General features: G+C 47.7%; 42 protein-coding genes (1 of these 42 running past the window's edge). 33 read left to right on the top strand and 9 right to left on the bottom strand.

What is annotated here, in order from left to right:
* Window positions 1–1,242 carry the 5' portion of a Xaa-Pro dipeptidyl-peptidase gene (locus tag CK797_RS06150; protein ID WP_104688884.1) on the bottom strand. Its footprint begins 1,167 nt before the window's first position, so only the first 1,242 of its 2,409 coding nucleotides appear in the window; its start codon is at window positions 1,240–1,242; its stop codon lies off the left edge, out of view.
* 142 nt (window positions 1,243–1,384) lie between these two features.
* Between CK797_RS06150 and CK797_RS06145 the strand changes: the two genes are divergently transcribed.
* The 6 genes from CK797_RS06145 to CK797_RS06120 all read left to right on the top strand — a co-directional run bounded on the left by CK797_RS06145 (window position 1,385) and on the right by CK797_RS06120 (window position 7,019).
* The gene (locus CK797_RS06145) at window positions 1,385–2,476 is read left to right on the top strand and encodes an ABC transporter ATP-binding protein (RefSeq protein ID WP_104688883.1); all 1,092 of its coding nucleotides are present in this window, start codon (window positions 1,385–1,387) and stop codon (window positions 2,474–2,476) included.
* Window positions 2,476–3,282, top strand: coding sequence for an ABC transporter permease (locus CK797_RS06140; protein ID WP_104688882.1), 807 nt, complete (start codon window positions 2,476–2,478; stop codon window positions 3,280–3,282). The genes CK797_RS06145 and CK797_RS06140 overlap by 1 nt, the downstream gene beginning before the upstream one ends.
* Window positions 3,282–4,100: an ABC transporter permease gene (locus CK797_RS06135; protein ID WP_104688881.1), complete on the top strand. Its 819-nt coding sequence runs from the start codon at window positions 3,282–3,284 to the stop codon at window positions 4,098–4,100. The genes CK797_RS06140 and CK797_RS06135 overlap by 1 nt, the downstream gene beginning before the upstream one ends.
* Window positions 4,097–5,170 (top strand): ABC transporter substrate-binding protein, encoded by a 1,074-nt coding sequence (locus tag CK797_RS06130; protein WP_104688880.1) that lies wholly within the window; start codon window positions 4,097–4,099, stop codon window positions 5,168–5,170. The genes CK797_RS06135 and CK797_RS06130 overlap by 4 nt, the downstream gene beginning before the upstream one ends.
* Before the next feature lie 183 nt (window positions 5,171–5,353).
* A complete protein-coding gene (gene deoC / locus CK797_RS06125) occupies window positions 5,354–6,007 on the top strand; it encodes a deoxyribose-phosphate aldolase (protein WP_104688879.1) in 654 nt (217 codons plus the stop codon).
* 64 nt (window positions 6,008–6,071) lie between these two features.
* Window positions 6,072–7,019, top strand: coding sequence for a sugar-binding transcriptional regulator (locus CK797_RS06120; RefSeq protein ID WP_104688878.1), 948 nt, complete (start codon window positions 6,072–6,074; stop codon window positions 7,017–7,019).
* 33 nt (window positions 7,020–7,052) lie between these two features.
* Here CK797_RS06120 and CK797_RS06115 read toward each other — a convergent pair whose 3' ends face one another.
* A complete protein-coding gene (locus tag CK797_RS06115) occupies window positions 7,053–8,444 on the bottom strand; it encodes an amino acid permease (protein ID WP_104688877.1) in 1,392 nt (463 codons plus the stop codon).
* 151 nt (window positions 8,445–8,595) lie between these two features.
* On the opposite strand from CK797_RS06115, the gene CK797_RS06110 reads away from it, so the two are divergent.
* The 7 genes from CK797_RS06110 (at window position 8,596) to fucP (ending at window position 13,427) form a co-directional block, all read left to right on the top strand.
* A complete protein-coding gene (locus CK797_RS06110) occupies window positions 8,596–9,009 on the top strand; it encodes a bis(5'-nucleosyl)-tetraphosphatase (protein WP_104688876.1) in 414 nt (137 codons plus the stop codon).
* Between the two features lie 2 nt (window positions 9,010–9,011).
* Window positions 9,012–9,587 carry a guanylate kinase gene (locus CK797_RS06105; protein WP_104688875.1) on the top strand — a complete coding sequence of 192 codons (576 nt, stop codon included), beginning with the start codon at window positions 9,012–9,014 and terminating at the stop codon, window positions 9,585–9,587.
* Between the two features lie 29 nt (window positions 9,588–9,616).
* The gene (locus CK797_RS06100; protein WP_104688874.1) at window positions 9,617–10,060 is read left to right on the top strand and encodes a Fur family transcriptional regulator; all 444 of its coding nucleotides are present in this window, start codon (window positions 9,617–9,619) and stop codon (window positions 10,058–10,060) included.
* A gap of 74 nt (window positions 10,061–10,134) precedes the next feature.
* Window positions 10,135–10,614, top strand: a complete 480-nt coding sequence (locus CK797_RS06095; RefSeq protein ID WP_104688873.1) for a hypothetical protein — start codon at window positions 10,135–10,137, stop codon at window positions 10,612–10,614.
* Between the two features lie 16 nt (window positions 10,615–10,630).
* Window positions 10,631–11,473: a DUF6681 family protein gene (locus CK797_RS06090; protein WP_104688872.1), complete on the top strand. Its 843-nt coding sequence runs from the start codon at window positions 10,631–10,633 to the stop codon at window positions 11,471–11,473.
* A 207-nt stretch (window positions 11,474–11,680) separates the two neighbouring features.
* Entirely contained in the window at window positions 11,681–12,076 is a 396-nt protein-coding gene (gene rbsD, locus CK797_RS06085; RefSeq protein WP_104688871.1) for a D-ribose pyranase, read from the top strand.
* A gap of 10 nt (window positions 12,077–12,086) precedes the next feature.
* Complete coding sequence (gene fucP / locus CK797_RS06080; protein WP_104688870.1) at window positions 12,087–13,427, top strand: L-fucose:H+ symporter permease; 1,341 nt, start codon at window positions 12,087–12,089, stop codon at window positions 13,425–13,427.
* Window positions 13,428–13,495: 68 nt separating this feature from the next.
* On the opposite strand, the gene CK797_RS06075 is transcribed toward fucP, so the two are convergent.
* Window positions 13,496–13,732: a PspC domain-containing protein gene (locus CK797_RS06075; protein WP_104688869.1), complete on the bottom strand. Its 237-nt coding sequence runs from the start codon at window positions 13,730–13,732 to the stop codon at window positions 13,496–13,498.
* A gap of 55 nt (window positions 13,733–13,787) precedes the next feature.
* Entirely contained in the window at window positions 13,788–14,834 is a 1,047-nt protein-coding gene (locus CK797_RS06070) for an aldose epimerase family protein (protein ID WP_104688868.1), read from the bottom strand.
* A gap of 281 nt (window positions 14,835–15,115) precedes the next feature.
* On the opposite strand from CK797_RS06070, the gene CK797_RS06065 reads away from it, so the two are divergent.
* The 3 genes from CK797_RS06065 (at window position 15,116) to CK797_RS06055 (ending at window position 19,661) form a co-directional block, all read left to right on the top strand.
* Window positions 15,116–15,670 carry a TetR/AcrR family transcriptional regulator gene (locus tag CK797_RS06065; RefSeq protein WP_104688867.1) on the top strand — a complete coding sequence of 185 codons (555 nt, stop codon included), beginning with the start codon at window positions 15,116–15,118 and terminating at the stop codon, window positions 15,668–15,670.
* Between the two features lie 24 nt (window positions 15,671–15,694).
* Entirely contained in the window at window positions 15,695–18,523 is a 2,829-nt protein-coding gene (locus CK797_RS06060) for a YhgE/Pip domain-containing protein (RefSeq protein WP_104688866.1), read from the top strand.
* A 145-nt stretch (window positions 18,524–18,668) separates the two neighbouring features.
* Window positions 18,669–19,661, top strand: a complete 993-nt coding sequence (locus CK797_RS06055) for a D-2-hydroxyacid dehydrogenase (protein ID WP_104688865.1) — start codon at window positions 18,669–18,671, stop codon at window positions 19,659–19,661.
* A gap of 60 nt (window positions 19,662–19,721) precedes the next feature.
* Here the strand turns inward: CK797_RS06055 and CK797_RS06050 are convergent, their stop codons facing one another.
* The 4 genes from CK797_RS06050 to CK797_RS06035 form a co-directional block, all read right to left on the bottom strand.
* A complete protein-coding gene (locus CK797_RS06050) occupies window positions 19,722–20,243 on the bottom strand; it encodes a PAS domain-containing protein (RefSeq protein ID WP_104688864.1) in 522 nt (173 codons plus the stop codon).
* 68 nt (window positions 20,244–20,311) lie between these two features.
* Complete coding sequence (hflX, locus tag CK797_RS06045; RefSeq protein WP_104688863.1) at window positions 20,312–21,592, bottom strand: GTPase HflX; 1,281 nt, start codon at window positions 21,590–21,592, stop codon at window positions 20,312–20,314.
* 29 nt (window positions 21,593–21,621) lie between these two features.
* Window positions 21,622–22,278 carry a histidine phosphatase family protein gene (locus CK797_RS06040; RefSeq protein WP_104688862.1) on the bottom strand — a complete coding sequence of 219 codons (657 nt, stop codon included), beginning with the start codon at window positions 22,276–22,278 and terminating at the stop codon, window positions 21,622–21,624.
* Window positions 22,279–22,366: 88 nt separating this feature from the next.
* Entirely contained in the window at window positions 22,367–23,017 is a 651-nt protein-coding gene (locus CK797_RS06035; RefSeq protein WP_104688861.1) for a DedA family protein, read from the bottom strand.
* A gap of 351 nt (window positions 23,018–23,368) precedes the next feature.
* Here CK797_RS06035 and helD point away from each other — a divergent pair, with 351 nt between their 5' ends.
* From helD to coaA, 6 genes are all read left to right on the top strand, one after another.
* Window positions 23,369–25,669, top strand: a complete 2,301-nt coding sequence (gene helD / locus CK797_RS06030; RefSeq protein ID WP_104688860.1) for an RNA polymerase recycling motor HelD — start codon at window positions 23,369–23,371, stop codon at window positions 25,667–25,669.
* Window positions 25,670–25,995: 326 nt separating this feature from the next.
* Window positions 25,996–28,092: an LTA synthase family protein gene (locus tag CK797_RS06025; RefSeq protein WP_104688859.1), complete on the top strand. Its 2,097-nt coding sequence runs from the start codon at window positions 25,996–25,998 to the stop codon at window positions 28,090–28,092.
* A gap of 136 nt (window positions 28,093–28,228) precedes the next feature.
* Window positions 28,229–28,600, top strand: a complete 372-nt coding sequence (locus CK797_RS06020; RefSeq protein WP_104688858.1) for a cupredoxin domain-containing protein — start codon at window positions 28,229–28,231, stop codon at window positions 28,598–28,600.
* A gap of 28 nt (window positions 28,601–28,628) precedes the next feature.
* Window positions 28,629–28,892 carry a cupredoxin domain-containing protein gene (locus CK797_RS06015; protein WP_104688857.1) on the top strand — a complete coding sequence of 88 codons (264 nt, stop codon included), beginning with the start codon at window positions 28,629–28,631 and terminating at the stop codon, window positions 28,890–28,892.
* The gene (locus CK797_RS06010; protein WP_104688856.1) at window positions 28,889–30,832 is read left to right on the top strand and encodes a copper-translocating P-type ATPase; all 1,944 of its coding nucleotides are present in this window, start codon (window positions 28,889–28,891) and stop codon (window positions 30,830–30,832) included. The genes CK797_RS06015 and CK797_RS06010 overlap by 4 nt, the downstream gene beginning before the upstream one ends.
* Window positions 30,833–31,077: 245 nt before the next feature.
* Window positions 31,078–32,001: a type I pantothenate kinase gene (gene coaA / locus CK797_RS06005; RefSeq protein WP_104688855.1), complete on the top strand. Its 924-nt coding sequence runs from the start codon at window positions 31,078–31,080 to the stop codon at window positions 31,999–32,001.
* Here coaA and CK797_RS06000 read toward each other — a convergent pair.
* Entirely contained in the window at window positions 31,998–33,170 is a 1,173-nt protein-coding gene (locus CK797_RS06000; RefSeq protein ID WP_104688854.1) for an ATP-binding protein, read from the bottom strand. The two genes, coaA and CK797_RS06000, sit on opposite strands and share 4 nt — an antisense overlap.
* 279 nt (window positions 33,171–33,449) lie before the next feature.
* On the opposite strand from CK797_RS06000, the gene fsa reads away from it, so the two are divergent.
* The 11 genes from fsa (at window position 33,450) to CK797_RS09160 (ending at window position 57,498) form a co-directional block, all read left to right on the top strand.
* Entirely contained in the window at window positions 33,450–34,103 is a 654-nt protein-coding gene (fsa, locus tag CK797_RS05995) for a fructose-6-phosphate aldolase (protein WP_104688853.1), read from the top strand.
* Window positions 34,104–34,116: 13 nt separating this feature from the next.
* On the top strand, window positions 34,117–34,671 hold the full coding sequence (locus CK797_RS05990; RefSeq protein WP_181049537.1) for a triose-phosphate isomerase: 555 nt from the start codon (window positions 34,117–34,119) through the stop codon (window positions 34,669–34,671).
* A complete protein-coding gene (gene tkt / locus CK797_RS05985; protein ID WP_104688851.1) occupies window positions 34,668–36,692 on the top strand; it encodes a transketolase in 2,025 nt (674 codons plus the stop codon). Before CK797_RS05990 ends, tkt begins: the two co-directional genes overlap by 4 nt.
* 335 nt (window positions 36,693–37,027) lie before the next feature.
* Window positions 37,028–38,584 (top strand): glutamine-hydrolyzing GMP synthase, encoded by a 1,557-nt coding sequence (gene guaA / locus CK797_RS05980; RefSeq protein WP_104688850.1) that lies wholly within the window; start codon window positions 37,028–37,030, stop codon window positions 38,582–38,584.
* A 232-nt stretch (window positions 38,585–38,816) separates the two neighbouring features.
* Window positions 38,817–40,238, top strand: a complete 1,422-nt coding sequence (locus CK797_RS05975; protein ID WP_104688849.1) for a glycoside hydrolase family 32 protein — start codon at window positions 38,817–38,819, stop codon at window positions 40,236–40,238.
* A 1-nt stretch (window position 40,239) separates the two neighbouring features.
* Window positions 40,240–41,511 carry an oligosaccharide MFS transporter gene (locus CK797_RS05970; protein WP_104688848.1) on the top strand — a complete coding sequence of 424 codons (1,272 nt, stop codon included), beginning with the start codon at window positions 40,240–40,242 and terminating at the stop codon, window positions 41,509–41,511.
* Window positions 41,512–41,607: 96 nt separating this feature from the next.
* A complete protein-coding gene (locus CK797_RS05965; RefSeq protein WP_104688847.1) occupies window positions 41,608–42,612 on the top strand; it encodes a LacI family DNA-binding transcriptional regulator in 1,005 nt (334 codons plus the stop codon).
* 540 nt (window positions 42,613–43,152) lie between these two features.
* On the top strand, window positions 43,153–53,790 hold the full coding sequence (locus CK797_RS05960; protein WP_104688846.1) for a mucin-binding protein: 10,638 nt from the start codon (window positions 43,153–43,155) through the stop codon (window positions 53,788–53,790).
* 320 nt (window positions 53,791–54,110) lie between these two features.
* Entirely contained in the window at window positions 54,111–55,115 is a 1,005-nt protein-coding gene (locus CK797_RS05955; RefSeq protein ID WP_104688845.1) for an NADP-dependent oxidoreductase, read from the top strand.
* A gap of 204 nt (window positions 55,116–55,319) precedes the next feature.
* The gene (locus CK797_RS05950) at window positions 55,320–56,180 is read left to right on the top strand and encodes a Sir2 silent information regulator family NAD-dependent deacetylase (RefSeq protein WP_104688844.1); all 861 of its coding nucleotides are present in this window, start codon (window positions 55,320–55,322) and stop codon (window positions 56,178–56,180) included.
* On the top strand, window positions 56,173–57,498 hold the full coding sequence (locus tag CK797_RS09160; RefSeq protein ID WP_225365032.1) for a cupin domain-containing protein: 1,326 nt from the start codon (window positions 56,173–56,175) through the stop codon (window positions 57,496–57,498). The genes CK797_RS05950 and CK797_RS09160 overlap by 8 nt, the downstream gene beginning before the upstream one ends.
* Window positions 57,499–57,671 lie beyond the last annotated feature (173 nt).

Below are 57,671 nucleotides of genomic sequence, written 5' to 3'. Positions count from 1 at the left end.
ACCGGCCGCCCGGACCAAACCGCCTTCCCGATAGTAGTCGTACCAGCTAGAGATGGCGGCTTCACTGATGATCGCCTTCAGACCGGGCACTCCAGTAGTGGCAACGGCAGTGGCGAGGGTACCAAGATAGGAGCGGCCAGTCATGGCAACGTTACCGTTACACCAGTCGGCATCAACAGTGATACCGCTGGTCCGATCGGTGAAAGCCCGTCGATCACCGTGCAGCCACTCGACGACCGCCTTCATCGAGTCAGTCTGCTCTGGGGATCCGCAGGTCTGGACACCGTCAGAATCCCTGGTGCCGATCCCAGCAGCGTAAACGATGGCATAACCGCGGATGGCAAGGTAGTTGTTGAGGGTGTAGGCCGGGCTGTCGCTGAAATGCTGAGTTGCCTGTTGGGCGTGCCCAGTCACGGTCCGATGGCTAAAATTGGTTGGGAAGGTCATCTCAGTTGGCGCTTCCTGCCCTACTTTCTTGTGAGTGAGCGGGTAGTCGATCTTGTGAGTGGCTTGTTCGCCCCATTCGTCGTTAGTTCCCTGGTTGTACGGACTAGCGGTAAAGACGGCTGGTACTTTCAAACCATGGCTGGACTCTGCCGGCCGGATGATTTCTGCCTTGACGAGGTCGGCCTGACCATCAAAGTCGGTGTCCATGTCGGTTTCAATGTAGACAACTTCGCGAACGAAGTGAGCCGGGTCGAAGCTGGCTAAGGGTTTGCCGTTGAAGAAGAGTGGTTTTTGCTCCGCTGGCAGTTGATAGGACCAGGTTAAAAAGCCGTTTGCGGTTAGCTGATCAATGAGGATCTGACCATCTTTGCCCCTAGTATTTAAGAGGAGGTAATAGGCATTGATAACGTCACTGCTGGTCCAATGGTCATGCTCTTCAAGCGGCAGGCCGAGTTTATGCCAGGCCGCTAACGGTGCGGTCAGCGAGAAGTCGACTCCCGGTTCAAAACTTAGCAGCTGAAGGGCGACCCGGTAAAAGATTTCATTTGTCAGCTCTTGATCACTGGCGAGCCAGTCGTCGATTGCCAGGTTAGGAGTGGCTAGCAGGTCGTGGAGCCACTCCTTGCCGGTCAGCGGTGTGGTGCAGGAAAGGTGGGTCCGGACTAGTAGGGTTTCGAACAGGCCCTTGGCATCCATTGTATCGCCTTCACCGTCTCTGAGCAGGCGAATACGGGCTAGTTCAGTCTGTCGCTGGGCAGGGCTGGTTGGTGTGATACTGAATTGGTTGATTTTCATAATAAACACCTCGCAAAATTTTCTATCCTCATTATCGCACTGATAGGGAAATTAATCAGTCCGGCCAAGCGCTTTTCTGGACCAGAAAGAGTATAATTTACCTGTTTGCAAAATTTTAGAATAGGAAAGATGGTGAGCAGCAATGAGTAATAACATTATGGAGTTCCGGCATGTCTCCCAGCAGTTTGGAGATAACGTAGTCCTGCGTGACATTGACTTTAAAATCGAGGCCGGCAAGTTTTACACTCTCCTCGGCCCGTCCGGCTCCGGGAAAACCACAATTCTCCGTTTGATCGCCGGCTTCGACCAGCCAACCAGCGGGGAAATCTACTTTGATGGACAACGGATCAACGATGTCCCGGCTAACCGTCGTCAGGTCAACACGGTCTTTCAGGATTATGCACTCTTCCCTCACATGAACGTAGCGGAGAACGTATCCTTCGGGTTGCAGATCAAGGGGGTTAAGAAGCGCGAGATCGACCAGCGGGTCAAGAAAGCTCTCCACCTGGTCCAGCTGGATGGTTATGGGTCGCGGGAGATCACTGCCATGTCCGGGGGACAGCGGCAACGGGTAGCAATTGCTCGTGCAATCGTCAACCGTCCCAAGCTCTTGCTCCTTGACGAGGCTCTGTCTGCTCTTGACCATAAGCTGCGAGTCGAGATGCAGACGGAACTGCGCCAGCTCCAGCGACAGTTGGGGATTACCTTTATCTTCGTCACCCATGACCAGGAGGAGGCTCTGGCGATGAGTGACCAGATCATGATTATTAATGACGGAACGATCCAACAGAGCGGTACCCCGGTTGATATTTACGATGAGCCGCTGAATCACTTTGTAGCTGATTTTATCGGTGAGAGCAACATTGTGCCCGGGGTGATGAAGGCTGACTACCTGGTAACGATCGACGGTCAGGACTTTGAGTGTGTCGATGCGGGGATGCGGCCTAATGAGCGGGTCGAGGTGGTAATCCGTCCCGAGGATCTGGATATCACTACGATCGACCAGGGAAAACTAACCGTTACCGTCGATACCCAGCTATTCCGGGGTGTTGACTATCAGATTACTGCCCATGATCAGCGGGATCACGAATGGAAGATTAACTCGATTCACAAGACTACTGTGGGGGCCCAGGTCGGGCTGTCCTTTGACCCCGAAGATATTCACGTGATGCGTTACAACGAAAGTGAGGAGGACTTCGACGCTCGCTTGGATAGTTATGAGGAGGGTGAATGATGCGTCAGAAAGCAATCTTTACTATTCCTTACGCCCTCTGGATCCTGCTCTTTGTCATTGCGCCGCTCGTGCTGATTTTCTACCAATCTTTTTTCAACATTGATGGTCAGGTTACCCTAGGGAACTATGCGACCTACCTGACTTCGGGGGTCTACCTAAAGATGACCCTCAATTCGGTCTGGTATGCCTTTCTGATTACCCTGGTAACCTTGGTGATTTCTTACCCAACAGCCTATGTACTGAACCATTTGCGAAACAAACAGTTTTGGCTCTTGCTGGTAATTTTGCCGACCTGGATCAACCTGCTCCTGAAGACTTATGCTTTTATCGGCCTATTCAGTCGAACGGGAACAGTCAACCAGTTTTTGCGCTTTGTCGGGTTGGGCAGTCATCAGCTTCTCTTTACTGATGCCAGCTTCATGTTTGTGGCAGCCTACATTGAAATCCCCTTTATGGTCCTGCCAATCTTTAACTCGCTGGCTGAGATCAGCCCCTCACTGATCAATGCTAGTAAGGATCTAGGTGCTAGCCAATGGCAGACTTTTATCAAGGTGGTCTGGCCGTTGTCTATGCCGGGGGTCAAGGCCGGTATTCAGGCGGTTTTCATCCCTTCACTCTCCCTATTCATGATCACTCGTCTAATCGGGGGAAACCGGGTTATCACCCTAGGGACGGCGATTGAGGAGCATTTCCTGACTACCCAGAACTGGGGGATGGGTTCAACTATTGGTGTAATCCTGATCCTGGCGATGTTTATCGTTATGTTTATCACCGGAGAGGGTCGGCAGAAAGGAGGACGGCACTGATGAAGAAATACCATTTTACTTGGGGCGGTCTCTACCTGGCCTTGGTTTTTGTGATCTTGTATGCGCCAATTCTTTATCTAATGATCTTTTCCTTTAGTGCCGGCAAGACGATGGAGAACTATCATGGCTTCTCTTTCCAGCATTATGCTGATCTTTTCGCCGATAGTCGGATGATCACGATCGTCATCAATACCCTGATTGTGGCTTTATTGGCATCGCTGATCGCTACCATCATCGGTACAATGGGGGCGTTGGTGATCAAAAGCAGTCGAGGAGCTTGGCGCAACAGCCTTCTTTCCTTAAACAACGTCTTGATGGTTTCGCCAGACGTTATCATCGGGGCCAGCTTCCTGATCTCTTTCACTGTCCTTGGCATTCGGCTGGGCTTTATGTCAGTCTTGCTTAGTCATATTGCTTTCTGCATCCCAATCGTCGTCTTGATGGTTCTGCCCAAGCTCAATGAACTGTCACCGACTCTGGTTGACGCTGCTTATGACCTGGGTGCTTCCCACTGGCAGGCACTTTCCCGAGTGGTTCTTCCTGCGATCGCACCTGGTATTTTTGCTGGCTACTTTATGGCCCTGACTTATTCGCTAGACGACTTTGCCGTGACCTTCTTTGTTACTGGAAATGGGTTCTCGACTTTGTCGGTAGAGATTTACTCCCGGGCCCGACAGGGGATTAACCTGGAGATTAATGCCTTGTCGACCTTGATGTTTATTGTGTCACTGCTGCTGGTGATCGGCTATTACTTCATCAGTAAGCATAGCGGTCGGCGTAACCGGATCGTGGCCGTAAAGGAGGGGGATGCCCAATGAAGAAGCTATTTGCTGCATTGGTGGGGATCCTGGCCCTATGCCTCCTGCTTGCGTTTGGCGACTATACCTTGAACTGGCAGAACAACCAGACGGGGCAGCGGACGGTCACTATTTACAATTGGGGTGACTATGTTGATCCGGCCCTGATTACCAAGTTTGAGAAGCAGACCGGCTACCACGTCGACTATGAAACATTTGATAGCAACGAGTCGATGCTGACGAAGATTCGTCAAGGTGGAACCAACTACGACCTGGTGATTCCTAGCGAGTATACGGTTCAGCGGATGCGAAAGGAAGGGCTGATCACTCCTCTGGACCACCGCAAATTGCCCAACTTGCGCTATATTGATTCCCAATTTTTGAACCGGTCCTTTGACCCTGACAACCGTTATTCGGTGCCATACTTTTGGGGGACCCTGGGGATTATCTACAATGATGAGCAGGTTAAGGGTCGTGACGTTCAGCACTGGTCTCAACTTTGGAACCCACGCCTGAAGGACAACGTGATGTTGATCGATAGTGCCCGCGATGTTTTTGCCATGGCCCTGATCACCCAGGGGGACTCGGTTAATACGACTAACTACCACCAGCTCAAGCGAGCCCAGCGTCATCTTAAGCGGCTGACCCCCAACGTCAAGGCGATCATCGCTGATGAGATGAAGATGTACATGGAACAAGGCGAGGCAGCCGTCGGAGTAACCTATTCGGGGGATGCTCGGGAGATGATGAGTATCAATCACCACCTTCATTATGTCGTGCCGAGCGAGGGGAGCAATATTTGGTTCGATAACATGGTGATTCCGGAGGCGGCTCGGAACAAGGCGGCCGCCTACCAGTTCATCAACTTCATGCTGGAACCGGCGAATGCAGCTCAAAACGCCCGTTATGTTGGTTATGCGACCCCAAATTGGAAGGCTAAGCAGCTCCTCCCGAAAAAAGTGACCGCGGATCGGGCCTTCTACCCGCCGAAAAAGACAATGAGGCATTTGCAGACTTACCGTGACCTGCCATTACATGTGTTGGGTGAGTATAATGACCTCTTTCTTGAGTTCAAAATGTTTGCTAAATAAAAATAATAACCAGCAGTTTTTATGAAAAGCTGCTGGTTATTGTTTTATTAGTAGTGGCCCTAAAGAGATGGATGAAGAAATGAAAACCAATCATCAAAAATATTTTTACAAAATTTCATAAATAGTTGAACAAAAGTAAACAAGATGCTACAATTAAATTGTCAAAAAGAGGAGGAATACATTATGGAATACAATAAGTACATCGACCACACTTTACTAGCTCCCGACGCTACTGAAGATCAGATTGACACGGTGATCAAGCAGGCGATTGATAACCATTTCCACACGGTCATGGTTAACCCATACTGGGTTGCTAAGGTTCACCACGCTCTGGCAGAAACTGACGTGGTTACAGCTTGCGTGATCGGCTTCCCACTCGGGGCGAATACCACCAAGATCAAGGTGGCTGAGGCTGAGGATGCCATTGATAACGGTGTTGATGAACTCGACATGGTAATGAACATTGGTGAGATGAAGAGCAAGCACTACGACAAGGTTGAGGCTGATATTCAGGCGGTTGTTGATGCTGGTCACAAGGCTGGCAAGCTGGTTAAGGTGATCATCGAGACTTGCCTGCTGACTGATGATGAGATCACTAAGGCATCCCAAATTGTGGCTAAGACTGGGGCAGACTTTGTAAAGACCTCCACTGGTTTTTCTACAGAAGGGGCCACGGTCCACGGTGTTGAACTGATGGCAGCTGCCGTTAAGGGGACTGACACAGCGGTCAAAGCCTCTGGTGGTATTCATTCCGCAGCGGATGCTCAGGCGATGATTGATGCTGGTGCTACCCGGCTGGGGGTTAGCCATAGCATGCAGGTCATTGGTAAGGAATAAGGTATAATGAAGTGGTTGGGTGACTTGCCCACCACTTTTTTAATTAGGGGAGAAGTAAAATTATATGGATACGAAACGTCAGATCAAGCAGGCGGTAGCAATTAGCCGTCTATACTACCTGGAGGGAGCCACTCAGGCGCAGATTGCCCAAAAACTGCACCTATCGCGGCCGACGATCTCCCGAGCTCTTCAGTACGCCCGGGATAATAATATTGTGAATATCCAGGTTAATGACCCCCTGAGTAACGTCGATGCCCTTCAGGATCAGTTACGCCGCAAATACCAGTTGGACGATGCGGTGGTCGCTGATGTCAGCGCAGCCGGTGATCCTCAAGAAGACCTTGACCTCCTCGGCCAGGCTGCGGCTAATTACTTGCCGACGATCATTCGCGACAACGATACGGTGGGAATTAGTTGGGGTCGGACCCTTGCTGCCGTGGCCCGTCATCTCCAGCCAAGTGCCCGCAAAAATGTTCAAATAGTTTATCTCAAGGGAACGGTAGCAAACTCGACCCACAATAATTTTGTCGTTGAGGTGACCAAACACTTCAACACTTGTTACCACACTCAGGCGGAGATTCTGCCCCTCCCGGTTATTTTCGAACAATCGGAGATCAAGAAGATGGTTATCAAAGACCGGTTTATTCACAATATCCTGACTACTGCCCGCCAAGCTCAAGTGGCTTTGTTTACAGTCGGTACCACTGCCCCGGATGCTACGCTGTTTGAATTAGGTTACCTGTCTGCTGCAGAAATTAGGAAGCTTCAGCACCAATCGGTAGGGGACATTATCTCTCAGTTTGTTGATCGGGACGGGAAGATTGTTGATCCGGCACTGACGGCGCGGACGATGGCTTTACCGCTTGACCAGTTGAAGGAGAAGCGACAGGCTGTGCTGGTTGCAGGAGGGATGGCCAAGCTGCCGGCGATCCGGGCGGCTCTGGCAGGCCGGTACGCCAACGTATTGGTGACCGACACCAATGTGGCGTTACACTTAATAGACGAGAACTAAAAAAGATCAACCCATGATGGTCGATCTTTTTCGTTAACGCACCTTATTTAGTTTACTGTGCCGGTAACCATAGGCAAAGTAGATGATAATACCGATAGTGAACCAGATTCCGGCTCCAATGTAGGTAGTCTTGGACAATTGGGTCATCATTCCCAAGCAGGCTAGCCCAGAGAGAATCGGCAGGACTGGGTAGAGGGGTACCTTGAAGCCGCCCCGGTTACCGATGTCCTTCCGGTGCCGCAGGGGGATGATCCCGAACGATACCAGGGTGAAGGCAAACAGGGTCCCAATGTTAACTAAGCTGGTCAACTCATCCAGCGGTACCAGACCACCCATGACAGCAACGATGATTGAGACCACCCAGAGAGCAATCTGTGGTGAGTGGTGTTTCTTATCGAATTGGGCCAGCTTGGATGGTAGGAGCCCATCCCGCCCGATCGCATAAACCAGCCGGGAGCTAGAGTAAATCATTGAAATCATCATGGTAAACATTCCTACGAGGGCCCCGATGGAAAGCAGGTCAGCCAACCAGCCGTGGTTGACCAGTTGCAGGGCGTAGGCCACTGGGTTGGCGACGTTTAACTTGGTGTATTTGACCATTCCGGTTAAAACAGCAGCTACTCCCATATAGAGAATAGTGGCAACGACCAGGGTCCCAATGATCCCGATTGGCATGTTCTTCTTCGGGTTCTTGACTTCGGCGGCGGAACTGGAAACCACGTCGAAGCCTAAGTAGGCAAAGAAACCGAGCGTGGCCCCGTGAATAACGCCCTTGAGGTGGAAGGGCATGAATGGGTGGTAATTACTTGGCTTGATGAAGAAGAGTCCCACCCCAATAAAAATCAGAATGATTGCTAATTTTAATACTACGGCGAAGTCATTGATCCGCATTGAAGACTGCATCCCGTGGGCCAGCATCAGTGCAATTAGCAGGACAATTATCACCGCCACGATGTTGACATAGGTGCCGTGAGCCGGGTCGAAGGGACCACTTAATGCTGTTGGCAGGCGCAGGCCAAACGATTCGATCAATGAATTGAAATAGGCGGCCCACCCGGTTGAAACGGTTGCCACCGCTAGCATGTACTCCAGGACCAGGGCCCAGCCGAGCAGCCAGCCGAAGAATTCACCGAAGACAATGTTCCCGTACGAGTAGGCGCTTCCGGCGACGGGAAGGGCAGAGGAGAACTCAGCGTAACACATTGCAGCGAGGGCACAGACGACGGCGGAGAGAAAGAATGATAGGGTCACTCCTGGGCCGGCCGATTCCGCGGCGATTGTACCAGGGAGGATGAAGATCCCCGTTCCAATCACCGCACCAATCCCAATTGCCATTAAGTCTTTAGCGGTCATCGTCTTAACAAACTTTTTGTCCGCCCCCAAGTAACGGTCGAGACTTTCTTTGCGGAGAATGTTTAAGCCCATCGCTAAACCACCTTTCTTTGTTATAATAAATCATGGTACTTAAATGTACTGGTTAACTATTAATAATAACTAGTTACTACATTAAAAGTCAATGAGAAAATTAATAATAGCTTAATGATGTTAAGAATTTTGCTTAAGGAGCGAATGAACTATGGCAATTGAGATAACAAGTGGCGCTGTGGTCTATCGACGTACGGACTGTGGAATCGAATACCTGTTGTTGGAGAGTCAGAATAAGGGGCACTTTTGGGGCTTTCCAAAAGGTCACGTCGAGGGTGACGAGAGCTTGAAGGAGACTGCCGAACGTGAAATTCGTGAGGAGACCCAATTGGAGTTACCGATCGACACTACATTTCATGTTTACACTGAATACGATTTGCCTAATGGCAACCGTAAGCAAATGACCCTCTACACCGCTAACCTGACTAAGCACGAGGATATTCACCTCCAAGATGCGGAAATCAAAAATTGCGGTTGGTTCACCTACCAGGATGCTCGTGAACGGTTGACCTATAACAACCTTAAGCAATTACTCGACCAGGTCAACGACCACCTGACGAAATAATGATGGCTAAGCATGTATTCATCATTTGCGGCGCGGCGGGCTCTGGCAAGACGACAGTGGCCAACTACCTTCGGAAACACTTCAGCATGCACCGTGTGATCACGCATACGACCCGGGCACCACGGCCAGGAGAACAGGACGGGGTCGACTATCACTTCGAGGATGATGCTTCGATGGCCCGTCTTCACCTTCTGGAACAAGTAACCTACGACGGTGCCCAGTATGGCTCGTCTTATGAGGGTCTGCAGGAAGGCTGGCAAACTGGCCGCGATGACGTAATTGTTCTCGACACGGCCGGTGCTTTGACCTACCACCAGGAACTAGGCGATGCTGTGGTGATTATCTTCCTGACGGTTTCCCAGCTGACTGTCCTCGCCAAGCGGATGACACAACGGGGTGACCAGCAGGCGGCCATCGATTCCCGTCTTCACAGCAAGGAGTATCGTCGCGACTTGCACTTGCCGGCGGCACTGACCGGGATCGCCCATGTGATCACCAATGACCGCTGGGCGGCGACCCAGCAGCAGCTGAACCAACTGGTCGGCAAAGTTCTGGCGGGTCAAGACCAGAAATGCTAGAATTGAACAACTAGATTGGGGGAGTGATCGTGGACGAATTGGTTGAACGGGCTCAAACGGTCCTAAAGAAGCATCACTTGCGGTGGACTAAGCAACGGAAGATGATGATTGCAGCGGTTGCGGCTGATCCATCCCGTTATGTCGACATTACCAAGGTCGACCAATATTTGCGTCGCGACTATCCAGGCCTTAGCCACAACACGATCTACCGAAACTTCAAGGAGTTTGAAGAGCTGGGAATCGTCGAACTGCGCCAGCACAACGACCAGATGCAGGTTAAGTACTGTTGCGACTCGGTCCACCACCATCACTTTATCTGTGATCGCTGTGGTCGTGTTCAAGAGATCAAGATGATGCCGATTGACGACGCCTTCTTTACGCAGCAATTGCCGGGTATAAAGATCACCGGTCATACCTTTGAGCTGCACGGGATATGTGCCCAGTGTCGTGCCAGGGAAGCAGGCAACAAATAATCTTCACCTTTCCTTAACACTTTCTAGTTTAGAAGAGTGTATTATATTAGCTGAGAAAAGGAGAGAAATTAATTATGGCAGGAAAAATTCCACCTTTAGTAACCCCCTTTGCCTTGGTATCACTGGTTTTGGCACTGGGGGCAACCAACGTGGTTGTAAATAAGACCACCCATACCAACGAAGGGGCCAAGGTCACCAAGGTCTCGTCGCGGCAGTCGGTTGACTCCACGGATGACGATCAGAAGATCTCCAGGAGTGCTAGTCGAGACGATGATGACGACGCTAACAGCAGTTCTAACCAACGCAATAATGATAACAATAATCAGGCTACGAAGACGAGTAACAACGACGATCGAGGGACTAATAACACCCAGGCTAACGAGAACTCGACGCGATCAATCGATAATGCCAACCAAGGCAATAATCAGACGAATAACAACAATAATCATTCAACCGGTAACACCGGCGGAACGCAAAGCAATGGCGGTGGCAACACCGGTCAGGGAACTGGCAACAACGGTGGCACCACGACTACGCAGGGCAACAACCAATAGGAGGTGTTGAATTAATATGTTTAGTTTTCTTGATATGATTAATTCATCGCTGAGCTACTTCAACCTCGATACGAAGCTGAAGAGCCGGATTTATATTGGGATTGCGACCCTTGGGGATATCTATCTGGTCTACGTTACTTTCCGTCTTTTCATGAACCACGTCTGGTTGCGGGCTTTTCTTTACTGCCTGGCGATGTTGGCGATCACTTACTTTCTCTATCTTAACTTCGTCTTCTATTTCCTAGGCAAGACTTCGCAGTTTGACTTCCTGTCACCGCGCTTTGCCAAGATAACCGGGCAGAAGTTCGATACCGCTAGCAACGCGGCACCGTCGTTTGCGGCCCAGCAGCAGCTCGCTCGGGATCTGGCCAACAACTCTAACGGAGTGTTTGACGGAGCTGACACCATCCCCGCGGTGGTGGCAATTGACGATCACGAACAACGCAATCTGCAGGCAGTCGTCGATAAGCTCCTAGAAGAGGGGATCTTCGTCAATGATTACAGCGGCCTTAGCGACCGGCAGATTGTTGAGCAATATGCGCAAACCAATCGGCCAGTGCCGGCCTTGAATGCTCGCTCAGTGCCGCCATACTTTGAGTTGGTCCATGACCAGCTCCGGCATCGTTTAGAGATCTATATTGGGATGAATCAGATGGAACGACGTGCAGTTGGTCACATTGTTAAGATTGGTCTAACCGACGCTTCAACGGCTCACCACCGTTACCGGATCTACCTGGCCAACCTTGCTGTTGTCGGGGGGCCAAATAAGATTCCCGGCCGTCGGGGCTCGACTATTATGACAACCGCCGATTATGGACTGAACGCTCAGGTAGCCTACCGAGAGCGGTCAAAAGAATAATACTAAAATTAATAAGCAGCTTATTGGAAGTTAAATGCCCAGTAAGCTGCTTTTGTTTTATAAATCTATTAGTATAGGGCTTCACAATCATGCAAATATCTTTGTAATCGTTTTCGCAATGTGATAATATACAGATCGTTGTTTTGGTAAAACAATTTACTAAAACGTTACACTGAAAATAAATGCATTTTGGAGGATTGATTTGCAATGAAGAAGACCGGAATTATCAACTCAGAGATTTCCGCTGTTGTTGCCAACATGGGTCACATGGACTGGCTCTCGATCGGTGATGCGGGGATGCCGGTACCGTTTGGAACTAAGAAGATTGACCTGGCTCTTGATAAGGAATTGCCAAGCTTCATCGATGTTTTGAAGAACGTCTTGAAAGAGATGAAGGTGCAGAAGATTTACCTGGCTGACGAGATCAAAGACCAGAACCCTGACCAGCTTGCCGCCATCAAGGAACTCCTGCCTGACGTTGAAGTAGCCTTCGTGCCTCACAGTCAGTTGAAGAAGGACCTGGCCAAAACCCATGCCTTCATCCGGACTGGGGAAATGACGCCATATTCCAACATCATCTTGGAATCTGGCGTAACGTTCTAGGAGGTTGCTCATGGATAAAGTAAAACACCAAAGTTGGGAGCAGTTACCGAACGGTTACCTCAGCCGGACGCCAATGTTCCAATTTGTTATTTTATGCCTAATCTTCCCACTGTGGGGAGCGGCCGCTAGTCTGAATGATATTCTGATCACCCAGTTCAAGACGGTCTTCACCCTGAATGACACGGCTACGGCCTTCGTTCAAAGTGCCTTCTACGGTGGTTACTTCCTGATGGCCATTCCAGCCTCGATTCTGATCAAGAAGACATCCTACAAGCTGGCAATTTTAACTGGTTTGTTATTTTACATTATTGGTTGTGGGATGTTCTTCCCAGCTTCACACGTGGCTACCTACAGCATGTTCCTAGCCGCCATCTTCGCCATTGCGATTGGTTTGAGTTTCCTGGAAACCAGCTGTGATACCTATGCTACGATGTTCGGTCCTCAGGCTACGGCCAACAAGCGGTTAAACGTTGCCAACGTCCTAATCCCGCTGGGGGACATTATGGGGATCGTCCTCGGTAAGTACCTGATCTTCGGTGAGGGTGGTAACATTGCCGACAAGGTTGCCAAAATGTCCAAAGCCGAGGCTGAAGTCTACAACCAACACCTGCTGCAATTGACCCTGCGGCCGTACAAGTACATCCTGATCGTCTTGATCATCATCTTCATCGTCCTGGCGATTACCAAGATGCCACGGGCCAAAGCAATGTCAAGTGAATCGGCCGAAGCACAGCCAAAGCTCGGTGAAACCTTCCACTACCTCTTCCACAACAAGCGGTACATGAAGGGGGTCCTGTGCCAGTTCATCTATGCCGGAATGCAGACTACGGTTTGGTCCTTCACCATCCGGCTGGCTCTGCGGTTGGACTCACACATTTCCGACTCTGCGGCTTCAACCTTCATGATTTACAGCTACATTGCTTGGTTCTTCGGTAAGCTGGTGGCCAACTGGTTCTTGAACCGTTACTCAATCACCAAGGTCCTGACTTGGTTCTCCCTGTTAGGGACAATTTCCTTGATCGTGACCTTCACGATTCCAAACCTGACGGCCGTCATTGCTGCCATTATTACCAGCTTCTTCTTTGGTCCAGAATGGCCAACGATCTACGCCCACACTTTGGATCAGATCCACGAGAAGAAGTACACCGAAACCGGTGGAGCCTTCATCGTGATGTCACTGATCGGTGGGGCCATCATCCCAGCAGTTCAGGGACGGGTATCTGACCTGACTGGTTCGATGCAGTTCTCATTCATCGTGCCGGCTATCTGTTTTGCCCTGATCACCCTCTACTTCTGGACGGAACACCGTTGGGAAAAGCAACACCCTAATGAAGTTCATGATGGTGAATAATCATTAATTGAAAGTATACAAAAAGCACTGCCTGGAAGTTTTTCTCCCTAGGCAGTGCTTTTGTGATATTACTTGTGTTCCTTGAACTCACCCTCGACGACGTGCTTGCCGCCCTTACCCTTGGCGTCGGGCATTATCAAACCAGCCACCAGGTAGATCAGGCCGATTGGGAAGAACCCAGTTATGACCAAGAGAACTAAGGTGATCAGTCGTACAAGAGTAGGATCGATACCGAAGTAGTCAGCGAGACCACCACAGACCCCTAAGAAAACCTTGTTCTTTGATTTTGTTAACTTCTTTTCCATGATTAAGACCTCCAATCAATTCATAGCGATTAACTACCCTAATTATATCATTTCACTAGGCAAAGTACTCATAACGTAATTGGAAGTGTTCAGGGTGGCCAGGCCGCAGGGCAATATCACCAAACTGCGGGTGATGAGGAGCATCCGGCAATGTTTGTCCCTCAAGGGCGATCGCAAACCAGCTGCCTGCCGGCCGATTGTAGTCCGGTACTTGGAGCCCATTGGCGGTGTAAACCACCAGGCCGTTACGATCGGAGTACATTTTGATCTTACGGCCAGTGGCGGCATCCATCAGTACTGCGACTGGTTCGTGGGCCAATCGGTTGCTTGGCAGGACCACGAAGGCATCATCAAAGCCGCCTTCTGGATTGTGCTCCTCCTGCAGGTGTTGAAGGGCAGTACCGAGAACGGTCGGGTACTTGAAGTCAAACGGGGTATTCTTGTTGAGGACTTTTTTCCCAGTCGGCAGCTTCTCATCGTCCAGCTGTAAGTGGTAAGTTGAATTGAGAGTCAGTACGTGGCCCTGGATTGTCTTCGCTTCACCAGACAGGTTCCAGTAAGTGTGACTAGTTGGGTTGAAGAGGGTCTTCGAATCGGTTTGACCATCGAAGTCGATGGTGACACTGTTGTCGTTGGCCAGGGTGTAGGTGACTTTGACGTCCTCCTTGCCTGGAAAATGGTCAGTGGTCGAATCAATACTGGTTGTTAGGACTGCCTGGGCCTGATCAGCATCCTGCTTAGTTTCTACCTGGTAGAACTGCTGGCTCAGCCCGTTGGCGCCGCCGTGGAGGAGGTTATCGCCCTCGTTGGCCGGTACACTGTATGATTGACCGTCGATGTCGAACCGGCCACCGGCGATCCGACCGGCGGTTCGTCCGATAATTCGCCCGGCGTAGAGACTGCCGTGTTCAATGTAGGGATCGAAGGTATCAGCGGCGAGGAGGAGGTTGACGCGTCCGCCCCGTGTATTGGGAACCATGTAGGCCTGCCAGATCCCTGCGAAGTTGAGGACACTGATGCTGACATTATTATCGTTGGTCAGGGTGTACTTTATGACATCCTGATTGCGGTATTCTCCGAATTTTTCTGTTGCAATCTTCATGATCAAACGCCTCCTGCATATTTGCTTTCACTTGCGATTGTAGCATATTCACTGGAATATCCACGGTAATTTGGTTAATTCTAATCTAAATATAGGAATATTAAGCACTTTACGACTAAAACTGTTCAATGGTCAATCATTGATACATTCACCCGGCTTTCGGTACATTTTGAAACTATTGTCGCATTTAAGAACAAATATTCTTAAAAAGTTCTGTTGTTTGATATCAGAACGTTATATAGTATTCATGTTGAAAAAGCAACAGAGGGGAGGAATAGTTGATGCGCGTTACACGAACAGTTCGGGATTTTCAGAATGCTCTGATGGTCCTGCTGGAAACCAACTCTTTTGATCACCTGACGGTTGACCAGATTTGTAAGGAGGCTCTGCTGCACCGGAGCAGTTTTTACCGTTATTTCAATGACAAGTACGACCTGCTGGAGCAGACATTGAAGGCCCAGGTGGTGCGGATCGTTGATAATGGTAATTCTTCTGAGGATGATATTGTTAAACAAGTAGTTCTTTATATTGATCAGCACCGCGACATGGTTCGCCACCTTGCTGCCAGTGACACCCACAGTTCCCTGTACTCGGAACTGCTGCAGATTCTGACTCAGATGTTTTTGGAACGGAGCGAGCAGGAGAGTAACGACCCGGTTATCCAGGCGTTGCAAAAGTCGGACAATCCGGAACTGCTGGCTTACACGCTGAGTGGCGCGATCCTTGGTGGTTTCCACTGGTGGCAAAGCAAGAACTACAATGTGCCCGTTGAGGAAGTCATCAACTTCGTTCGGGAGACGGTCCACAGCCTCTCCGACGAAAAAATGTGTGATTAAGTAAATTCGAGGTGAAAGAGAAAAATGTGGGAAATGATCAAGCAGGAGTTTAAGAATATCTACCATAATAAAATCCTGCTGATTTCGACCCTGGTCATCTGTATCATTCCCTTCCTATACAGTATCTTCTTCCTGAAGTCGGTATGGGACCCGTACGGGAATACGCAGGACCTGCCGGTGGCGGTTGTCAACAAGGATGACCCGGTCGTATATCAGGGACGTAAGATGGATGTTGGGGATCAGACAATTAAGAATCTGAAAACCAATCACGCCCTGAAGTGGGAGTTTGTCTCGGCCAAAAAGGCTCAAGAGGGCTTGAAGGATCGGAAGTATTACACGGTGGTCACCATCCCGAAGGACTTTTCCAAGAATGCTGCTACAGTAATGGATAAGCACCCGAAGACGATGAAGCTGAAGTACGAGACCAACGACTCTTTGAACATGATCGGGGAGGTTATCTCCCAGATGGGGATGCAGAAGCTGAATACCAAAATTCGGGCTTCTGTCACGAATGCCTATGCCTCGGCCATGTTTAAGGAACTCCATGTGGTCGGCAAAGGCATGAGCAAGGCCGCTAATGGTGCCAAACAGCTTGATACCGGGATTGTAACGCTGAATAATGGGGTTAATCAGTACGTTGCCGGAGTCAGCCAGGTAAATAACGGTGTCCAGGAGATGCGGGTTAAGGTAGCCCCATTGACTGCAGGTGCCGCTCAACTAGCCAGTGGTAGTCAGACCCTCGCTAACGGGATTCGGCAGTACACCGGTGGCGTCAGCATGCTCGGTGCTGGAGTGAGCCAGCTAATGGCTAATTCTGGATCCCTAAATGGCGGTGCCGGTCAACTCCGGTCAGGGCTGGAAATTTTAGATAGTAAAGGTGTCGACCTACGAAATGGTGGTGCCCAGCTGGCGAATGGCGCTGATACCCTAGCTACTGGGATTTCCGGCGGTGCCAGTCAGTTAGCTACTGGTGTTTCTGGTGGTGCCAATAAATTAGCTACTGGTGTTTCTGGTGGTTCAACTAAACTTGCTAACGGTGCTAACGAGATTAACAACCAGGTAAACAGTTCTCTTAGTGGTATTGATACTGCTGGAATTATGGGGACTCTGGACCAGGCTGATCAGATGAAGAAAAATATTGTCCAATTAAGCGCAGCCCTCGGCGAGGCCAAGACATCATTGACTGCTGCATCTGCGGCGGCCGGTAAGCTTCAAAATGCTAGTGGGGCCATCAGCGGTGCCCAAGGTGAATTGGGTAAGCTAAATGGTGTTGCTGGTAATGATGCCAAGATTGCCGCAACCGCTGCCTCTCTTGCGGGAAGCACAAGTGATGATAAAATCAAAGGACAGTTACAGGAAATTGCCGGAATGGCAAAGTCCAATGCTGAAACGATTCAAGGAATGTCTGGGACCCTGAGTCAACTGAATAACCTTAACGATAGTCTTAAGGACCTGCAAACTCAATTGGGTAGTCTTAATCATATGTCTGGTACGATTGACCAGGCAACGACAGTGATGAACCAGGCTAACCAACTGCTGGGTCAGCTTGATGGTTATAAGGGAACGATTGCCGGCTTGCCAAATCAGATCAAGGCTCTTCAAGAAGGAACCGCAAAGTTAGCCGCTGGTGCTAACCAACTGAGTAGCCAGGCAACAGCCGGTGCCAACCAGCTGAGCAGCCAGGCAACAGCCGGTGCCAACCAACTAAGCAGCCAGGCAACAGCCGGTGCTAACAAGTTCCGGTCCGGTGCCCAAACTGCCCAAACCGGGATTAACCAATATACAGCCGGTGTTCACACTGCCACAATCGGTGCCAACCAACTAGCCAGTGGTATTAACCAATACACGGCCGGAGTTGGTCAGCTGGGCAACGGGATCAGTCAGCTGAACGCCAACAGTGGCCAGTTGAATTCCGGTGCCATGCAGTTAGCCGGTGCACTCGATCAGCTCAACAACCAGATTCCAACCCTAGTGGCTGGGGTTAACCAACTGGCCGCCGGAACTCAGCAGCTCCAGGATAATTCACCAGCCTTGATTTCCGGGATCGCGCGGCTGAACGCCGGTGCCGGTCAGCTGGCATCATCCCTGGGTCATGGTGCTAAGACCATCAATGGTATTAAGCCAACTGCCCGGACGGCTAAGATGTTTGCTGAACCAACCCAGCTCCAGCACAAGAACTACAGTTACGTACCGAACTACGGCCACGCCCTGGCTCCTTACGTCCTGTCAGTTGCCCTCTATGTTGGGATGCTGGTCTTCAACTTTGTTTACCCAATTCGGCGGATTGCAGCACCAGGCAAATCCGCAACTGCATGGTGGGGGAGCAAGGTTGTAATTGGCAGTACCGTAGCCGCCGCAATGGCGATCGTAGAGGATGGGATCATGATGGCTTGTGGCTTGCATATCGACCACGTTCCGTCATTCTTCTTGACGACGATCTGCTTCGGGCTGGCCTCGATGGCGATCGTGATGTTCCTGTCAATGACCTTCGATAACCCTGGCCGTTTCCTGGCCATGGTTCTCCTGATGCTGCAACTTGGTGGTTCTGGTGGGACCTTCCCAATGGAAGTCACGATGAAGTTCTACAACGTGATTCACTGGTTCCTGCCGATGACCTATTCTATTCAGGGTTTGCGGCAATCGATTAGTAGCGGATTAGGCGAGCACTACGCCATGTTCTGCAACGCTGTTCTGCTCGGGATTGCTGTGGTCTTCTTCCTCCTACTGTGGGCCTCAATGATTGGGATTCGTTCTCATACCTTCAACCTCTTCCCGCGGTTGGATAAGGATCAGAAGTTCCTTGATAAGATGGAAAACGACGGCGGAATTCAATCCGACCGGGATAAGAAATAATTTAATGAAGTGTCCGTTGCTGTATAGGTGACGGACACTTTGTTTGTCTTTTGGGGTACGCCTAATGAACAAAAACCTTGGTGACGCCTGACAGGTTCGGTGTTATTCTAGTAATGGAAGAGCTTTCAGAAAAGGAATGAGAATTATGAAGATTATTATGTATGGTACCAGCAAGGCCGAGCGCAAGTACGTTCAGGACTGGATGGAGAAGACTGGTAACGAGGTTAAAATGGTCAGCGACCAGCTGAATGACCGTACCATTGACTTGGCGCAGGGCTTCGATGGTCTCTCAATCCAGCAGACAAAGCCACTCGGCGACCCGTCGGTGTATCAGAAACTGGCCGAGATGGGGATCAAGCAGATCGCAACCCGGACAGCAGGTTACGACATGATTGACCTAGCAGCGTGCCGGGCCAATAGTATTGTCGTGACCAACGTGGCTGTCTATTCACCACGGGCGATTGCTGAGATGGGCCTGACGCATGCGATGTACCTTTTGCGCCACATTGGTGAATTCACTGACCGAATGAATCAGGGCGATTTCCGTTGGAGTCCTGATTTGATTAGTGATGAGATCTATACGCAGACGGTTGGGATCATCGGTCTGGGCAATATCGGTGGTGCCACTGCCCAGCTCTATAAGGCTCTCGGTGCCCGGGTTCTCGCTTATGATCCGAATAAGAATGTCGAATACGCTCCATATGTTGAGTACACTGACTTCGATACGATTATCAAGTGTGCTGACATCATCTCCCTCCACACGCCGTTACTGCCAAGTACCAAGGACATGTTGGCAGCACCCCAATTTGCGGCCATGAAAAAGAATGCGATTGTGATCAATATGGCTCGGGGTGGCCTGATTAACACCACTGACTTGATTGCCGCTCTGGAAAATCATGAGATCGCCGGGGCCGGCCTCGACACCCTGGCCGATGAGACCAGCTTCTTCAACCAGGAAGTGGCAATTGATCAGCTGCCAGCTGACTACCAGCGCCTTCACGCGATGCCGAACGTCTTGATCACACCGCACGTCGCCTTCTTCACCAAGACTTCGATTAGAAATATGGTCGAGATCAGCCTGAATGATGTAGTTCGGGTTGTCACTGGTCAGCGGTCCCACAATGAAGTTCACCTTTAAAACTAAGCGAGCCTTCGTATGCCAGTGAATAACTGGTTTACGAAGGCTTTTTTGATATTGTTATTTCTCGGTTGTGTTGTTGGGACGGTTGTCCTGATGACTCTCAATTGAGGCGGTAGTGACACCGTCGACGATTTGACCATCGACGATACCGTGTGTAAAAGCGTGTTGCTCACTGAGACGGCAGATATGTTCGACGTCCTCAGTTACCTGGAGAGCGCCCAGGTAGTCGCCAGTCTGGTTGCGCACAGCGTAGTAGCGAATCAGGGTCCGGTGTCCATCCATCACCTGGGGTGACTCGACCATGTCTTTTTCTCCAGTATGGAGAAGATGGAGAACCTGCTTGACCATTGGGACAACGTGCTGGGGGTGACAGCCGAGAACGGGATGGTTAAGCCGCTTCTGAAGACGATCATTATCACGCCAGGGATTAGGTGAATACCAGACGTACTGGTCATCGGCATTGACATAGTCGAGTTCGTAGGGCATTGTTGCAAAGAGTGCGTGGATGTCCGCCAGATTGACCCGACCGGTCGGAAATTGGACAAAGCTACCAGCTTGAAACGGAATATCAGTTGCCATGATAAATACCCCCTGAATTAGAAATAGCCGATGAGTAGCGTATACTCATCGACTATTTTAGCATATGATCAGGATTTAACCTCGTACTTAGCGAATCGCTGGTAGTCCTGCGGGGCAGCTTCGACCGTCAGCAGAGTCCCCTCATTCTGGTACTTTGTGTCCAGAATATTAGAGTGTTCGTTGAGGTAGGAAACAACTTGCCCGTCGGCAAACGGTACCAGGAGCTTAACATGGACATAGTCTTTGAAAAGGTGCTTGCGAATAATGTCCACCAGCAGTTCCAGGGAGGCATCCTGCTTGGCGGAAATAACGATTTGGTCATCACCTTCCAGGACTGGAAATTCAATCTCGGTCTTATCGGCCTTGTTGAAGACGTTGACCATTGGGATATCATGGATGCCAATCTGTCGCAAGGTCTGCTTAGTTGTCGCCATCATTTCCTCGTAGTGGGGATCGGAATAGTCAATCACCTGGATGAGGAGGTCGGCATTGGCAGCCTCAGCCAGGGTGGACTTGAATGATTCCACTAGCTGGGTCGGTAGCTTGCTGACAAAACCGACCGTATCGCTGAGCAGAAATTCCTTTTGACCAGGAAGGGTCATTCGCCGCACACTGGTGTCCAGGGTAGCGAAGAGCATATCCTTCTCAAAGACGGTCTTATCCTCAACCTTTCCATAGCGTTTGACCAGCCCGTTCATGATGGTGGACTTACCGGAGTTGGTGTAGCCAACCAAGGCAGCCGTTGGGATCTCACTCTTGGCCCGTTGCTTGCGCTTGGTCTTCTCGGACTTAGCGATGGCAGCCAACTCGTGGCGGAGGTGGGTGATTTGGTGTTGGATTGTTCGCCGGTCCATTTCCAATTTGGTTTCACCGGCACCCCGGTTAGTAAAGCCGCTCCCACCACCGGTCTGCTGATCAAGCCGCTGGCTGGCGCTGGTCTGAAGACGGGGCAGCCGGTACTGGAGTTCAGCAATCTGGACCTGGAGCTTGGCCTCCTTGGTCTTGGCACGAGTGGCAAAGATCTCAAGGATCAGTGCAGTCCGGTCTAGGATCCGGCAGCTGGTCTCCTCTTCAAGATTACGAAGCTGGCTTGGTGTCAGCTCATCGTTGGTGATAATTGTCGTGGCGTGGTTGGCGGCCGCCACGTCACTGATCTCCTGAACCTTTCCCTTCCCAAAGTAGGTGGCTGGGTTCGGTCGGTCGATGATCTGGTCGACTCGTTGCACCACGTCCATATGGTTGGCCTGGGCTAGTTCGGCGAGTTCAACCATGGAATAGTCATAGTCTTCTTGGCCCGTATCCAGACCGGTGATGATTACTAATTCATCAGATTGTATGTTGGTATCCATTAAGAGCATTTTCCCCCTTTGTGGATTAGTTATTCTGGTATTTCAAGTTTATTGTAAAAATCAACGTGGGTGTGATCGCCATCAAGGGTTAGTTTAGTGATGCTACCGTTGCGTGGTGACTCGCCAGGATCTAATTCAGTGGAGTAGTGGGCGGCGATGGAGCGGATCGTGGCCCCGTGGGAAACCACCACAGCGGTGGAGCCGTTAGGAAGGGCCCGTAGGCGGTCAAATCCCCTGCTGATCCGGTTCCAGAACTGGATGTGGTCCTCAGCATCGCCGTATTGGTCGGCTGCGGCAATCTTGTCCTTTAGTTTGTCAGGACCCCAACCGCCGACCATGGCGGCAAAAGAGTGGTAACCTTCCGCACCGCCCAGAAAATCGGCAAATTCAGCACCGTTTTGTCCTTCAAACGAACCGAAGAACTCCTCACGGAATGCTGGTTCAGGAATTGGCTCCGTGATGGTAGTGTTCGGGTCCGCGGCAAGGAGCAGGCGAGAGGTGGCCAGGGTTCGTGGCAGGTCACTACTGAAGAGGTAATCAAAGTGTACCTTTGAAAGCAGCTTGCCAGCGTGTGCGGCATCGGCCTTTCCCTTTTCGGTGAGTGGGGCGTCAGACCAACCCTGCATCCGGTTGTAGCGGTTTAGGTAGGTCTGACCGTGACGAACAAAGTAAACATGAATTGCCATAATAGCAAAACTCCTTTATTTAAATTGAATAAAATCCTGTACCCATTTTAACATGAAATAACTTATGAATAGTAGCAAACCCGCTTACTTACAGCATCCGGTTTTTTCGGATAATCTTTTGCCGGATCAGCTTGATGATAAAAGTCAGCCCGGCAAACCCTAGGGCTGCCAGAATAAAGAGCAGGATGAGCAGTGAGAAGTGGTTACGAACGAACGGAATTTTCCCAAAAAAGTAGCCGCAACCGCACCCCAGGGCCACCCAGGCGGCGACTCCGACCATGTTGCCGACGGTGAAGCGGTGGAAACTGTAGCCCATAATTCCAGAGATCAGCGGGATAAAGGACCGAATGAAGGGAACAAAGCGGCCAAAGGCAACCGCCCAGAAACCGTACTTATCGAGAAACTCACCGGCTGCTACCACCCGGGGGCCTTCCAGCCGGCGTTTGAGCCAGCGCCAGTGGGAGAGACGGTGACCAATATAGTAGTTGACCGAGTCACCGATGAAGGCAGCAAAAAAGAAAACGGGAATCACGATCTCCATCTTCAAAACCGGTTTGACGGCAATGAATGAGCTGGTTAAAAAAACTAGTGATCCGCCTGGCAACCAGGGGAAGACCACTAGTCCGGTCTCCATGAAAACCAGGGTGAAGAGAATGACATAGCTCCACGGCCCCAGCCATTGAAACATCGGAATCAGGGTTTCCGCAATATGAGTCAGGATATAGAAAATGTGGGCCATGGAACCCCTCCTTTCGAATGTATAATCCTATTTCTATTGTAGGTTGTTTGGCATACGCTTGCCTAGTATTTTGGTCAAAAGTTAATCAATCCTTTACTCCGCGACGAAACGTTTACGGTCATCGCGGAGATAATGATATAATAGTAAGACGATTTTAATGGGGCTGGGAAATAGGTTTCTCAGTATTTCGTACGGTTAGTCTTGAATGGGTACGCTGGCTTTTGTTTGTAGTCAAATGGGCTTAAACGCTACGGATGCTCCTATTTCCCGTAAATGCATTGTAATATACAAAACTAAGGGTAACTGGTGGGGAAAAGTTTCCCGATCTCTTAAGCAGAAAGGAAGATATCAGTGGTTGAAGATGCAGTAAGAAAGTATGAGCAGGGACACTTAGACCACGTGGTGAAGGAGATCAAGCAGGCTGAAGATAAGGCCGAGCAGAAGATCAGCACCGCTAAGCATGACATCAAGGGAATCAACAAGCAAATCGATGACATCCACCTCAATACAACCACGTATTCGGGGATGATGGACACGGCGATGTCTTTCCGTGCTCAGCAGCAGATGCTCGATGAACGGCAGAATAGCTGGCAGCACGCAGCCGACCATCTGGCCACCCTGCAACGGCTGGAGAAAAAGCCCTACTTTGCCCGGATCGACTTCCAGGAAAAGGGGGCTACCAAGCCGGAATCGATCTATATTGGCCTGGCCTCGTTCAGTGACCGGCCTGATCACTTCCTGGTGTATGACTGGCGGGCGCCGATTTCCTCTGTCTATTATGAGGGCAAGCTGGGTAAGGTTAGTTATGACACTCCGGTAGGCAAGCAGGAGGTTGACTTAACCTTGAAGCGCCAGTTTCAGATTAAGGATGGAACGATTGTGACTATCTTTGATACCGATGAGCAGGTTGGGGACCAGATGCTCCTTGAAGCCCTGGGCAACCACTCTAGTACCAAGATGAAGAGCATCGTGACGACGATCCAACGGACTCAAAACGAGATCATCCGGGATACTAAGGACGACCTGCTTTTTGTCCAGGGGGCAGCTGGCTCTGGAAAAACGGCAACAGTTTTGCAACGGGTTGCCTGGCTTCTTTACCGATACCGGGGGAACTTGACTTCATCCCAAGTGGTCCTCTTCTCGCCCAATCAGCTCTTCAATGACTATATCGACCAGGTGCTGCCGGAGCTGGGGGAGCACAATATGGTCCAGATGACCTACTTCCAATTCGTTAACCGCCGGGTACCACGTCTCCACGTCCAGACCCTAGCCCAGCGTTTTGCGGCTAGCCAGACGCCGACGACCCAGCAGGTCCAACGCCTGGTTACCAGCCTCCAGTACTTCAAGCTGACCGGTCGTTATGCCCAGCACCTGGGCCACGCTAATATGCGGTTCCGCAATATCATGTTTAATGGTAAGGTCTTCATTAGTAAGGAGAAGATTAAGGAGATCTACTACTCCTTCAACAACAATTACAACTTGGGCAACCGCCTAGATGGGACCAAAGAAGCCCTGATCAAGTACCTTAACCACCGCGTGTCCAGTGAAATGCGGAGCAAGTGGGTAGAACAGCGTATCCAGGACCTAAGCAAGGAAGAGATCGATGACCTCTTTGCCAACGAGCCGCGGGAGTTCGAGAGCGACGATAAGGAGTATCGTTTCCTGGCCCGACGGATCGTCATGAAAGCCTTCGAGCCGATTAAACAGGCGATTAACCATAACCAATGGATCAACATCAACGGCCAGTTCCTTCATCTTCTCCGGGTTACCCCGAAGCTAGTTGACCTGGCGGAGTATGGTCTGACCGCTGCGGATTGGCAGAAATACGTCGATGGGGTTAAGGACGACCTGAAGCAGGGGAAGATCAGTGCCAGCGGTATTACGATCTATCTCTACCTTTATGACCTGATCACCGGGCGTAAGGGGCAACGTGATATTCGCTACGTCTTTGTTGACGAGGTTCAGGATTATGATGCTTACCAGCTTGCCTACTTAAAGTACCGTTTTCCGAAGGCCAAGTACACGCTGCTGGGTGACCTCAACCAGGCAATCTTCACCCACGCCAACAGCCACTCTCTTTTAAAGCAGCTTGGGACCCTGTTTGACCCGGCGAAGACTAAGGTAGTTCAACTGACCAAATCCTACCGGTCGACCAAGCAGATTACGGACTTCACCAAGCACCTGCTTGTCGACGGGGAGGCTATCGAAGCCTTTAACCGGAATGGCGACCTGCCCCAGGTTGTCGTCAATTCGGATACGGCCGGGAGCGTGGATGCTGTAGTCGCTACCCTGCAGAAGTACCAGCAGGAACACGACGCGGTGGCTATCATTGGTAAGACTTTGGCAGACTGTGAAGTCCTTTACCAGGAGCTGGAGCGGCGTAATGTTAAGGCAACCCTGATTCGGACCGAAAATCAGCGTCTGGTCAAAGGACCGATCATCGTGCCGTCCTTCCTGGCCAAGGGGCTGGAGTTTGATGCAGTTATTGTTTGGAACGCCAACGACCAACAGTATCATGGCGATGACGAACGGCAGCTTCTCTACACGATCTGTTCCCGTGCTATGCATGCCTTGACTTTGACGGTGACTGGTCAGCCAACGTCACTGCTGGCTGGGGTACCCAAGGACGAGTACCAGCTCATTGAACACTAGCATGAATGTAAAGGAGCTGTGACATAACCCACGGTTAGGACCTGTAGGGCTAGTAGCCTAGGACAATTGTTGGCACAGAACGGGCCAGCGATTGTCCGTAGCTAGACTCTAAGGCCCTGGGTTATGGCACGTGATATCTTTGTAATACTCGACAATAAGCAAACGGGGTTGCGGCAAAACATTGTTTTGCCACAACCCTTTTAATATGAATGGCGGATTACTGGATTAAATTCTAAACTTTTTTGAAAAATGAACCAATTATGATTGCCATTACAGTTAATAGTGTATTATTGTAAGTATTGATCTTTTTTTCTGGAGGAACAAACATGAAAACAGCGTTGCAGAAGCTACGACGCGGCTTGAACACCAAGCTTGGCTTCTTCCTGCTTGTGGTGCTCTTTTTCTGTATCAAGAGCTACTGGGCATATCAAAATGAGTTCAACCTTGGTGTCAAGGGAAGTATGCAACACTTCCTGCTCGCGTTCAATACAATTCCGGGAGCATTGGTCTTCCTTGGAATTGCGCTGTACTTCCGGGGCCGGTTGTCCTATTGGCTGATGATCATCATCAATGCCTTGTTATCGACCTGGCTCTTTGCAAATATCTTATACTACCGTGAATTTTCCGACTTCATCACCTTTAACGTGATCAAGGGGTCGGGGGCCGCTTCCAACAATCTGGGAAAGAGCCTGATGGGGATCATACGGCCTGAGGATTTCTTCGTCTATGCTGACGTGATTATTCTCGCCTTAATCCTCTTGTTCCATATCATCCGGGTCGACATGCGCTACTTCAAGATTCGCTACGCTATGACGATCACGATGCTCGGCCTGGTGCTGTTTGGCGCTAACCTGGGAATGGCGGAGAAGGACCGGTCACAGCTTTTGACCCGGACCTTCGATAATAACTACATTGTTAAGTACCTAGGTCTGCAGGCTTACACGATCTATGATGGGGTCAAGACTACCCACAACAGCGTCGTCAAGGCCCGGGCCAACCAGGACGAGCTTAAGCCGGTTCTGAACTTTATCCACCATAACTACGCTGGACCAAATGTTCAGTATGAAGGAGTTGCCAAGGGGAAGAACATCTTCGTTATTCACCTGGAGAGTCTCCAACAGTTTATGATTGATTACAAGCAGGACGGTCAAGAGGTCATGCCGAACCTGAATAGGCTCTATCACGCCAATGACACCCTAGCTTTTGATAACTTCTTCCACCAGGTTGGTCAAGGGAAGACGGCCGATGCTGAAACAATGTTGGAAAATTCCCTCTTTGGCTTACCAGAGGGTTCTGCAATGGTTACTGACGGAACTACCAACACCTTCCAGTCCGCACCGGCTCTTCTCCACCAGAAGCTTGGCTACACGACAGCTTCCTTCCACGGGGATGTTCCGAGCTTTTGGAACCGGGACAATGCTTATAAGTCATTTGGCTACCAGTATTTCTTTAGCAAGGAATACTACCCGAAGATTAAGGACTACGACGCCGGTTACGGGATGAAGGATAAGATCTTCATGAAGGACACGGCCCACTACATTGAGCAGTTGCCGCAACCGTTCTATGCCAAAATCATCACGGTCACGAACCACTATCCGTACATTCTGGATAAGCAGAACAAGGATATTGAGCCGTGGAAGACTGGTGACGACACGGTGGACCCATATATTCAGACAGCTCGTTACCTGGATGAGGCGCTCGGCGAGTTCCTCGACTACTTGGATAAATCTGGTCTGCGACAAAACAGTGTTCTGATTCTGTATGGGGACCACTATGGGATTTCTAACAACCACCAGCCGGCGATTGCCCAGATCCTCCACAAGAAGAAGCTGACCAACTACGACCTAGCCATGTTCCAGAAAGTACCATTTATGATCAACATGCCGGGTCTCAAGGGAGGGATCGACCACACTTATGGTGGCGAGATCGACGTCCTGCCGACCTTAGAGGACCTGCTGGGAATCAGCTCTAAGAACTACATTCAGTTTGGTCAGGATCTTCTGTCGCCGGAACGTAACCAGATTGTGCCATTCCGTGACGGTGACTGGGTAACACCGAAGTACACCAAGTACAATGGCGATTACTTCTACACTAAGAATGGGAAGCAGATTACCAAGGCAACGCCAAAGCAGAAGGCAGAATTCAGCAAGATTCAAAAGTTCGTCACCACTGACCTTGGCCTGTCCGATCGGGTCATAAATGGCGACCTGCTTCGCTTCTACAAGCTACCAGGCTTCAAGAAGGTTAACAAGAAGGACTACACTTACAATCTTAAGAAGAGTCTGAAGAACCTGAAGAAGCAGCAAAAGAAGCAGAAGACCAGCCTGAAGAGTCAAAATAATAACCAAAGTACCTTTGATGACTACACGACCAATGCGCCGGAGCTGAAGGATTATCCAAGCTTAACTTTCCCGAAGCCGTAGTTAAAACAGCGGTGATTACGCATGCTTGCGCGATCGCCGCTTTTTGTTTGCACTTGTGTTGACAAATGTAAACAACGGGTATAACCTAATAATTGAATTACAAATGTAAACAAGAAATTTGACGAGGTGAAAAATAATGGGACAGATTTTAGCAGTAGTCATTGGTTTAGTTCTGATCGGTGCGATTTTGTGGTGGTTCTTTGGCAAGCATACCGAAGCGGCAGGGAATGCCACGATTAACGGGAACACGCAAGCGGCTACAGTGGTTGTTAAGGGTGGCTATTCGCCATCCACCGTTGTCTTGAAAAAGGGAGTACCGGGAAAAGTCAAATTTGATATGCAGGATTCGACTGCCTGCCTCTCTCACGTCGTTTTTGATAAGCTCGGGGTCAATGAGGATTTGACCAAGCGGCCGGTGACGACGGTCGACATCCCAACTGACCAGGCTGGTGAGTACGACTTCGCCTGCGGAATGGACATGTTCCACGGTAAGGTAATTGTTAAGTAGTGATCTGATTGATGGAGGAATTAGAGTAATGGAAAATACGGTGGAAATTAACGTTAATAATGGTTATGAGCCACAAGAGATCACGGTGCCCAAGGATCAGGTTACTAAGCTGGTATTTAACCGTGCCAACCCGTCTGCTTGTTTAGCAACCGTACAATCAGACGAACTTGGCTTTAAGCAAGACCTTCCCCTGGACCAGGATGTTGCGGTTACGATTAATCCCAAACAGGTTGGTGAGTATGACTATTCCTGCGGAATGGGGATGTTTCATGGAAAGGTGGTTGTAAAATGAGCAAGCTAACAAGCAGCCAGCGTTTTTGGATCTCCTTTATCCTTATTATTCCGATGGTGATTCAGATGCTGGCGATGCCGTTTCACTGGATGATGCCGGGCTATAACTGGGTAGCTCTGATCACCACCACCCTGATTATGCTGGTGGCGGCTCTGCCATATTGGACCAGTGCCTGGGCGGCCTTCAAACACCATAATGCCAACATGAATACCCTGGTCGCAATCGGAACCACGATCGCTTACTTTTACAGCCTCTTTGCGATGATTACTGGGCGACCAGTCTATTTCGAAAGTGCGGCCTTCATTGCTGTTTTCGTCTTGCTTGGTGACACGATGGAGGAACGGATGCACAACAACGCATCTAATGCCCTTAAGAAACTGTTGGATCTCCAGGTCAAGAGTGCCATGGTGCTTCGTGACGGGCAGTTTGTGGCGGTTCCGCTTGACCAGGTCCAAGTCGGTGATATTGTCCAGGTAAAGCCAGGGCAGAAGGTTCCGGTTGACGGAGTGATCACCAGTGGCCAGACTACCCTGGATGAGTCGATGATTACCGGGGAGTCAATGCCGGTCAGTAAGAAGGCTGGTGATACCGTCGTTGGGTCGACGATTAATGGTAATGGGGCAATTCAGTTCCGGGTCACCAAGGTTGGACAAGACACCATGCTGGCCCAGATTGTTGAGATGGTGAAAAAGGCCCAGACTAGTCACGCCCCGATTCAAAACCTGACTGATAAGATCTCGGGAATCTTTGTGCCGGCGGTATTGATCGTTGCTATCATTACCTTTGTGGTTTGGTATAGCTTCTTAGGCGCTACTATGGTCCAAGCAATGTTGTTTGCGGTGGCGGTCATCGTGATCGCTTGTCCGTGTGCCCTTGGCTTGGCTACCCCTACGGCATTGATGGTGGGGACTGGTCGTGCTGCCAAAATGGGTGTTTTGATCAAAGATGGTCAGGCCCTTGAGGAGATCAACGATGTTAAGACGGTAGTTTTTGACAAAACGGGGACCATCACGGTCGGTAAGCCAACGGTCACAGACATCGTCGGTAACCCGGCAGAGGTTCTCATGGTGGCAGCTAGTCTCGAAACCAACTCCGAACATCCGCTGGCTAAGGCGGTTATGAAGGCAGCTGAGGAAAAGCAGGTTGCACCACAAAGCGTGACTGATTTCGCAACAGTTGAGGGAAAGGGGGTCCAGGCGACCCTTAATGGTCAACCAGCGTTTGTTGGTAATGACAAGTTGCTGGCCAATGGGCAGATCACGAATGACCTGCAAGAAAAGATAACGACCCTCCAGGACGAGGCAAAAACGGTGATTCTGGTTGGCCTAAACAAGCAGGTGATCGGCCTGCTGGCTATCCAGGATGCTCCGAAGCCAACATCCGCTGCGGCTATTGCGGCGTTGAAGACCCGGGGGCTACGGACAGTCATGCTGACTGGGGACAACGATCGGGTCGCCGCTGCGATCGCTAAGCAAGTAGGCATCGACCAAGTCATCGCCAATGTCCTGCCGAACGAAAAGGCTGAACACGTTCAAGCACTGCAGCAGGATGGCAAGGTGGCCTTCGTTGGTGACGGGATCAATGATGCCCCGGCCCTGACGGCAGCCAATGTCGGGATCGCTATGGGGTCAGGGACCGATATTGTAATTGAGTCCGGCAGTATTGTCCTGGTTCAAAACGATCTTCGTGGGGTGGTTAAGGCCCTTGATATCAGCAAGAAGACCTTCAGCCGGATCAAGCTCAACCTGTTCTGGGCCTTGATCTACAACCTGATTGGGGTGCCGATTGCAGCTGGTGTCTTTGTCGGCGTCGGCCTTCAGCTCAGTCCAGAGTTTGCAGCACTGGCAATGGCCTTTAGTTCAGTCTCAGTTGTCACTTCATCCCTATTGCTGAACAGGGTCAGGATCGGTAACCCCGCACCCGCTGTTCAGGCCGAATAATATTATGTTTTCAAAGCATGCAGGGCCTCCAACGTTTCCAAACGCTGGAGGCCCTGCATGTGTTTTATCTATGAGCTATTTTTTACATCCCTTTTATGGTGGTTGCTTTTCTCCTCTTCGTCCGGTAGACTAGCAATGTCACCTCGTGAAGCAATCTACAAGCAGATTCGCTGAACCAAGCGGGTGGCCTTGTGGTACCATACTAGTAAACGCTTACTTCAAAATGGATTGAGGAAAAACGAATAATGGATGAATGGATGAATTATGAACAATTTGATCGGCAAACCTGGCATAGCTTTTTTCCAACCAACAAGGTCCGCTTGAGTCAGGACAACCTGGAGGACATCAAGTCACTGAACGATCGGATCTCAATTCAGGATGTTCAGGACGTCTACTTGCCCCTCATTAAACTGATTCAGCTGCGCTACCAAAACTTTTTGGAGTGGCAGATGCAGAAGGCCAATTTTCTCCGCCAGTCGGTTCACCGGGTGCCCTATATCATCGGAATTGCCGGTTCGGTAGCGGTCGGCAAGAGTACGATTGCCCGTCTGCTCAGTATTTTGCTTAATAAGCTCCTGCCAGATAAGCAGGTGGAGCTAATGACTACGGATGGTTTTCTCTACCCCAACGCCGAGTTGAAACGGCAGGGGATCATGGATCGCAAGGGTTTCCCCGAGTCTTACGACATGGAGAAACTACTGAAGTTCTTAAATGACGTCAAGGCAGGAGAGCCGGAACTTAAGGCACCGACCTACTCGCACCAGGTTTACGATGTTCAACTGGACAAACCCCAGCTGATCAAGCAGCCCGACATCCTGATTGTTGAGGGAATCAATACTCTCCAGCTGCCGACTAATCAGCGGCTCTACGTTAGTGACTATTTCGACCTGTCACTATACGTTGATGCCGATCCCGACCTGATTGAACAGTGGTACTTGCAGCGATTTGGGATGCTGCTAGACACGGCCTTCACAGACCCGTCCAATTACTACTACCCATACTCCCAAGGGGATCGCGAGGACGCCTTTAAGATGGCTCGCGACGTCTGGCAGCGAGTTGACCTGCCAAATCTGGAGGAGTTCATCCTTCCTACTAAAACCCGGGCGAACGTAATTCTTCACAAGACTGTGGGGCACGTGGTTGACCGAATCTACCTGCGACGGGACTAGGAAACCAGCCAATCGGTTAGCCGGACTATTGGGACGGCAGGATCAGCGACCACCATATCACCTGTCTGCATGACGATTAAATGTTTATTGGCGTTGGCGGGCAGGTTGCGAAAGGCGGCTACGGCTCGGTCGCAATCCTGCTGGCTACGCAGGGAATACCTAAACTGAATATAGGAACGTTGTCGATTTCGATCGGCGACGAAAGTGAACCGTTTGTTGGTGTGGACCAGATAACCGCGGCGGACGAGTTCGATGAAGAGGAGTGCCTCCAAGTTTGCTTGGGAGAGCGCTCCTTTTTGGTTGGTCAGGTAATTGCGCAGGCTGGGGTCGACCGGGTAGTACTTGACGTTGGTCGGCTTGATCTTGTTACGGGCCAGGTCGAGTTCGTAGCAAGGGTAAAAGAGGAAGGTGTTCTGAAGAAAGGACAGGTAACTGGCCAGGGTCTTACTGGAAACTGGCACTCCCATCGCCTGCAGACCGCTAACTGCCTTGGAGGCGTTGACTGTTTCACCTAGCCGGCTAGCCAGAAAGATTGCCAGCTGCTTGGTCAAGAAGGGGTTGCAGAGGGTACCGTGTTTAGTAAAGCCCCCAACCAGGATGGTGTTGAAGACTTCATCTAAGTAATTTGTCATCGAATGCTGGTCATGAACATCCTGGGCGAAGGGGAAACCACCAGTATTGAGATATTGATAGAGACCCTGACGGTTGGCGGGGTGTCCCTGATACTGGCAGAACTCCGCAAAACTTAACGGTAGTACTGAGATGACTGCTAATTGTTTCTTTAGTGGTGCTAGCCGATCGATTAGGGAACGAGTGGCGGTGGTCACAAAGAGGTTGACGTTACCCTGGCTCAGCAGTTCCTGCAAAAGAGGGACAGCGTCGTCAAGCTGGTCAAGCTCGTCGAGGAAGAGGTAGTTTTCCTTTTTCGCGACGAGCTTTTTTTTAATCATGGCCGCTAGTGAGGGCCAGTCGATCAGGAGTTGGCGATGAAGCTGACTAAAACTGACGAAGTGAAGCTGCTCCTTATTAACGCTGCGGCGTCGCAGGGTACTTTTTACCTGCCTTAGTAAAATTGATTTGCCACTGCGGCGAACACCGGTAATTACTTTGATCCGGCTTTTATCCGCATATTTTTCAAATTGGTCTAGTTGAAATGATCGTATGAACATCTTTGATATCTCCGTTAAAATTTAGTGGATAGATCCATTCTAACAGTGATTGGACTAGTTTACAAATTGGGAACGAATTCCAAATATGAACGTTGAAATTCACAGCTAATACTAGTAAAAAAACATAATTTTACTAAAAATATTCCTTGCTACGGCGGAAGGGCTAACGGTTGCACAAAAATTATTTGACAAAATCTCCTTGACAGTCTTACTGAGACCACTTAAGAAGTTAGGCATGCTTTAGCGAGCGGAAAATAAATGATTAAGGAGATAATATCCATGAAAATTTTTGCTGACACAGCGAACGTTGAGGACATCAAGAAGGTCAACGAACTCGGAATCATCGACGGGGTTACCACTAATCCGACCCTGGTTGCCCGGGAAGGCAAGGACTGGGAGAGCGTTGAAAAGCAGATCTGTGCGATCGTTGATGGCCCAGTCAGTGCGGAAGTTACTGCTGACCAGGCCCCTGAGATGATTGAGCAGGCCCGGAAACTGAGCAAGTGGGCAGATAACATCGTGGTGAAGATCCCAATGACTGCCGAGGGATTGAAGGCAGTCAAAGTTCTCTCTAAAGAGGGAATTAAGACCAATGTTACCCTTGTTTTCTCCGCTATGCAGGGAATGTTAGCGGCTAAGGCTGGTGCCACCTACGTCAGTCCTTTCCTTGGCCGGTTGGATGACATCGGTGCCAATGGTATCGAGTTAGTAGAGAAGTTGCGTCAGATCTTTGATAATTATGGCTATCAAACCGAGATTATCGCAGCCTCGATCCGTAATTACCAGCATGTTGAGCAAGCGGCACTGGCTGGCTGTGACATTGCAACGGTACCCGCCAAGATTCTGGTTAAGCTCTGGGAACACCCACTAACTGACAAGGGCCTGGCTGCCTTTGAGAAGGACTGGGCAGAATTTGAACGCCTGCAGAAGTAGAAAGGAAATGGTGATGGGGATGTTAAAGAGCACAGTGCCAGCACCGCAGACAAGTCACCTGGTGCCCATAACGATTGATATGGGGCGTGGTGCTACGACAATTGACGATTATGTTTGGATTGAGTGTCGCAATGAGGGTGGACGCTTGGCTAATCGGAACGTGCAACAGGCCGTTGCTGCTCAGCGTTCCCTAATGGTCTGCCTGGATGAGGGTGACCAGCGCCTGGCGCCACTGGACTTTGCCGAGACAATCATCAATCAGCTGGCAGGAGCCCTTGATGGTGTAACCGCGGCTGAACTTGATCGGCTGATGATTGTCTATTGGCCACAGTGGTCCCGGGGATGCTGGCTTCCTGCAGATAGTCAGCGCATCCGGGTGGCCCACCGGCAGATCCGGGATATCCTTGCCACCCTCTATGACCGTGAGCTGGCACGCCGGGTCACGATCGTCTACGCCGGCCCCGTCCTAGATACGGCACGAGCAGTTGTAATGAATGATATCAACGTCGACGGGATAATGAAGAACCCGTTTGGCAATCAGCATACAGAAAACGAGGTTAGAAAATGATTACTAGTAGAAATACTTCCGTGATGTGGACCCCAGCTCCACAGTTTACTGACCAAGATCAGCAGGCCGTGGATGCCCTGCGGTTCATGAGTATGGATATGATTGAACGGGCTCAAAGTGGCCACCCGGGTTCACCAATGGGGATGGCGCCAATGGCTTACACCCTCTGGGAGAAGTTCCTCAGCTTCAACCCCAATGACCCGCAATGGCTGAACCGAGATCGGTTTGTTCTGTCTGGGGGGCACTGTTCAGCACTTTTATACAGTCTCTTGCACTTCAATGGTTTTGACCTGTCTTTAGATGACATCAAACACTTCCGTCAGTTAGGCTCTCGGACACCTGGCCACCCTGAATATCGGCTGACACCGGGTGTCGACGCCTCTACCGGTCCCCTTGGCCAGGGATTTGCAATGGCAGTGGGAATGGCAATGGCTGAACGTCATCTGGCGCTCCAATATAATAAACCGGGCTATCCGGTCATCGACCACTACACCTACTCGATCGTTGGGGATGGCGATCTGATGGAAGGTATCTCCGACGAGGCGATGTCTCTGGCTGGTAAGAATCGCTTGGGCCGCCTAATCGTCCTTTATGACTCCAATGATGTTTCGCTCGATGGACCGCTGAGCCTCAGCAATAATGAGAATACTGGCGAGCGCTTTAAAGCCGCCCATTGGGACTACCAGCTGGTTGAAGACGGTGGTGATATGAATGCAATTGCGCGTGCCATCAGTCGGGCGCAAAAGTCATCACAGCCGTCACTGATTGAAGTGAAGACGATTATTGGTTACAATTCGCCAGACGAGGGGACCAACAAGGTACACGGGAATCCACTGGGAAAGGATAACCTGGCCGTTACTCGTGAAAACTACCAGTGGCCGTACCCACCGTTTGAGTACCCAGATGGCGTCTACCAACAGTTTGCCCAGTATGTAATGGGCAAGAAGGAACGCTACAACGAGTGGCAGGCCCTCTTCAGCGACTACCAACGTGAGTTTCCAAACCAGGCCAAGCAGCTGGGAAGTCAGCGCTTGGACATTCGGGACCTGACTAACCACTATCAGCCAGGAGACCGGGTTTCGACCCGGATTGCTAATTCGGTTGCCATGCAGGACCTGGCCAAGCGTAATCCGCAACTCTGGGGCGGTTCGGCAGATCTTTTCTCGTCCAACAAGACCCGCCTAAAGGACTACGATGCCTTCAAACCTGCTAACTATGGTGGTCGTAACATCTACTTTGGGGTGCGCGAATTTGGGATGGCCGCCGCCATCAACGGGATCAACCTTCACGGTGGTAGCCGGGCTTATTGCTCCACCTTCATGGTCTTCAGCGATTATCTGAAACCGGCGATCCGTCTGGCAGCCTTGCAGAAGTTACCATCCATTTTCATTCTGACCCACGACTCCCTGATGGTTGGGGAAGATGGTCCAACTCACGAACCAGTGGAACAGCTGGCGATGCTGCGGACAATTCCGAATGTTCAGGTTTTCCGGCCGGCTGATGCCAACGAGTTAGTAGCGGTTTGGCAAACAATCGCTAAGACAACCGACCGGCCGAGCGTGATTATTGCCTCCCGCCAGGATCTGCCTGTCTTGAATGAGACAGTCGGTGCGGTTTGCGAACGTGGGGCCTATGTGGTTGCTGACACTCACAAGCCTCAGGGGATTATCATGGCCAGCGGGTCGGAACTTTCCTTAGCTCTAGCTGCCCGGGAACGGTTGGCCAAGCAACACGATATCCACGTCCGAGTTGTTTCAATGGTCAGCATGGAACGCTTTAACCAGCAGTCGGCGGCTTATCGGGAACAGATCCTGCCAAATCAGGTACGGACCCGCCTCGCCGTTGAGATGGCCTCACCAGCCATGTGGGGACAGTATGTGGGCCTCGACGGCGACGTAATCGGTGTTGAACAGTTTGGCCAGAGTGGAGACGGCCAGACAATCGCCAACCAGTACGGTTTTACCGTTGACAATGTTGTGAAGCACTTCCTTGCTTTGAAGCAGAAGGGGGCGAGCAAATGATCACTAATGTTAACGAGGACCTTAATCAACTTGATGAGCAGGCAGTCACTGAGGAGCTCAAACTTCTAACTGCTGCTCTGGACGAATAGGTTCTTTATCATCCATCAATTTACACATAAACATTCCTTCGCAACGGATCGGCACCCTGCCGGTCCGTTTTGCTATACCAGGTCAAATTTTCGCCATTTCAGGCTGAACTTTCCGGTGAATTCCGCATATAATAAAAATGGTGGCAAAAAGCGCAACAATTAATCGCCAGATTTGGTTGACCGTCCGTCTTCTTGCCTGTAAACTAGCCTCTAAAGAATAGAATTTCAATCAAAGGAAGTGGCATTGTGGCAAACGTCAATTTAGATGCATTTGATAAGATCATTGTGCTTGATTTTGGGAGTCAGTATAACCAGCTGATTACCCGGCGGCTGCGGGATTTCGGGGTATACTCGGAGCTGCTGTCGCACAAGATCACGGCCGACGAGGTCAAGAAGATTAAAAATCTCAAGGGAATCATCTTCTCTGGTGGTCCAAACAGCGTGTATGATCCAGATGCATTCAAGGTTGATCCAGCAATCTTTAAATTAGGTGTTCCAATCTTAGGAATCTGTTATGGGATGCAGCTGATGTCCTATGACCTGGGCGGTAAAGTCGAGAAGGCTGAGAACTCTGAGTATGGCCGGGCCGATATCCAGGTACTTGACGACGATGCGGTGCTGTTCAAGGGCCTGCCTAAGAAACAATATGTATGGATGAGCCACGGTGACTTGGTTACTAAGGCTCCCGAAGGTTTTAAGGTAACGGCCACCAGTAAGAACTGCCCGATCTCATCCATCGCTGATGACAAGCGCAAATTCTATGGCATTCAGTTCCACGCTGAGGTACGCAACTCTGAGTACGGGCTCGATATTCTGCGGCGCTTTGCCTTTGATGTGTGTGGTGCCAAGGACAACTGGACGATGGATGACTTCATCGACTTGCAAATTGACCACATCCGTCGTGAGGTTGGCGATAAACGGGTCATCCTCGGCCTGTCCGGCGGGGTTGACTCCAGTGTTACCGCTGTTCTGATCCACAAGGCAATCGGTGATCAGCTGACCTGCATCTTCGTGGACCATGGCCTGTTACGGAAAAATGAAGCCGATCAGGTCATGAATGCCCTGAACCGTGATCTCGGGGTTAACATCATTAAGGTCGACGCCGCCAGCCGTTTCCTGAGCAAACTCAAGGGGGTTACTGACCCTGAAAAGAAGCGAAAGATCATCGGCAAGGAGTTCGTTGAGGTCTTCAATGAGGAAGCCAAAAAGATTCCAAATGCTGACTTCCTGGCACAAGGAACCCTGTACACGGACGTGATCGAGTCTGGAACCGATACGGCCCAGACGATCAAGTCTCACCACAATGTTGGGGGACTGCCGAAGAAGCTCGGTTTCAAGCTGATCGAACCGCTGCGTAAGCTCTTTAAGGACGAGACTCGGGAGTTAGGTGAAAAACTTGGTATCCCGCACGAACTGGTATGGCGGCAACCGTTCCCTGGTCCTGGTTTGGGGATCCGGGTGATCGGTGAAATCACACTGGAGAAGCTGGAAATTGTCCGCGAATCTGACGCTATCCTGCGCGATGAGATCAAGAAGGCCGGCCTTGACGAAAAAATCTGGCAATACTTTACCGTCCTGCCGGGAATTCGTTCTGTCGGGGTGATGGGTGACGGCCGGACTTATGACTATGCAGTGGCCATCCGAGCCGTTACTTCGATCGATGGGATGACCGCAGACTTTGCCAAGATTCCTTGGGACGTGCTTCAGAAGATTTCAGTTCGGATCGTCAATGAAGTCGATCACGTTAACCGGATCCTTTATGATGTCACGAGCAAGCCGCCTTCGACAATCGAGTACGAATAAGCATAACGTGCTTGTTTGATAGTTTTATAAAAGAAATAAGAGGATCAAGAGTAATTTTTCACTCTTGGTCCTTTTATGTTTGAGTATCAAAAAAATTTAAATTGGGATAACGCTTACAGCGACAAGGGATATGTCAATCGTTTGACATGTCAAACGATTGACATATAAAAATGAAAGCGATATATTGTGGCCGTAGCTTGAATGAAAGCGCTAACGAAAGGGACGAAGAGTAATGAAGGAAGAATTCAATCCAGACAAAATGATTAAGGTTACTAACGAGCGTTATCGTCAGTGGTACCATATCCAAACACCAGGTGGTTGGCTCAATGATCCTAACGGCCTCTGCTATTTCAAAGGGTATTACCATGTCTTTTACCAATTTCACCCCTATTCAGCCGAATGGGGACCGATGCATTGGGGGCATGTCCGGAGTAAGGACCTCGTACACTGGGAGCAGTTGCCAATTGCCCTAACCCCTGGTGCACCGGAAGATAAGGGTGGCTGTTTTTCCGGATCGGCGATCATCAAGGACAATCGCCTGTACCTGTTCTATACCGGTCACAACTACTATGATGACAATGATCTGGACCACTTCTGGGAGAACCAAAATATGGCCTACTCCGATGATGGGATTACTTTCCACAAGTATGCGGGGAACCCAATCATTAAGACACCAGCGGACAATACTCAACACTTCCGCGATCCGAAAGTATGGGAACATAATGGGCACTACTACATGGTTATCGGTAGTCAGGATAAAGAAAACAAGCTGGGGCGGATCCTGATGTACAAGTCAACCGATCTTGAACATTGGGAAAGCTGTGGGCCAATCATCCAATCCCATAACCGAGATGCTGAAGGCTGGATGTGGGAATGTCCTGACTTATTCACATTAGGTAACGCCGATGTGTTGTTATGTTCGCCGATGGGTATAAAGTCGCAACCCGAACAGTTTATGAACCTTTCTCAGGTATGCTACTCGGTTGGTCATCTTGATTACCAACAGCATCGCTTTGACGGAAGCAAGTTCCGCGAATTGGATCATGGACACAATTTCTACGCGACGCAGACGATGCTGACGCCGGACAATCGGCGGATTTTCTTTGGCTGGTTGAGTCCGTTCAATGAAAAAATGGCCGAGCAAGCGGATGGCTGGGCCGGGAGTCTGACCTTACCCCGTGAGCTGGTATTAGAGGATGGTCAGCTTAAGAATCGACCGGTCAAAGAATTAGCTCAGCTGCGCCAAGCTGGCGGCACAAAGAAGCACCTGACATTAAATGGGGAAGCACAGGTATCGATTAAGGATGCCCAACATGCAGAATATCTTTTTGACTTCGATGACGGAAGCTTAACGGATTTTCAATGGTCGATTAGCGACCAGCGGGGATCACTGATCAAGATTAATTGCCAAGGGGCCAAGGTGACGCTCTATCGGCGTGGAACACAAGATCAGTATCGTTACGCAACGCTAACTGCGCCAGCTAAGAATGTTCATATCTTTGTTGATACCAGTTCGGTTGAATGCTTTATCAATGATGGCGCGGCTAGTTTTACGGAACGCTATTACGCAACGGGGAAGGTAACCGCGGCCATTGCTGCAAAGGGAGTTACCCTCGATGAGCAAGCTTATGTTTTAGGAAAGGGAGAAGAGTAAGATGGGAGCTAAAAGTCAGTGGCGTAATCCTTTTTATGCTAGTTATTCATTAAATCTGCTGCTATTTTTTGCCGGCTGGGGGATCTGGTGGTCCTTCTTCCAAATCTGGCTGACAACTAAGGAGGGTTTCTCCGGTGCCCAGGTAGGAATTATTTATTCCTTTAATTCAGCAATTTCACTGGTAATGAACCTGGTTTACAGTAACTTCCAGGATCGGCTAGGAACGCGGCGGACCTTGTTGATTTTCTGCGCCATCCTGGAAATGCTGCTTGGCCCCTTCTTTACTTGGCTTTATATTCCAATCCTAAAGGCTCACTTTATGCTGGGAGCTTTACTGGGGTCCATTTATCTGACGTTTGCCTACCTATCCGCCTCACCAATGTTTGAAGCGTTGGCTGAACGAATCAGTCGGCGGTTTGGCTACCAATATGGTCAAGCACGGGCATGGGGATCCTTTGGTTACGCGGTCGCAGCCCTGGCAGCCGGCTTCCTGTTTACCATCAGCCCTTACTTGGTCTTCTGGACTGGTTCGGCAATCGCCCTAATTTTGTTGCTGGTATTGGTATTCTGGAATCCAATTCGTCGTCCACAAAACCTGGCTAAGTTTGAAAATAAGAAGGAAAATGAGCGGGAATCGCAACCACTTTCCACCAAGGATTTCTTAGCGATCTTTAAGATCAAGAGTCTGTGGGAAATTGCCATCTTCCTGGTTTTCAGTGGGACTTTCTATACCATCTTCGACCAGCAGATGTTCCCCCAATTCTTTACCAAGTTTTTTGCCACTCAGGCAGCTGGAGATCATATGTACGGAATTCTCAATTCAGTCGAAGTCTTTCTTGAATCAATCTTCATGGGCTTGGTACCAATCCTGATGCGGAAAGTAGGGATTAAGAAGACCATTTTGATTGGAACTTCCTTTATGTTTATTCGAATTATGGGGTGTGGTCTGATCACCAACCCGCTGGGTGTTTCGTGTATTAAGCTCTTGCACGCTCCAGAAACAGCGATCTTCGTAGTCGTAATGTTCCGTTACTACACCCTGCACTATGATCCGCGTTTGTCAGCAACCATCAATATTGTGACTGGAATTGCGGGTTCAGTTGGCCAGGTAATCTTATCGACGCCATTGGGAGCATTGCGTGACCGGATTGGTTACCAGCCAACCTTCTTGGTGATTGCGGCGATCGTACTCTGTGCGGGGATCTATGGTTGTTTTGTTATCTTGAAGGATAATCAGGATGTCAATGGTCAGCCATTAGAAAGAAAACAATAGTGGAGAACAGCTTCGTTAGTCCTCACTTTTCTCTTTTTTGCCACTGGCGGTTGGTGTATATTGAAAAGAGTGAAAATAATGTAAAGAAGGTTGATTATGAGCCAACCGACACTAAATGATGTGGCTAAAGTAGCTAAAGTTTCCGCAACTACCGTCTCGCGGGTAATTAACCGGCGTGGCTATTTAAGTAAGGAAACGATTGCTAAAGTTGAACAGGCTATGAAAAAGTTGAATTACCGGCCGAATATTATCGCTAAGCAACTGCAGGCACAGCGAACAATGACCATTGGAATTTTGGTGCCGACAATTGCCAATCCCTTTTTTGGGCAACTGACATATGAGTTGGAACGTCAATTCTTTAAGAACGGTTTTCGGGTAATGATTGGGAATGCCGAAAATGATGTTGCTAAGGAAAGAGCCTACTTGAAGCAATTGCTGGCTCGTCAGGTGGATGGTTTGGTGATTGCTACCCATAACCACCAACAGCAAATTCCAGAGTATCAGCATACTAACATGCCGATTGTTTCGATCGACCGCTACTTGCGTTCAACTATTCCAAATATCAGCTCCGATAATTACGCAGGTGGACGATTGGCAACTCTCGCTCTCCTGGAGCGGGGCGCGCGGCATATTATCCATACCGACAGTGAACAGCTTTTTGACCATCATGATTATCTGCGACAGCAGGTCTATGAGGACGTGATGAAAGAACATCACCTGGTGCCTCACACCTACAGTGTTAACTTCGGTAGTACCCAACAGGATAAGGAAGAATTGTTTAATCAACTGTTTACGGAATACCCGGATGTCGATGGTATTTTTGCCAGTAACGATATGGATGCGGTTATGATCCTTCAAGCTGCTAAACGACGGGGAATTAAAGTTCCAGATGAACTGCAGGTAATCGGCTACGACGGGGTGCCAACAACCCGAATGATGGTCCCTGAACTTGCAACAATAGAACAGCCAATTAATCAAATGGCCCAGTTAGCAGTTAAAGTTTTACAACATGAAATTGACCAGCAGCCAGTTGAAAAGAGCTACACCCTGCCGGTTAAATTCTTGCCAGCCGCTTCCGTGAAGCCGGTCACGGCAGAATAGTCAATATATTGGAGAAGCTTAAAGCGCAACTAAATAACCTGAGATTAGTTCAGAACGATTTGAAGTCGTTCTGAACTTTTTTAATCTTTCAAGACTAGCTTTACAGTTCTTAAGTGATTGGAGCCCATTCCTATTTTTCGTTCTTGTTAATAGTGATATATAAGCTAAAGAAATAAATAAGACGTAACATCCAAAATTAAATAAATTGTGAATGCTTAATTCATAAATTTTAAAAATAACAAAAATAACGTATTAAATAAGCATCATGATACCATAAATAGTCTTTCTAATAGGTAAGTATAATTTAAATTATTAAGTTCCTGTATTATAATTGCATTGTAATTATAAGTGCATTTATAGCTTTATAAAAAACATTAGTTTGATTGTGCTGGTAATAACACTTATATGGGGGAATCACAAAATCAGTAATTATTTTTCATCTATCTTGATAAAGGATTCTGGTATGTGATCAATTATCTGGGCAATCTGGATTTGTGATATAAAAATATTTTTGTAAGTGCACAATAAGGAGGACATGATATGGTTTCAAAAAACAATATGGGGCTGCTTGATGAGAAAAACGTCGATAAAAAGCAGCGGTTTTCATTACGGAAGTTTAGTGTTGGGGTTGCCTCTGTTCTGATTGGAACCACCTTTATGGCAACAGGGCAAAAAGCCCTAGCAGATCCAAACAGCTCAACGAATCAAGGCGCGGTAGAAGAAAATACTGACCAACAGCCGCTGGCAAGTAAAGGACAGGTACCCTTGCAGCAAAAGCAGCCGACACAGCAGAGTACCGCCAGTCAGAGTGAATCAAGTCCGACGACCAATACCTTAAATACGGCTACGGTGGGTAATCAGGCAGCAGCTGCCCCTAACCTTTCTGAAATGAAGGCTAGCACTAATCAAAACGGCACAGACCAGCAAGCTGCTAGTTTAGTTCAGCAACAACTAGGTAGTAATGTTGAAGTACAAAGCAATAAGGTAAAGACGGTTACCCGGACCATTCACTATGAAGAACAAAGAACTGACAAAACATTAAAACCTGACGATACTCAATCCGTCACCTTTGTTCCCTACTATAAAAAGGGCCAGATTACAATTAAATATTATGATGAGGATTATAAACGATATATACCAGCATCAGTAGTCCCAGCCAGGGATAAGACAGGTTATGTTGGACAGAAATTAAATAAAGGTTTTATAGAGTATGATATTACCAGCATAGAAAATATCGGATACCAACGTGATGGCACCACTGCTGTACCGGATGATCTTACTTTTACAGAATCGCCGCAGACTTATCGTATTAATTTTATTCACGACAACAGGCACGTTTATCCCGACCATCCAGGAGCTTCAGTTACTCCAGACACTCCCAATCCCGCCAACCCTGCCAACAGCCTCTTTATGGTTTTGGCCCAAACAAATAGTGATGGAACTGGTGACCCCACGACCTTCTACGCAATTGTCCAGAATGGAAGTATGACTGAACATGACTTGAGTGCGGAAAATGTTCGGGGTACGTTAGATCAGGTCACTCCACCAGCAACGCTTAAAGGAGAGTCTTTAGTTGACCCAACTAAGACTATCCCTGCTTATTCAGTTAACTTAAATTCTCGCGATACAGAAGAGACTGTTTACTATAAAAAAGCTGAGCCAGCAACAGCAACCATTAAGTATATTGATGATACCGATAGTAGGACATTAGCTCAAGACAGTGCTAAAGGGGAGGTTGGTACCCAAATTTTCTTTAAGAATTCTGTTGGAACTGAGATTGAAAATTATGAAAATCAGGGCTATCAATACGTTACAAATAGCTTTAAGGATAATAAATACGACTCTGATAACAATAAAAATCAATTTGAAGTTCACTTTAAGCATCAGATTAAGCCTGTGACTGACATTGACACAGTTAACGAAACTATTCACTATGTTTTCGCTGATGGCAGTATGGCTGAACCAACTCACTACGCATCAGTTAACTGGACACGTACTGGTCGGCAAGACATGACCAAGGTAAATGAACGAGACAAGGGGATTACTTGGGATACAACGTCTGCTAAGTCCTTTAGTGAGGTTCCTTCACCAGAACTTACTGGTTATACTCCTGATCCAACGTCAATTGACGCCATCACAGTTAACTTTGATGATCAGGATATTGATAAGACAGTTACCTATAATGCAAACACCCAGAATGCCAAAATTAGTTACATTGACGATACGGATAATAATAAGCTTTTGAACAGTGATAGTGCTACTGGTAATTACAATACGACAATTCACTTCCACAACGATGTTCAAAGTGAAATTAATAAGTATCAAAACCAAGGATATCAGCTGGTTTCTAATAGTTTCTACAATCAAAAATATCAAGCTAATGATAAGCTCAACCAGTTTGAAGTTCACTTTATCAAGACTGATAATACCCAAACTGCGCAGATCATTTATGTTGACCAAAATACGCAAAATTATTTAAAAGTTATAAACAAAACTGGCAAACCGAATAATCAAATTGATTATAGTTCAGCACAAGATATTGCTAACTTTGAGGGAAATGGTTATGAATTAGTTGAAAACGGCTATGACAAAAATGGTACTCCTAAGTTTGATAACGATTCTCATGTTGATCAGACCTATTATATTGTGATGAAGCATGGGACCGAAGCAAAGACGGATAAAAAGTTGGGTACATTAACTGTGCATTATTTTGGTGCTGGAGATCAACCCCCGCAGGATAACACCAGTCAGCAGTTTACATTTACCCATCACTTCACGGTTGATAAAATCGATGGTCATGTAGTTAGTGATCAGGGCTGGACACCAAGCAGTCATCAATATGGATATGTACAAACACCGTTAATTACCGGCTACACTTCTGATAAACAGCAGGCCGGTGGTCAATTTGTGACCTATGATAATCCAGATGCTTGGGAAGAGGTTGTCTATACACCAATTAAGGCGGAGAAGCAACGGGCCATTGTTACCTTTGTTGACGATAATACAGGGATCACACTGATGACCAAGGATCTTTCAGGCAATGCGGGAACAACCGATCCTTACCGCACAGCTTCAGATATTAAGAATTACACTGATCGTGGTTATGTAAAGGTTAGTGACGACTATCCAGTAGACGGGGTAGTTTATGATAACGATAATGAGACTACTCAGACATTCTTTGTCCACCTTAAACATGGTACGACTTCAACTTCCAATGATGCTAAGAGAACGCAAACCATTATTTATACTGGAATGCCGGATAGTCTTAAGCCAGCCAATAATGTTCAACCTCTCACCTTTACTCACACCATAGTTAAAGATAGCGTTGATGGCCACCTTATCAGTGACAGCTGGACGCCAGCAGCACAGAAGTATCAAGATGTGGTCTCGCCAGATGTTCAGGGTTACACGCCGAATGTTTCAAAGGTGATTGGCATTGAAGTTAACCATCAAGACCCAAATCGGACGATTTATGTTAACTACACTCCTGCTGATAATACTCAGCGGGCTCAAATTATCTACATTGATCAAACTACTGGCTATACCCTGCACGTTTACTCTGCGACCGGGCAGTCAAATCAACCGATTGATTATCATTCTGCAAAAGATATCAAGCAGTTTGAGAACAATGGCTTTGCTCTAGTTAACAACGGCTATGATCCAAATGGAAAGGCCCCAAGCTTTGATGATGATAGCGATGAAGATCAAACCTTTACCATTGTTTTGGAGCACACTTACCAAACGATTAACCCAAAGCATCCAGGTAAGCCAGGTCAACCAATTAATCAGAATCCACATAGCCCTAAGTATCCATCAGGAACGGACGCCAAGAGTTTGACTATTATGGGGACGCAAACGATTCACTATGTTGATCAAAATGGTAAACAGATGGCACCAGACGATACCAGCCAGCACGTTCAATTTACCCACGAAATCGTAATTGATAAAGTTACTGGTCAAACGGTTGCTGACCATGGCTGGACGCCTGCTTCCCAGACTTATGGCACCGTTGCGACACCGGTAGTTACTGGTTACACTGCTGATAGGGACATTGCTGGTGGTCAAGTGGCAACCCCAAGTGATCCAAATCGTGAAGAGACCGTCTACTACACAGCTATTCCGACTGATCAAAAGGCCACAATTACTTATATTGACGATACTTTAAAGAAGAATTTAGGAAGTGATCAAGCTCAAGGTAAGGTAGATACAACAATCAACTTTACTCATGATGTCGATAATCAGATTGATAACTTCATTCATCAAGGTTACAAGTTGGTTTCTAATGGTTTTGACCATCAAAAGTTCAATCATGATGATACAAAGAATCAGTTTGAGGTCCACTTAGCTCATGATTTTAAGGATGTTGCTCGTCAGGATCCTGTTCATGAAATTATCCACTATGTTTACGCGGATAAGACAACCGCTGCACCAGATGCAACAGCAGAAGTTCACTTTGTCCAACATGGACAACAGGATCAAGTTACGAAGGAAGTTAAGTGGGCTCCAGTTAAGGCGGCTGAATTTGCGGCTGTCAAGTCACCAGTGATTGACGGTTATACCGCTGACCAAGCTGAAATTGCGGCGGTTCCGGTGCACTTCGGTGATCAGAATACGGTTAAGACAGTTACTTACCATGCTGGTGATCAAAAAGCGACGATCACTTACATTGACCGGACTACTGGCAAGACTCTTAAAGTCCTTACAGAAGTTGGTAAGGCCAACAGCACCATTCCATATCAATCAAAGGTGGACATTACCGGTTATGAAGATCTTGGTTACACCCTTGATGACAATCAGTATGATGCACAGGGCATCCCAAGCTTTGATGATGATAATTATATTGATCAAAACTTCAACATTTACCTGAAGCACACTTACCAAACAATTAATCCAAAGCATCCAGGTAAGCCGGGTCAACCAGTTGACAAGAACCCGAATGGCCCTAAGTATCCATCAGGCACGGATGCCAAGAGTTTGACCATTACGGGGACGCAAACGATTCATTATGTTGATCAAAATGGTAAACAGATAGCACCGGACGATACTAGTCAGCACGTTCAATTCACCCATGAGATCGTGATTGATAAGGTTACTGGTCAACAGATTGCCGATCATGGTTGGACAAATGCCCAGACTTATCAAAAGGTAACGACACCACCGGTTAAGGGTTATACAGCCGATAAGGCAGTTGCTGGTGGTGAAACGGTTACTTATCAACAACCAAATAGTCAAAATATTGTACACTTTACGCCAATCAACGACACACAAAAAGCAACTATTATCTATGTTGATACAATGGTTGGAGATCGCCTATTCACGCAGAGGGAAACTGGTAAGTCTAATACACCAATCAATTACAGCTCTGCTGATGAATTAGCAAACTTGACCAAGCAGGGTTATGTATTGGTTAATAACGGCTACGATCCAAATGGCAAGGCCCCAAGTTTTGATAATCAAACTGAGATTGATCAAACTTATTACATTCTTCTGACCCATGGCACCAAAGACGCCAGTCAAGATAGTACCGTTAAAGAGACGATTCATTATGTTTACGCGGATGGTAAGAAGGCTCACGATGACGTTACTGTACAAAAGCACTTTACTCAAAAAGGAACGCAAGACCTGGTAACCAAGCAAATTGTTTGGCAGCCAGTCGCTAGTCAGCAATTTGACAGAGTAGTCTCACCGACAATAACTGGCTATGTTCCTGATCAAGGATTAATTCCAGCAATCACGGTCAACTATGGTGATAAGAATATCGAACGGACAGTTATTTACCTGCAAGGTGAGCAGACGGCCACGATTCGTTACATTGACGATACAACCGGAAATACGATGATGACGGATAATACCGTTGGTAAATTTAATGACTCAATTAAGTTTGCTAATAACGTCAATGATCAGATTAATGGCTTTGAAAAACAGGGTTATGCCTTTGTCTCGAATAGCTTTAAGAACCAGAAATTCCAGGCCGACAATACCAAGAATATATTTGAGGTACACTTTAAGCATCGGATGGAGAAAGTTAGTCGGCAAGATCCAGTTACGGAGACAATTAATTACGTTTATGCAGATGGTCGTCAAGCACATAAACCTAAAGTTGCTTCAGTTGAAATTACTCAATATGGTACTAAAGACTTGGTAACCAGTCAGATTGACTGGTTACCAGCTGATCCACAACAATTTAAGGCAGTCACTTCACCAACAATTGAGGGTTACGTTCCTGACGTTAGCGAGGTACCAGCAATCGCTGTCGACTTCGGTCAAGGGGATGTTGTACGCACAGTCACTTACCGTAGTAATCAGCAACAGGCGCAAATTATTTATGTTGATGACACTACAGGTGACCAGTTGAAGACCGTCGATGAAAATGGAACAAGTGGCGACACTATTCCATATACTTCAAAGGCAGATCTTGATGATTTCTTTCATGAAAATTATGCTTTAGTAAACAATGGTTACGATCCTGCGGGAAAGACTCCAAAGTTTGATAATGATACGAGTTTAAATCAGATTTTCTACATTCACTTAAATCACAATGTAAAGTCAATTCAGCGTCAGAATACAATTACAGAAACCGTTCATTATGTTTATGCTGATGGCAAGAAAGCACATGATGATGTTATTGCACAGAAGCATTTTGTTCAGAATGGAACTGAGGATCTCGTAACAACTGATGTCGCTTGGCAGCCGGTTGCTAGCCAGCAATTTAATAGTGTTAAATCACCAACAATTGCCGGTTACACTCCGGATTACAAGCTTGTACCAGCCTTTACGGTAAACTTCGGTGATAAGGATATTAATACAACGGTTACTTACACAGCCGGTAAGCAAACAGCAACAATTATTTACGTTGACCGTACTACTGGTCATATCTTGAATACCTTAACGGAACATGGTACTTCAGCAACCACAATTCCATATAGTTCTGCTAATGATTTGAAGAATTACCAAAATAGTGGCTATGTTCTTGATGAAAATAAGTATGATCCAAATGGTGCGCCAAAGTTTAACAGTGACGAAAATATTGATCAGACCTTCTACATCTACTTAAAACATGGAACAACAGCTATTAAGCAGCCGAGTGTTGTTTACGAAACAATTCATTATGTTTACCAAGACGGTACTCCGGCAACGAAGAACTATACTGCTAAGAAGAGCTTTACTCGTCAAGGAGTAAAAGACCTTGTTACCAACGAGATTAAGTGGCAGGCAGTTGATCCACAAAACTTTGCTAGCGTGGAATCACCAAAGATTACAGGTTATATCCCTGATCAATTGAACGTGCCAGTCATTACAGTTAATTACAATAGTGATGATGTTGATCGGATTGTCACCTATGCTCCCGCAATATTACAGGCAACGATTAAGTATATTGATGACAATACTAGAGCGGTCTTATCAACTGATGATGGTAGTGGAAAGTACCAGCAGCCAATTGAGTTTGCTAACGACGTTAATACGCAGATCAAGAACTACGAAGGCCAAGGCTATAAGCTAGTTTCAAATAACTTCAGTGGTCAAAACTATCAAATGGATAATGCTAAGAACGTGTTTGAGGTTCATCTAAAGCATGGTATGAAGCAGATTAGTCGTAATAGCACTGTGCACGAAACGATTACGTATGTTTACACAGATGGTAGTCGAGCCGCTGCTCCAGTAACGGCCGAGAAGGACTTTACGCAAATGGGCACTGAGGACCAGGTAACGAAGCATATTACTTGGCAACCAGTTGCTAGTGAGCACTTTACTAGTGTTAAATCACCAGAAATTTCAGGCTACGTTCCAGATATTGTCGAAGTTCCAGCAATTGATGTTAACTTTGGCCACGATGATATCTTTAAGAAGGTTACATATGAGAGCCTTAATCAACGTGCCAAGATTACTTATATTGATCAGACAACGAATCAGGCTCTTCAAATTGTTGATAAGAATGGTAATGCTAACACAGTAATTCCATATACTTCTCATAATGACCTGCAACGCTACTTGGATAAGGGATATCACCTGGTTACTAATGGCTATGACCCAGACGGTAAGACTCCAAGCTTTGACAATGATAAGAATGTTGATCAAAACTTTATTATTACCTTGGAGCACACTTACCAAACGATTAATCCAAAGCATCCAGGCAAGCCGGGTCAACCAATTAATAAAGACCCAAATGGCCCAAAGTATCCATCCAATACGGATACCCAGAGCTTGACCACTACTGGAACACTGGTTGTGCATTATGTTGGGGCTGGTAAACAAACGCCAAAGGATCAGACTCGTCATGTTACCTTTACTCATGAAATCGTGATTGACAAGGTAACTGGTAAGAAGGTGGCTGATCATGGTTGGATGCCTGCTTCTCAGACTTACGATACTATTAAGACACCGATAATTAGTGGTTATACTGCTGACAAGGACGTTGCCGGTGGCCAAGTGGTAACTCAAGACAATCCAAATCGTGAAGAAACCGTCTACTACACAGCTATTCCCGCTGAACAAACTGCCAAGATCACCTATATTGATGACACGACTGGCAAGACACTGACTTCCGATAATGGTAAGGGTGGTAAAGCCGGTGATTTGATTGTCTTCAATCATGATGTAAATAACCAGATTGATAATTATGTTCACCAAGGCTACAAACTAGTTTCAAACAATTTCCGAAGTCAAAATTACCAAACTGATAACACAAAGAACCAGTTTGAAGTTCACTTGTCTCATGATATAAAGGATCTTACACAAGGCAGTATTGTTAAGGAAGTTATCCATTACATTTATGCGGATAAGACAACCGCTGCACCGGATGCAACAGCAGAAGTTCACTTTGTCCAACATGGACAACAGGATCAAGTTACGAAGGAAGTTAAGTGGGCTCCAGTTAAGGCGGCTGAATTTGCGGCTGTCAAGTCACCAGTGATTGACGGTTATACCGCTGACCAAGCTGAAATCGTCGCAGTACCAGTGCACTTCGGTGATCAGGATACGGTTAAGACAGTTACTTACCATGCTGGCGACCAAAAAGCGACGATCACCTACATTGACCGGACCACGGGGAAGACACTCACGATTCGGACCGAAGTTGGTAAGGCCAACAGCACCATTCCGTATCAATCAAAGGCGGACATCATCGGTTATGAAGATCTTGGTTACGTCCTTGATGACAATCAGTATGATGCTCAGGGTACGCCAAGCTTTGATGATGATAATTATATTGATCAAAACTTTAACATTTACCTGAAGCACACTTACCAAACGATTAATCCAAAGCATCCAGGTAAGCCGGGTCAACCAATTAATAAAGATCCAAATGGACCAAAGTATCCATCCGACACGGATGCCCAGAGCTTGACCATTACGGGGACGCAAACGATTCACTATGTTGATCAAAATGGTAATCCGGTGGCACCAGATGATACTAGTCAGCACGTTCAATTCACCCATGAGATTGTGATTGATAAGGTTACTGGTCAACGGATTGCTGATCACGGTTGGACAAATGCCCAAACTTATCAAAAGGTAAAGGTGCCAACGGTTAAGGGTTATACAGCTGATAAGACTGTTGCCGGTGGTGAAACTGTTACCTATAAGCGCCCAGATAGTATTGCGTATGTTCACTACACGCCAATTGAACAGCAACGAGCACAAGTAATCTATGTTGATCAATCAACTGGCGACTATTTGAAGACCGTTACTAAGACTGGTGCAGCAATGACAACAATTCCTTATCAGTCTAAGGATGACTTGAAGGGTTACCTAGATGCCGGTTACGTCTTAATTAAGAATGGTTATGATCCAGTTGGTAAGGCACCAAGCTTTGATAATCAGACTGCAACCGATCAAATCTTCTACATTACCTTAAATCACAATACTAAAGAAACTAGTCGACAAGATGTTGTCACCGAAACCATCCACTATATTTACGCAGATGGTAAGAAGGCTCATGATGACGTTACTGTACAAAAGCACTTTACTCAGAAGGGGACTCAAGATCTGGTAACCAAGCAAATCAGTTGGCAGCCAGTTGCTAGTCAGCAATTTACCAGTGTCGCTTCACCAGCAATTGATGGTTACCATGCTGATCAGCCAGTTATTCCTGCAGTAATTGTTAACTACGGAAGTCCAGACATTGTGAAGACTGTTACCTACACTGCTGGTGATCAGCAAGCAACGATTATTTATGTTGATGATACGACTGGTAATGAGCTAAACCGCATCTCTGAAAATGGTAAATCTGGTAAGCAGATTCCATATAGTTCTAAGCAAGACTTGCTGAGTTATGAGGAGCAAGGCTACGTATTGGTAACAAATGGCTATGATGTTAATGGGATTCCAAGTTTTGATAAAGATGAGAATATCAATCAGATCTTCTATATCAACTTGAAGCATGGAACCCAGTCAGTTACTCCTAATAATCCTGGTAATCCTAAGGAACCTAATATTCCAGGCAAACCACAGCATCCAACCGATTATGATCCGGCTACTCTTGAAAAAGATGTTACGCGAACAATTAAGTATGTTGTTAACGGTAACCACCAAGTACCTGATAGCATTAAACAAACCGTTCATTTCGAACAAAAGGGGTTGTATGATAAGGTAACTGGTGAATGGATTACGCCGTTGTCCTGGGTAGTTGATCATCAGGTTGTAAAAGGTGTTATTTCACCTCGGATTGCGGGCTACCGCGTGGTTAGCGTCAGTGGCGATACAACTGATAATCAAAATGTTAATGCTAAGACGTTAGGTCCAGAAGATAGTAGCTATATTATTACCGTGACCTATGATTCAGCAAGTCCAACAAATCCGACTACGCCGACGAGTCCAACGAGCTCGACGACACCGACGAATCCGACAAGTCCGACGAGCCCAACTACGCCGACGAGTCCAATGGCCCCAACGAATCCGACAAGTCCGACTACACCGACGGCTCCAACAAGTCCGGTAGATGATACTAATCAACCAAAGATAACACCGCATTTTGTAAATTCAAATGTGGTTCATAAGCCAACTACCAGGATGGTTAGCCAGCCTATTGATTTACAGCAAGTTACAACTACAAATCAAGGGGCAAATGTATTACCGCAGACTGGTAACGAGGAAGTCATTTCTGCTGCTGCCTTTGGTCTAATGGGGTTAGCGATGGCAGCAAGTATTGTCGCTGGTACTAGGAAGAAACGTCATGAATAAAGAGGCTTTTAGAAGACTGTATGAATTTTAGTGTATAATCGCACCAAAAAGGAATACAGATAATACTTAAAATTGTGTTTGATTTCGTCCATTAAGGTAATTAAAATAATTGAATACAATTGTGAGTAAAAAGTCGACTAAATAATCAAAGAAGAACGCACTGTTCAAAATTACTGAGCAGTGTGTTCTTTGTGTTTATTTAGATAATTACTTGTAAAGGATGCTATTCCACCTTGAATGTTAGCTGAGATATGTACAACCCTCTTTACAGTTGACACCTTAAATAATTAAAGTATCCTTTTAGCAAAGGAGTGTTACATATGAAAGCAGCCATTCTTAAAAAATACCAAAAACAGTCGCCAAAAGTTGTTATTCAAGATGTCGGGCTTCCCAAAATTGGACCACACCAAGTGTTACTGAAAAACTTAGCAGCTGGGGTTAACCCGTTGGATCTCCTAATTGCGCAGGGGCAGTTTAAATTGGTAATTCCCTACCCGCTTCCGTTGATTATGGGAAACGAAGTGGTTGGTGAAGTTATTCGTGTCGGAAGCCAGGTCGCTAGGTTCAAAGTGGGGGAACGGGTATTCGCTAGGATGCCGTTAAACAAGATTGGTGCTTTCGCCGAGAAGGTAGCGATTGAGGAGTCAGCCCTCGCTAAGGTTCCGGAATACCTGACTAATGAGGAAGCGGCAACGGTTCCGTTAACTGCTTTGACAGCAATGCAAGCTTTTCAATTGATGGATGTGAAGAAGAATGGCCGCTTATTCATTTCAGGTGGTACGGGAAGCTTTGGTTCAATGGCGATCCCGTTGGCCAAGGCAAAGGGATTGTATGTTATTACAAGTGGCAGTGAGAGAAATAAAGCTCGGGTAAAGGACTTGGGGGTAGATCAGTTTATCGATTACCGTACAACGGATTATTCGCAGGTATTATCGAATATTGATTATGCCATTGACACGCTCGGTGGTTCGGAAACCCGAAAGCAGTTAAGTATCCTCAAAGATGGCGGTAAGTTAGTATCGCTTCGCGGGATGCCTAACCATGATTTTGCTGTAAGAACGGGGATGCCAGGGTGGAAACGCCTGTTGTTTGGGATAGCTGGCTGGCAGTTAGATCGATTGGCCGCAAAGAATAATCAACATTACTATTTCATGAATGTTCACGAAGATGGTGAACAATTGACCACCGTGAGTGATGTGCTGGAAAAGACACGACTGCGGCCGAAAGTCGACCGCTGCTATCCCTTTGCTGAGGTTAATGATGCTCTTGCCCATGTTGCTGCTGGTCACTTGCAAGGGAAGACTGTTCTGACGTTTGAAGATTAATAAATACAAAGCTGGCTCCAGAGTTCGGATTTTCCGAGCTTTGGAGCCTATTACATTGCAATATTTAATGTTTTTTGCCTAATTATGGACACATTTGCAAATTTGTACTCCCAATTTACTTCCTTTTCACTTATGCTATTTCATAAATTAACTACACTGTGTCGTGAACTAATTGTGGTGTAAGGAAACGAGGTAATTGAGAATATGACAAAGGTTGAAGAATTAGTTCAGCATGTTAATGACGCCGATGCGATTGTCGTTGGTGCCGGATCGGGAATGTCTAATGCTGCCGGAATGAACTTCTGGTACGAGGCCAGTCCACTCTTTATGAAACATGTGAAATATTATTATGATAAGTACCACTTCCAAGGTTTGTTTAATGGGTTTTACAATCACTTTGATTCTGAAGAAGAGCATTGGGGCTTTACCTTAGAATCAATGAATATGATTTTTAATATTCCACCACAGAAGCCAACTTACGAATATTTAGAAACCGTTCTTAAGAACAAGCCGTTTCACATTGTAACGACTAATCAAGATATGCTGTTTAAGAAGTTCTTTGGTGAGAAGCAAGTCAGTGAAATTCAAGGATCCTGGTCCTACTTCCAAAGCAGTAATCCAGATACTGATAAACACCTCTACAGCTCGCAAAAAATATTGGATGATCTGTTACCTAAAGTAAAGGACCATCGTTTGGCAGCCGACTTGATCCCCAAAAGCAAGGTCGATGGGGCACCGTTAATTCTATGGGCAAGGGGTCCCGAGTTTTTAGAAGATAAGCTTTATAACGAGGAACACCAAAAGATCAATCACTTCTTGGGACAACACCAGGGAGAAAAGATCCTGTTCCTCGAAATGGGGGTTGGTCGAATGACCCCAATGTTCATTCAGGAGCCCTTTTGGGAAATGACGCATTATATGCCGAAAGCATTCTACGTCAATATTAATCCTAAGGACGCTTTGACCAGCCCGATGATTCGGGACCGTTCATTACTAGTTGATGAGGATATTAATGAGGTATTGAAGAACGCAGCTGCTTTGATTAAGGGAGGACACAATGACTGATTCAGGAATCAAGATCGCGCAAAAATGGTTAGCTGATGCTGACGCTATTTTAGTAACCGCTAGTAATGGCTTTTCCATTTTGGAAGGTTTGAACTTATTTGCTAACGATGAGAAGTTACGGACGGTTCTTGGTGACTTGGTTGATAAGTATCATTTCCCCAACCTTTTAAGTGCCATGGGCCATCATTATACTGATAAGTTAGATCAATGGCGGGCATACGCACGGGTGAGTGAATACTATGTTTATAATTACCATCCCGGAGAATTGATGGCGGATTTGAAGTCGATTCTTGCCAATAAGCCATCGTTTATTTGGACTTCAAATGTTGACCACCATTTTAAGATTGCCGGTTTTGATAATTTATTAGAAATCGAAGGGAGTTGGACAAGCGGTGTCTGCTCTGCCTACCCGAAAGAACACTCCGTTGTTTCCTTACCTGAAACCCTCCACCGGATTTATGAGAAGGATCAGGCGGGAACCCTTACTAAAGCCGACTTACCAACTTGTGAGGAATGTGGTGCACCGCTCGCAATGAATGTTCCGGGCCCAAGTTTTAAAATGGATCAAGAACAAGTTAAAGGGTTTGAGCATTTTATTGAAAAATACCAGGATAAGAGAATTTTGGTGCTGGAACTAGGGATTGGTCCGCACAACCAACTGATTAAGGCACCAAGTATGCAGTTAGTCGCAAGTAATTCCCACGCCCGCTACATTACGATTAATAAGGGAGAACTGCTCATTCCAGACATAATTGGTGATCGGTCAATTGGATTTTCTTCCTCAATTAAGGATGCGTTTGATGCCTTATTGACCGGAAAGGGGCATCTTCAAGTGCAGGGACCAGCTAAGGCCGCACCCAAGCTCACCCCGGCTCAGCAGGCTGAACAAGAAAAAATGCTAAAGCAATTTTATCCATCTTACATGGTTGATCGGGGAATCCGACCAGGGGAGCTTACAATGTACATGACGATTGATAAAAGTCATCCTTCGCACCTGCATATGATCCAGGATGGCCAGTCACTGATGTATTCGTTGGGGGATGCGGCAATCGTCCATTGTTTCACCCAGGACGGTCAATACCATGCAGTACGATTGGGATTGGATAAAACTAAGAAAGAAGTTCACGGCTTCTATGTAAATGCGGGGACATTTATTGCCATTGAAACCGCTGATGATAGTGGGGCCGGCTTTTCACAAGTCAGTGCCGGAATTTCTGGAAATGCCAGTGGTGAAATATTAGTGCCACGAGTTGATCAGTTAACGAAGCTTTTTCCTAACCAGAAAGGGCTAATTAGACGTTTATCTGTTGAACAATAGATAAATGCCCTAAGTATCTAGGTGAAATTGAAAGGGCACTAGTGCCTGTCAAGTATACAGTTTAAATAGAAAAATAGTTTATGCGGCTTGAGCGCGGAATTTTTCCGCGGTCAAGCCGTTTTTGGATGTATAAGCTCGTTGAGTGTTGAAATATTTAATAGCTTCCTTTACTG

The sequence above is a fragment of the Limosilactobacillus pontis genome (assembly GCF_002940945.1).
Classification (GTDB): domain Bacteria; phylum Bacillota; class Bacilli; order Lactobacillales; family Lactobacillaceae; genus Limosilactobacillus; species Limosilactobacillus pontis_A.
This window is presented reverse-complemented; position numbering and strand designations above follow the sequence as displayed.

Excerpts from the sequence above, each read along its gene's own strand:
- CK797_RS06095 (WP_104688873.1), top strand. The coding sequence starts at position 10,135 with ATGGCAGGAAAAATTCCACCTTTAGTAACCCCCTTTGCCTTGGTATCA.
- CK797_RS05950 (WP_104688844.1), top strand. The coding sequence starts at position 55,320 with ATGACAAAGGTTGAAGAATTAGTTCAGCATGTTAATGACGCCGATGCG.
- CK797_RS06040 (WP_104688862.1), bottom strand. The coding sequence starts at position 22,278 with ATGGCAATTCATGTTTACTTTGTTCGTCACGGTCAGACCTACCTAAAC.
- tkt (WP_104688851.1), top strand. The coding sequence starts at position 34,668 with ATGATTACTAGTAGAAATACTTCCGTGATGTGGACCCCAGCTCCACAG.
- CK797_RS06035 (WP_104688861.1), bottom strand. The coding sequence starts at position 23,017 with ATGGCCCACATTTTCTATATCCTGACTCATATTGCGGAAACCCTGATT.
- CK797_RS06025 (WP_104688859.1), top strand. The coding sequence starts at position 25,996 with ATGAAAACAGCGTTGCAGAAGCTACGACGCGGCTTGAACACCAAGCTT.
- CK797_RS06075 (WP_104688869.1), bottom strand. The coding sequence starts at position 13,732 with ATGGAAAAGAAGTTAACAAAATCAAAGAACAAGGTTTTCTTAGGGGTC.
- CK797_RS05990 (WP_181049537.1), top strand. The coding sequence starts at position 34,117 with ATGGGGATGTTAAAGAGCACAGTGCCAGCACCGCAGACAAGTCACCTG.
- CK797_RS06140 (WP_104688882.1), top strand. The coding sequence starts at position 2,476 with ATGCGTCAGAAAGCAATCTTTACTATTCCTTACGCCCTCTGGATCCTG.
- CK797_RS06130 (WP_104688880.1), top strand. The coding sequence starts at position 4,097 with ATGAAGAAGCTATTTGCTGCATTGGTGGGGATCCTGGCCCTATGCCTC.
- CK797_RS06120 (WP_104688878.1), top strand. The coding sequence starts at position 6,072 with ATGGATACGAAACGTCAGATCAAGCAGGCGGTAGCAATTAGCCGTCTA.
- CK797_RS06060 (WP_104688866.1), top strand. The coding sequence starts at position 15,695 with ATGTGGGAAATGATCAAGCAGGAGTTTAAGAATATCTACCATAATAAA.
- deoC (WP_104688879.1), top strand. The coding sequence starts at position 5,354 with ATGGAATACAATAAGTACATCGACCACACTTTACTAGCTCCCGACGCT.
- CK797_RS06115 (WP_104688877.1), bottom strand. The coding sequence starts at position 8,444 with ATGGGCTTAAACATTCTCCGCAAAGAAAGTCTCGACCGTTACTTGGGG.
- CK797_RS05970 (WP_104688848.1), top strand. The coding sequence starts at position 40,240 with ATGGGAGCTAAAAGTCAGTGGCGTAATCCTTTTTATGCTAGTTATTCA.
- CK797_RS05955 (WP_104688845.1), top strand. The coding sequence starts at position 54,111 with ATGAAAGCAGCCATTCTTAAAAAATACCAAAAACAGTCGCCAAAAGTT.
- CK797_RS06145 (WP_104688883.1), top strand. The coding sequence starts at position 1,385 with ATGAGTAATAACATTATGGAGTTCCGGCATGTCTCCCAGCAGTTTGGA.
- CK797_RS09160 (WP_225365032.1), top strand. The coding sequence starts at position 56,173 with ATGACTGATTCAGGAATCAAGATCGCGCAAAAATGGTTAGCTGATGCT.
- CK797_RS06015 (WP_104688857.1), top strand. The coding sequence starts at position 28,629 with ATGGAAAATACGGTGGAAATTAACGTTAATAATGGTTATGAGCCACAA.
- CK797_RS05965 (WP_104688847.1), top strand. The coding sequence starts at position 41,608 with ATGAGCCAACCGACACTAAATGATGTGGCTAAAGTAGCTAAAGTTTCC.
- CK797_RS06105 (WP_104688875.1), top strand. The coding sequence starts at position 9,012 with ATGGCTAAGCATGTATTCATCATTTGCGGCGCGGCGGGCTCTGGCAAG.
- CK797_RS05975 (WP_104688849.1), top strand. The coding sequence starts at position 38,817 with ATGAAGGAAGAATTCAATCCAGACAAAATGATTAAGGTTACTAACGAG.
- fsa (WP_104688853.1), top strand. The coding sequence starts at position 33,450 with ATGAAAATTTTTGCTGACACAGCGAACGTTGAGGACATCAAGAAGGTC.
- CK797_RS06135 (WP_104688881.1), top strand. The coding sequence starts at position 3,282 with ATGAAGAAATACCATTTTACTTGGGGCGGTCTCTACCTGGCCTTGGTT.
- CK797_RS06000 (WP_104688854.1), bottom strand. The coding sequence starts at position 33,170 with ATGTTCATACGATCATTTCAACTAGACCAATTTGAAAAATATGCGGAT.
- CK797_RS06065 (WP_104688867.1), top strand. The coding sequence starts at position 15,116 with ATGCGCGTTACACGAACAGTTCGGGATTTTCAGAATGCTCTGATGGTC.
- CK797_RS06090 (WP_104688872.1), top strand. The coding sequence starts at position 10,631 with ATGTTTAGTTTTCTTGATATGATTAATTCATCGCTGAGCTACTTCAAC.
- CK797_RS06110 (WP_104688876.1), top strand. The coding sequence starts at position 8,596 with ATGGCAATTGAGATAACAAGTGGCGCTGTGGTCTATCGACGTACGGAC.
- CK797_RS05960 (WP_104688846.1), top strand. The coding sequence starts at position 43,153 with ATGGTTTCAAAAAACAATATGGGGCTGCTTGATGAGAAAAACGTCGAT.
- hflX (WP_104688863.1), bottom strand. The coding sequence starts at position 21,592 with ATGGATACCAACATACAATCTGATGAATTAGTAATCATCACCGGTCTG.
- CK797_RS06020 (WP_104688858.1), top strand. The coding sequence starts at position 28,229 with ATGGGACAGATTTTAGCAGTAGTCATTGGTTTAGTTCTGATCGGTGCG.
- CK797_RS06055 (WP_104688865.1), top strand. The coding sequence starts at position 18,669 with ATGAAGATTATTATGTATGGTACCAGCAAGGCCGAGCGCAAGTACGTT.
- coaA (WP_104688855.1), top strand. The coding sequence starts at position 31,078 with ATGGATGAATGGATGAATTATGAACAATTTGATCGGCAAACCTGGCAT.
- CK797_RS06050 (WP_104688864.1), bottom strand. The coding sequence starts at position 20,243 with ATGGCAACTGATATTCCGTTTCAAGCTGGTAGCTTTGTCCAATTTCCG.
- CK797_RS06070 (WP_104688868.1), bottom strand. The coding sequence starts at position 14,834 with ATGAAGATTGCAACAGAAAAATTCGGAGAATACCGCAATCAGGATGTC.
- CK797_RS06010 (WP_104688856.1), top strand. The coding sequence starts at position 28,889 with ATGAGCAAGCTAACAAGCAGCCAGCGTTTTTGGATCTCCTTTATCCTT.
- fucP (WP_104688870.1), top strand. The coding sequence starts at position 12,087 with ATGGATAAAGTAAAACACCAAAGTTGGGAGCAGTTACCGAACGGTTAC.
- rbsD (WP_104688871.1), top strand. The coding sequence starts at position 11,681 with ATGAAGAAGACCGGAATTATCAACTCAGAGATTTCCGCTGTTGTTGCC.